This is a genomic window from Variovorax sp. 01T432, from assembly GCF_056398605.1.
Genome location: NZ_JBFTPS010000057.1, coordinates 1 through 40,885 on the forward strand (window position 1 = coordinate 1; position 40,885 = coordinate 40,885).

The 40,885-nt window shown below is 66.1% G+C and carries 36 protein-coding genes and 1 riboswitch; of the genes, 9 read left to right on the forward strand and 27 right to left on the reverse strand.

Annotated elements, in window-relative coordinates:
* Positions 1–162: 162 nt before the first annotated feature.
* Positions 163–606: a D-aminoacyl-tRNA deacylase gene (gene dtd / locus AC1DNF_RS29515; protein ID WP_478152213.1), complete on the reverse strand. Its 444-nt coding sequence runs from the start codon at positions 604–606 to the stop codon at positions 163–165.
* Positions 607–730: 124 nt separating this feature from the next.
* Here dtd and AC1DNF_RS29520 point away from each other — a divergent pair, with 124 nt between their 5' ends.
* Together AC1DNF_RS29520 and AC1DNF_RS29525 are read left to right on the forward strand one after the other, a co-directional pair.
* Complete coding sequence (locus AC1DNF_RS29520) at positions 731–1,249, forward strand: FecR family protein (protein ID WP_478152214.1); 519 nt, start codon at positions 731–733, stop codon at positions 1,247–1,249.
* 210 nt (positions 1,250–1,459) lie between these two features.
* Entirely contained in the window at positions 1,460–1,591 is a 132-nt protein-coding gene (locus AC1DNF_RS29525) for a hypothetical protein (protein WP_478152215.1), read from the forward strand.
* Between the two features lie 37 nt (positions 1,592–1,628).
* On the opposite strand, the gene tyrS is transcribed toward AC1DNF_RS29525, so the two are convergent.
* Positions 1,629–2,861 carry a tyrosine--tRNA ligase gene (gene tyrS / locus AC1DNF_RS29530; protein ID WP_478152216.1) on the reverse strand — a complete coding sequence of 411 codons (1,233 nt, stop codon included), beginning with the start codon at positions 2,859–2,861 and terminating at the stop codon, positions 1,629–1,631.
* A 158-nt stretch (positions 2,862–3,019) separates the two neighbouring features.
* Between tyrS and AC1DNF_RS29535 the strand changes: the two genes are divergently transcribed.
* The gene (locus tag AC1DNF_RS29535) at positions 3,020–4,369 is read left to right on the forward strand and encodes a peptidoglycan DD-metalloendopeptidase family protein (protein WP_478152217.1); all 1,350 of its coding nucleotides are present in this window, start codon (positions 3,020–3,022) and stop codon (positions 4,367–4,369) included.
* Between the two features lie 63 nt (positions 4,370–4,432).
* Entirely contained in the window at positions 4,433–5,545 is a 1,113-nt protein-coding gene (locus AC1DNF_RS29540; protein ID WP_478152218.1) for an anhydro-N-acetylmuramic acid kinase, read from the forward strand.
* 21 nt (positions 5,546–5,566) lie between these two features.
* Here AC1DNF_RS29540 and mdtD read toward each other — a convergent pair whose 3' ends face one another.
* From mdtD to rplM, 4 genes are all read right to left on the reverse strand, one after another.
* Positions 5,567–6,985: a multidrug transporter subunit MdtD gene (gene mdtD, locus AC1DNF_RS29545; RefSeq protein ID WP_478152219.1), complete on the reverse strand. Its 1,419-nt coding sequence runs from the start codon at positions 6,983–6,985 to the stop codon at positions 5,567–5,569.
* 81 nt (positions 6,986–7,066) lie between these two features.
* A complete protein-coding gene (gene erpA / locus AC1DNF_RS29550; protein ID WP_478152220.1) occupies positions 7,067–7,432 on the reverse strand; it encodes an iron-sulfur cluster insertion protein ErpA in 366 nt (121 codons plus the stop codon).
* Between the two features lie 119 nt (positions 7,433–7,551).
* A complete protein-coding gene (gene rpsI, locus AC1DNF_RS29555) occupies positions 7,552–7,944 on the reverse strand; it encodes a 30S ribosomal protein S9 (RefSeq protein WP_162569459.1) in 393 nt (130 codons plus the stop codon).
* Between the two features lie 11 nt (positions 7,945–7,955).
* A complete protein-coding gene (gene rplM, locus AC1DNF_RS29560) occupies positions 7,956–8,387 on the reverse strand; it encodes a 50S ribosomal protein L13 (RefSeq protein WP_478152221.1) in 432 nt (143 codons plus the stop codon).
* A 197-nt stretch (positions 8,388–8,584) separates the two neighbouring features.
* Here rplM and AC1DNF_RS29565 point away from each other — a divergent pair, with 197 nt between their 5' ends.
* Positions 8,585–9,481: a 23S rRNA (adenine(2030)-N(6))-methyltransferase RlmJ gene (locus AC1DNF_RS29565; protein ID WP_478152222.1), complete on the forward strand. Its 897-nt coding sequence runs from the start codon at positions 8,585–8,587 to the stop codon at positions 9,479–9,481.
* A 17-nt stretch (positions 9,482–9,498) separates the two neighbouring features.
* Here the strand turns inward: AC1DNF_RS29565 and AC1DNF_RS29570 are convergent, their stop codons facing one another.
* The 4 genes from AC1DNF_RS29570 to ahcY form a co-directional block, all read right to left on the reverse strand.
* Entirely contained in the window at positions 9,499–9,978 is a 480-nt protein-coding gene (locus tag AC1DNF_RS29570) for a septal ring lytic transglycosylase RlpA family protein (RefSeq protein ID WP_478152223.1), read from the reverse strand.
* Between the two features lie 191 nt (positions 9,979–10,169).
* The gene (metF, locus tag AC1DNF_RS29575; RefSeq protein ID WP_478152224.1) at positions 10,170–11,003 is read right to left on the reverse strand and encodes a methylenetetrahydrofolate reductase [NAD(P)H]; all 834 of its coding nucleotides are present in this window, start codon (positions 11,001–11,003) and stop codon (positions 10,170–10,172) included.
* Positions 10,981–11,778, reverse strand: a complete 798-nt coding sequence (locus AC1DNF_RS29580; RefSeq protein WP_478152225.1) for a TlyA family RNA methyltransferase — start codon at positions 11,776–11,778, stop codon at positions 10,981–10,983. Before AC1DNF_RS29580 ends, metF begins: the two co-directional genes overlap by 23 nt.
* A gap of 19 nt (positions 11,779–11,797) precedes the next feature.
* Positions 11,798–13,237, reverse strand: a complete 1,440-nt coding sequence (gene ahcY / locus AC1DNF_RS29585) for an adenosylhomocysteinase (RefSeq protein WP_478152226.1) — start codon at positions 13,235–13,237, stop codon at positions 11,798–11,800.
* 62 nt (positions 13,238–13,299) lie between these two features.
* A riboswitch (S-adenosyl-L-homocysteine riboswitch) is annotated at positions 13,300–13,367 on the reverse strand.
* 101 nt (positions 13,368–13,468) lie between these two features.
* On the opposite strand from ahcY, the gene AC1DNF_RS29590 reads away from it, so the two are divergent.
* From AC1DNF_RS29590 to AC1DNF_RS29600, 3 genes are all read left to right on the forward strand, one after another.
* Positions 13,469–14,122 carry a hypothetical protein gene (locus AC1DNF_RS29590; RefSeq protein ID WP_478152227.1) on the forward strand — a complete coding sequence of 218 codons (654 nt, stop codon included), beginning with the start codon at positions 13,469–13,471 and terminating at the stop codon, positions 14,120–14,122.
* A gap of 70 nt (positions 14,123–14,192) precedes the next feature.
* Positions 14,193–15,821, forward strand: coding sequence for a peptide chain release factor 3 (locus AC1DNF_RS29595; RefSeq protein ID WP_478152228.1), 1,629 nt, complete (start codon positions 14,193–14,195; stop codon positions 15,819–15,821).
* Positions 15,821–16,636, forward strand: a complete 816-nt coding sequence (locus AC1DNF_RS29600) for an HAD-IIB family hydrolase (protein WP_478152246.1) — start codon at positions 15,821–15,823, stop codon at positions 16,634–16,636. The genes AC1DNF_RS29595 and AC1DNF_RS29600 overlap by 1 nt, the downstream gene beginning before the upstream one ends.
* Here the strand turns inward: AC1DNF_RS29600 and AC1DNF_RS29605 are convergent.
* The 4 genes from AC1DNF_RS29605 to uvrA form a co-directional block, all read right to left on the reverse strand.
* Positions 16,623–17,456 carry a DUF4399 domain-containing protein gene (locus tag AC1DNF_RS29605; protein ID WP_478152229.1) on the reverse strand — a complete coding sequence of 278 codons (834 nt, stop codon included), beginning with the start codon at positions 17,454–17,456 and terminating at the stop codon, positions 16,623–16,625. The two genes, AC1DNF_RS29600 and AC1DNF_RS29605, sit on opposite strands and share 14 nt — an antisense overlap.
* Positions 17,457–17,497: 41 nt before the next feature.
* Positions 17,498–17,935 (reverse strand): thioredoxin TrxC, encoded by a 438-nt coding sequence (gene trxC, locus AC1DNF_RS29610; protein WP_478152230.1) that lies wholly within the window; start codon positions 17,933–17,935, stop codon positions 17,498–17,500.
* Between the two features lie 117 nt (positions 17,936–18,052).
* The gene (locus tag AC1DNF_RS29615) at positions 18,053–19,099 is read right to left on the reverse strand and encodes a histone deacetylase family protein (RefSeq protein ID WP_478152231.1); all 1,047 of its coding nucleotides are present in this window, start codon (positions 19,097–19,099) and stop codon (positions 18,053–18,055) included.
* Positions 19,099–24,900, reverse strand: a complete 5,802-nt coding sequence (uvrA, locus tag AC1DNF_RS29620) for an excinuclease ABC subunit UvrA (RefSeq protein WP_478152232.1) — start codon at positions 24,898–24,900, stop codon at positions 19,099–19,101. The genes AC1DNF_RS29615 and uvrA overlap by 1 nt, the downstream gene beginning before the upstream one ends.
* Before the next feature lie 174 nt (positions 24,901–25,074).
* Between uvrA and AC1DNF_RS29625 the strand changes: the two genes are divergently transcribed.
* Complete coding sequence (locus AC1DNF_RS29625; RefSeq protein ID WP_478152233.1) at positions 25,075–26,184, forward strand: ABC transporter substrate-binding protein; 1,110 nt, start codon at positions 25,075–25,077, stop codon at positions 26,182–26,184.
* 127 nt (positions 26,185–26,311) lie between these two features.
* Here AC1DNF_RS29625 and AC1DNF_RS29630 read toward each other — a convergent pair whose 3' ends face one another.
* From AC1DNF_RS29630 to AC1DNF_RS29690, 13 genes are all read right to left on the reverse strand, one after another.
* A complete protein-coding gene (locus tag AC1DNF_RS29630; protein ID WP_478152234.1) occupies positions 26,312–28,006 on the reverse strand; it encodes an MFS transporter in 1,695 nt (564 codons plus the stop codon).
* A 147-nt stretch (positions 28,007–28,153) separates the two neighbouring features.
* Positions 28,154–28,789: a DsbA family protein gene (locus AC1DNF_RS29635; RefSeq protein WP_478152235.1), complete on the reverse strand. Its 636-nt coding sequence runs from the start codon at positions 28,787–28,789 to the stop codon at positions 28,154–28,156.
* Positions 28,786–28,998, reverse strand: a complete 213-nt coding sequence (locus AC1DNF_RS29640) for a DUF1289 domain-containing protein (RefSeq protein ID WP_478152247.1) — start codon at positions 28,996–28,998, stop codon at positions 28,786–28,788. The genes AC1DNF_RS29635 and AC1DNF_RS29640 overlap by 4 nt, the downstream gene beginning before the upstream one ends.
* A 50-nt stretch (positions 28,999–29,048) precedes the next feature.
* Entirely contained in the window at positions 29,049–29,537 is a 489-nt protein-coding gene (locus AC1DNF_RS29645) for a YbaK/EbsC family protein (RefSeq protein WP_478152236.1), read from the reverse strand.
* Positions 29,538–29,585: 48 nt separating this feature from the next.
* A complete protein-coding gene (locus AC1DNF_RS29650; protein WP_478152237.1) occupies positions 29,586–30,509 on the reverse strand; it encodes a hydroxymethylglutaryl-CoA lyase in 924 nt (307 codons plus the stop codon).
* A gap of 140 nt (positions 30,510–30,649) precedes the next feature.
* Positions 30,650–31,579 (reverse strand): 2-hydroxyacid dehydrogenase, encoded by a 930-nt coding sequence (locus tag AC1DNF_RS29655; protein ID WP_478152238.1) that lies wholly within the window; start codon positions 31,577–31,579, stop codon positions 30,650–30,652.
* A 31-nt stretch (positions 31,580–31,610) separates the two neighbouring features.
* Positions 31,611–33,605, reverse strand: a complete 1,995-nt coding sequence (locus AC1DNF_RS29660) for an acetyl/propionyl/methylcrotonyl-CoA carboxylase subunit alpha (protein ID WP_478152239.1) — start codon at positions 33,603–33,605, stop codon at positions 31,611–31,613.
* Positions 33,598–34,269, reverse strand: coding sequence for a DUF4126 domain-containing protein (locus AC1DNF_RS29665; RefSeq protein ID WP_478152240.1), 672 nt, complete (start codon positions 34,267–34,269; stop codon positions 33,598–33,600). Before AC1DNF_RS29665 ends, AC1DNF_RS29660 begins: the two co-directional genes overlap by 8 nt.
* 16 nt (positions 34,270–34,285) lie before the next feature.
* On the reverse strand, positions 34,286–35,077 hold the full coding sequence (locus AC1DNF_RS29670) for an enoyl-CoA hydratase/isomerase family protein (RefSeq protein WP_478152241.1): 792 nt from the start codon (positions 35,075–35,077) through the stop codon (positions 34,286–34,288).
* A gap of 151 nt (positions 35,078–35,228) precedes the next feature.
* Positions 35,229–35,738, reverse strand: a complete 510-nt coding sequence (locus AC1DNF_RS29675) for a DinB family protein (protein ID WP_478152242.1) — start codon at positions 35,736–35,738, stop codon at positions 35,229–35,231.
* Positions 35,739–35,755: 17 nt separating this feature from the next.
* Entirely contained in the window at positions 35,756–37,375 is a 1,620-nt protein-coding gene (locus AC1DNF_RS29680; RefSeq protein ID WP_478152243.1) for a carboxyl transferase domain-containing protein, read from the reverse strand.
* Entirely contained in the window at positions 37,372–39,075 is a 1,704-nt protein-coding gene (locus tag AC1DNF_RS29685) for an AMP-binding protein (protein ID WP_478152244.1), read from the reverse strand. The genes AC1DNF_RS29680 and AC1DNF_RS29685 overlap by 4 nt, the downstream gene beginning before the upstream one ends.
* 138 nt (positions 39,076–39,213) lie before the next feature.
* Positions 39,214–40,386, reverse strand: a complete 1,173-nt coding sequence (locus AC1DNF_RS29690) for an isovaleryl-CoA dehydrogenase (RefSeq protein WP_478152245.1) — start codon at positions 40,384–40,386, stop codon at positions 39,214–39,216.
* Positions 40,387–40,885: the final 499 nt, after the last annotated feature.

A 40,885-nucleotide genomic window follows, 5' to 3' on the forward strand; every position in this document is an offset into this window, starting at 1 on the left:
CGAATTTGACTGTGGCCCCGGTTTCATGCCCCGGGGTCAGGCCTGCCTGATGGCGAACTACTAAGAAACTCATGCCATCGAACGCCGAATTTGACTGTGACCCCGGTTTCATGCCCCGGGGTCAGGCCTGCCTGATGGCGAACTACTGAGGTCGCGGCGGGCTCAGCTCGACATCTGCAACGCGATGGTGACCGGGCCGTCGTTGAGCAGGTGCACCTGCATGTCGGCACCGAACTCGCCGGTCGCCACCGTGGGATACGCAGCCCGCGCCTGGGCAACGAAGTACGCGTAGAGCCGCCGTCCTTCATCGGGCGGCGCCGCCTGCGTGAAGCTGGGCCGGTTGCCGCCGCTCACGTCGGCGGCCAGGGTGAACTGGCTCACGATCAACAAGCCGCCGCCGATGTCCTGCACGCTGCGATTCATCTTGCCGGCGTCGTCCGGGAAGATCCGCATCTTCAGGATCTTCGCGAGCAGGCGGTCCGCCAGCGCATCGCCGTCGCCGCGCTCCGCGCAGAAGAGAATCAATAGGCCCGCATCGATCGCGCCCACGGTTTGCCCCGCGATGTCGACGCGCGCGTGGGCCACGCGCTGGAGCACGGCCCTCATGGAGCTTCCCCGGCCCGCAAGCGCAGCGGCGACTGGATTTCGATGGATGGCGGATTCAAGGTGGTGCCGACTCGTAACGGTCGCGAATTATGGCGTTTCGCTGACGCATCGCTCCTCGGGTAGCATGATCGGCACGATCGAAACCATCACACCGCAAGATGAAGAAAGCCGCGATCGTTCTGAGTGGACTCACATGGGTGCAGCCAGCGCGCTGGGCCAGACGCCCCCACCAACATCCGACACGGCCATACCGGTCGAAGAGCGTGCGGGCATCGTGAAGTCGGTGCGCGGCAACGTTCAATTGCTGGGCGTGGCCGGAGGCGAGCGCGCGGCTCGAGCCGGCGACGCGGTAGCGCCCATCGACCGCCTCGTCACCGAGGCCGACTCCGCCGCCAGCGTCGTGTTGCGTGACGGCACGACGATCATCGTCGGGCCTTCGTCGCGGCTCGACCTCAAGGAATTCCATTTCGATTCGACCACGCAGGATGGCGGAATGCTGGTGTCGCTGCTGCATGGCTCGTTGCGGATGGTCACGGGTCTGATCGGCAAGTCTCATCCCGACGCCGTGCGCGTCGAGACCCCGACCGCGGTCGTGGGCATCCGCGGCACCGACTTCATCGTTCAGACGGAACCGCAGCCGTGACGCGTCGCCGCCTCCTTCTTCTCGTAGGCGTGTGGTCAGCAGCGCTTCTCACCGCCTGCTCCACGCCTGCCACCCGCGTCGTGCTGCTGCCGCAACCCGACGGCAAGGCCTCCGCGGTGGTAGTGAGAACGGAAGAGGGCGAGGAAACGCTGGCCCGGCCCTATCTGAGGCGATGAGCTCTCGCTCGGCCGCGCGCAGCAGGTGCGACGGATGTTCCTCGACCATCGCTTTCCGGCCGGTCGCATCGAGGCTGTGGGGCGAGGAAAACGCGAACTCGCGATTCAGACGGGCGACGAAGTCGATGAGCCGAGCAACCGGCGCGTGATCATCGAGGTCCGCTGATCTCGGGGCGAGCGGCGCCGCCTCGGGCTCGAGAGCTTCAGTTCAGTGTGACTCGCGCGAACTTGCGTTTGCCGACCTGCACGACATAGCTGCCCGCAGGAAGCTTGAGCGCCTTGTCGCTGACGACGCTGGAGTCGACGCGCACGCCGCCGCCGTCGATGAGCCGATTGCCCTCGGAGGTCGACGATGCCAGCCCCGCCTGCTTGAGCAGCTGCGCGATGCCCAGCGGTGCGCCGGAAAGCGAAAGCTCCGGAATCTGGTCGGGCACGCCGCCCTTGCTCCGATGGATGAAGTCCCGCTCGGCCGCATCTGCGGCCGCCGTATCGTGAAAGCGCGCCGTTATCTCCTTCGCGAGCGCGACCTTGGCATCCTTGGGATTGCGGCCGGCGCCAACTTCCGCCTTCAACGCCGCGATCTCGGCCAAAGACCGGAAGCTCAGGAGCGTGTACCAACGCCACATGAGGTCATCGGAAATCGACAGGACCTTGGCGAACATGGTGTTCGCGTCCTCGCTGATGCCGATGTAGTTGTTCTTGCTCTTCGACATCTTCTCGACGCCGTCGAGCCCCTCCAACAGTGGCATGGTCAGGATGCACTGCGGTTCCTGGCCATACTCCTGCTGGAGATGACGCCCGACCAGCAGGTTGAACTTCTGGTCGGTCCCGCCGAGTTCGAGGTCGGACTTCAATGCGACCGAATCGTAGCCCTGCATCAGCGGGTAGAGGAATTCGTGCACCGAGATCGACTGGCCCGCCTTGAAGCGCTTGCTGAAATCGTCGCGCTCCATCATCCGCGCCACGGTGTATTTGGCTGCAAGCTGAATCATTCCCCGCGCGCCGAGCGGGTCGCTCCATTCGGAGTTGTAACGGATCTCGGTCCTCGATGGGTCCAGCACCATGCTGGCCTGCCGGTAGTAGGTCTGGGCATTGGCCTCGATCTGCTCGCGCGTGAGCGGCGGCCGGGTGGTATTGCGGCCCGAGGGATCGCCGATGGTGGTGGTGAAGTCGCCGATCAGGAAGATCACCGAGTGGCCCAGATCTTGCAACTGGCGCATCTTGTTGAGCACCACCGTATGGCCGATGTGGATGTCGGGCGCGGTGGGGTCCAGGCCGAGCTTGATTCTCAGGGGTGTCCCGGTCGCTTCCGACCGCTGCAGCTTGCGTATCCACTCCTCCTGCGGCAGGAGTTCGTCAGCCCCACGCAGTGAGATTTCGAGGGCTCGTCCTACACCATCGGACAGATTTACGGATGTAACAAAATCGGGGTTCATTGGGCTTGTTGCCTGTTTTCTCTATGGCCGAAGCTATACTCAGCCCGACTTTTCAAGCGCCGGATTCTAAGCGGCGCTGTCCTTCCGCACCGTCCTGCCCCCCGTTCGACACGGCCTTCGCAGCGCGGATTTGCAGAACCTGAGCTGGAATTCGAGATTTGATCAACGGCATTCTTGCCGCCGAGGAGCTGTTGGCTTCCCGTGTGGCACACATATTCCGGACATACCCCAGGCAGATCACGGCAGCGATCGCCGCGTTGCTGCTGTCCGCCGGCGGCGGTGCCTTTGCCGTTGCCTCGCTGGGCCCGGACGCTTCTGAACTGCCCGTGAAGCAGGTATTCGAGGCTGTGACACCCCTGTCATCCACCGACCAGATGGAAGCGCTGGAGGCCTACAGTTTCACGTTGTTCCGCAACGAAACCACGCGATCGAGCGACACTGCCGAGGCGCTGCTCCGCCGACTGGGCATTGCAGACATGGCGGCAGCTGCCTTCATCCGCGCCAACCCCGAGGCCCGCGCCGCGCTGCTCAGCCGCCCTGGCCGCACGGTCACCGCGGAAGCAAGCCATGAAAACGCGCTCCAGAAGCTCAGTGCCCGATGGATTCCGAACGCCGACGGCGGCTTCACGCGCTTCGTGATCGAAAAGACCGGCGGCGGCTTCCGGGCTCGCACGGAGACTGACTCCCTGACACCGGCCACCCGGCTCGCGAGCGGTATCGTGCGCAGCTCGCTCTTCGCGGCCACGGACGATGCGGGCATCCCGGACTCGGTGGCAGGTCAGCTGGCCGACATCTTTTCAGGCGAGGTCGATTTCCGCGCCTTGCGCAAGGGCGATCGCTTCGCGGTCGTCTACGAGACCTTCGACGCGGACGGCCAGACCCTGCGCAGTGGCCGTGTGCTGTCGGCCGAATTCGAAAGCGGCGGCAAATTGCACCAGGCGCTGTGGTTCCAGGAGCCCGGCCAGAAAGGTGGCTACTACCGACCCAACGGCGACAGCCTCCGCCGGGCTTACCTGAGTTCGCCCGTTGAGTTTTCGCGCGTGTCGAGCGGCTTCGCCATGCGCATGCATCCGATCCTGAACACCTGGCGTCAGCACAACGGCATCGACTATGCGGCGCCCACGGGAACCGCCGTGCGCAGCGTGGGGGACGGCACCGTGGAGTTCGCAGGCACGCAGAATGGCTATGGCAACATCGTCATCATCAAGCATCGCAATAATCAGGAAACCGCGTACGCGCACCTGAGCCGAATCGACGTCAAGGTAGGCCAGGCCATCAATCAGGGGCAGACCCTGGGTGCGGTCGGCATGACGGGCTGGGCGACCGGCCCGCACCTGCATTTTGAGTTTCGGGTGAATGGCCAATATCATGATCCGGCCACCATCGCCCAGCAGGATGGCGGCGTTCCAATCGCGGCGGCGTCGCGTGTGGCATTCGAGCGCCTCGCGCTCGCCACACGCGCAGAACTCTCCGCTGCATTCTCGGTGGTTCAGGCCAGCGCCGACTGATCGGCTCTGCGGTGACGGCCCCTTGTCTCCCGCTCTCACCTGCTTGTTCATCGGTACCTCGAAATGGCTGAACTCTTCATCGGCCTGATGTCCGGAACCTCCCTCGACGGTGTCGACGGTGTGCTGGCGGACTTGTCGGATGGACGCATTCAAGTGCAGGGCTATGCTGCCGCGTCCTTCCCCGTCGCGCTGCGTGCCGAGTTGATGGCACTCAACTCGCTGGGTGGCGACAATGAGCTGCATCGTGCCGCCTTGGCCGGCAATGGACTGGCGCGCGTCTATGCGGAGGTCGTGCTTGAGCTACTGGCGAATACCGGCATCCGTGCCGATGCCGTCGAGGCGATTGGCGCCCATGGGCAGACCGTGCGGCATCGACCGGGCGAGTTCGACGAGGTCGGCTACACGCTTCAAATCAACAACCCATCCCTGATCGCGGAAATCACGGGAATCGACGTGGTTGCCGATTTCCGCAGCCGCGACCTTGCCGCGGGAGGCCAGGGCGCGCCGCTCGTGCCTGGCTTCCACCAGGCCCTGTTTGCGCGCCCCGACCAGCCTGTCGCCGTGCTCAATATCGGTGGCATTGCCAATTTGAGCCTGCTTCCCGCGGGGAGCGGCACGGTGCTCGGTTTCGATTGCGGGCCCGGCAACGCATTGCTCGATCACTGGTGCCAGAGTCATATCGGCCAACCTTTCGATGTCGCAGGGCAATGGGCCGCCAGCGGTCAGGTGCTGCCAGACCTGCTTTCACTCCTTCTCGCCGATGCGTACTTCACCAAGGCGCCCCCCAAGAGCACGGGGCGCGACCTGTTCAATCCGAACTGGCTCGCCTCGCATCTGGATACGTCGGCCGTCAAGCCCGAGGACGTACAGGCCACGTTGGCGGAGCTGACTGTGCGGGCCTGCGAATCGGATCTCAGACGACATGGCATGAACAGCAAATCGTTGATCGTTTGCGGCGGCGGAGCGCTCAATCTCCACCTGATGTCTCGCTTGCGGGCTCTGCTCCCCACCATGGAAGTCGTCTCGTCGGCCGAACGTGGTCTCCCGCCCCAGCAAGTCGAGGCCGCCGCCTTTGCATGGTTGGCGCGCAGCACGATGCGGCGCGAAGCGGGCAATCTGGCGAGTGTGACGGGCGCGCGCGGTGCGCGTGTGCTCGGCGCCATCTATCCCGCCTGAACCGCAGCTCCGGCATCCTCGTCAACGCTGGCCGGACACCTCCGGCTGCTCCGGCTGGACCACACGCGCCTCCGGTGGGAGATGCCAGAAGATCAGGGCGGAGGCCAGCGTGATGAGCCCCATGCTCGCAAACGTCCCCTGGAAGGCGTGCAAGGTCGCAAGCGGCGTCTCAGTGCCGAAGATGCCCGTATAGCCAGCCAGCACCGCGCTGGCGGCCGCGACACCCAGGCTCATCGCCAACATCTGGACCATCGAAAGCAAGCTGTTGCCGCTGCTCGCCATGCCGCCGTCCAGATCCTTCAGCGTGATGGTGTTCATGGCGGTGAACTGAAGCGAATTGAAGGCACCAAAGGCAATCAATTGTGTGATGTTCAGCGCCATCGGCTGTCCGGGCGCCGCGAGCCCGAAGCTCGCCATCGTCAACCCTACGAGCATCGTATTGATGACCAGCACTTTCCGGTAGCCGTGCCGCATGATCAAAGGCGCGGCGTAGCGCTTCATCGCCATTCCGGCCAGCGCGATCGGCAGCATCATGAGGCCGGCCCGCAGTGGTGAATAGCCCATCGAGACCTGAAGCAGCAACGGAATCAGGAATGGCATGCAGCCGCTGCCCAGCCGCGAGAACAGGTTTCCGAGCAGGCCGATGCTCAAGGTCGGCACACCGAACAGGGATGGCTCGAAGAGCGGATCGGGCCTGCGCGCCGCGTGCAGCCAATAGGCCGTGACACTCGCGAAGCCGAATACCAGCAGCACCAGCACGCCGACCTGCCGCAGCCCCAGGCCCGACACCCCATCGAGCGCCAGCGAGATCGTCACCATTCCAAAAGCCAGCATGGCGTAGCCGACGCTGTCGAACCGGCGCTGGAGAACTCCGCGCAGGTCGGGCATGAAGCGCAGAGTGGCGATGCAGCCGACCAGGCCCACGGGGACGTTGATCAGAAAGATCCAGTGCCAGGACGCATACTGAACGAGCCAGCCCCCGAGAGTCGGCCCGAGCAAGGGCCCGATCAGACCGGGGACAGCCACGAAGCTCATGGCCTTGAGAAACTCGCTGCGTGGCGCCGTGCGCAGCAGCGCGAGGCGCCCCACCGGCAGCAGCAACGCGCCTCCGAGCCCCTGAAGCACGCGCGCCGCGACCAATTGCCCGATGCCCGGCGACAAGGCGCAGCATATCGAGCCAACGACAAACAGCACGATGGCCGAGAAGAAGACCCGCCGCGTGCCGAAGCGATCGGCAATCCAGCCCGAGGCGGGAATCAGCATCGCCATCGTGAGTGCATACGCTACGACCACGGATTGCATGCGTAGAGGGCTTTCGCCCAGGCTCGCGGCCATCGCGGGCAACGCCGTATTGATGATGGTGGCGTCGAGCGTCTGCATGAAGAAGCCGACGGCAACGAGCCAGAGCAGGCTCTTGGGCGAGGTGTCCTCTGACCTCATGGCTTCTTCGCCAGGACGCGGCAGGCAGTAAAAAGCCGCCCGGAGGCGGCTTTTCGAGCAAGCGAAGAGGGACTCACCACATCAGGCCGAGAAACTCGATCCGCAGCCGCAGGTGCTGGTGGCGTTCGGGTTCTTGATCACGAACTGCGCGCCTTGCAGGTCTTCCTTGTAGTCGATTTCCGCGCCCACCAGGTACTGGTAGCTCATGGCATCGATCAGCAGCGAGACGCCATTCTTCGTCATGGTCGTGTCGTCTTCATTGGTGATTTCATCGAAGGTGAAACCGTACTGGAAGCCGGAGCACCCCCCGCCTTGCACGAAGACGCGCAGCTTGAGTTCAGGGTTGCCTTCTTCGGCGATCAGGTCGGCCACCTTGGCCGCGGCGCTGTCCGTGAAAAGGATCGGCTCGGGCATCTGGGTCTGGATGTTTTCTGCAACGGCGCTCATTTGAGAGGACTCCTGTGAGGGGGCCGAACTCGCGGCCAATGGACGAATCCTACTGCAATCAGCAAAAAACCGCCCGAAGGCGGTTCTTTGGCAACAAGGGCCGTAAGCCCAACGCGTGATCAGCGCTTCGAGAACTGCTTGCGGCGGCGTGCCGAATGCAGACCGACCTTCTTGCGTTCGACTTCGCGCGCATCGCGCGTCACGAAGCCAGCCTGGCTCAACACTGGCTTGAGCGTCGCGTCGTAGTCGATCAGCGCACGTGTGATGCCGTGGCGCGCCGCGCCGGCCTGACCCGATTCGCCACCGCCGGCCACGTTGATCATGATGTCGAAAGCTTCGACGTTGTTCGTCAAGAACAGCGGCTGCTTCGCGATCATGATGGACGTCTCACGGCCAAAGTAGGCCTGAATGTCCTTGCCATTGACCGTGATCTTGCCGGTACCTTTTTTCATGAACACACGGGCGACGCTCGATTTGCGACGGCCGGTGCCATTGTTCCATTCACCAATCATCTCAAGGCTCCTTACAGTTCCAGCACTTTGGGCTGTTGGGCGGTATGCGGGTGCTCTGCGCCACCGTACACCTTGAGTTTCTTGATCATCGCGTAGCCGAGCGGACCCTTGGGCAGCATGCCCTTGACGGCCTTTTCCAGGGCGCGGCCCGGATGCTTGGCTTGCATGTCGCGGAAGTTGGTGGCACTGATGCCGCCGGGATAACCGCTGTGACGATAGTAGATCTTGTCGATCGGCTTGGCGCCGGTGACGCGCAGCTGGGCTGCGTTGATGATGACGATGAAGTCACCGGTATCGACGTGAGGCGTGTAAATGGCCTTGTGTTTGCCGCGCAAACGGAGAGCAACTTCGCTGGCTACTCGTCCGAGGACCTTGTCGGTCGCGTCAATCACAAACCACTCGTGCGTCACGTCAGCGGGTTTGGCGCTGAACGTTTTGGTCATGAGTTTCTCTTCGAAAGAGGGTTTGAGCGGGCCCTTTTCCACGGTCGGCGTTCCTCTGGCGGGAATCTCTTAGGTGGGGTCTGAATCTCCGCCGCGGGGCCACTAAAACGCTGCGAAGCCCGCCATTATATGAAGAATCGGAGGATCCGGGCCGATCAAACCGGCAAATCGTCCGCGCAGACCGTTACCATCGAGCCATGTTCAGCTACCGCCACGCGTTCCATGCCGGCAACCACGCCGACGTGCTCAAGCACACGGTGCTGATTGCCACGCTCGACTACCTCCTCGAAAAAGACGCCGCCCTGACGGTGGTCGACACGCATGCCGGTGCCGGTCTGTACCGCCTGGACGGCGACTACGCGGGCACGAGCGGCGAAGCCGCCGAAGGTGTGCTCCGATTCTTCGCCGACGCCAAGCCCTCCGACGCTCCCGTGGCCGACGCGCTGGCGCGCTACCTCCAGGTCATCCGCGACTTCAATCCCAAAGGCGGCGCGAAGATCTATCCGGGGTCGCCCTTCATCATCCATCATCTGCTGCGAGCGCATGACAAGCTGAAGCTCTTCGAGCTCCATCCGACCGACGCGCGCACCCTCGACGCCAACATCGCCCAGCTCGAAGCCGGGCGCCAGATCGCCATCCTGCGCGACGACGGTTTCGGCAGCGCGACCAAGTTCCTGCCGCCGCCTTCACGCCGTGCGCTGGTGTTGTGCGATCCGAGCTATGAGATCAAGAGCGACTATGCACGGGTGCTGGATTTCGCGGCCGAGGCGCTCAAGCGCTTTGCCACCGGCACCTATGCCGTGTGGTATCCCATCATTCCTCGGCCCGAGGCACACGATCTGCCACGCCGGCTCAAGACCTTGGCCACCAAGTCCGGCAAACCCTGGCTGCATGCGACGCTGACCGTCAAGTCGAGCAAGATCGTGACGGATGCCTCGGGCGAGACGCACCGCCCCGGCCTCCCGGCCAGCGGCATGTTCCTCATCAACCCCCCCTATACGCTCAAGGCACTCCTGCAGGCTGCCTTGCCGCAGATGGTGGAGCGGCTCGCCCAGGACCGCCACGCCGCGTTCTCGCTCGACAGCGGCGGCTGAGAGCCTCGGGCCCGGGCTCAGCGCCGTTTGCGGGGCGCAACGCGGCGCCGTTGCGGCGCCGGCGGACGCTCCTCGACGACCGGTTCAGGCGCCGCCTCCTCCACTTCCACGCCACCACAGCGAGAGCCCTGCTCCGCCATGACGGAGAGCGCCACGGGCTTGATACCGAGGTCCAGCATGCCGATCGCTTCGGCCGCGGCGCGGCTCAGGTCGATGATGCGCCCCGAGGAATAGGGTCCGCGGTCGTTAATGCGGACCAGCACCTCGCGCCCGTTCACCAGGCTGCGCACGCAGACGCGGGTGTTGAACGGCAGCGTCTTGTGTGCGGCTGTGAGCGCCGTCATGTCGAAACGCTCGCCGCTCGCCGTCCTGCGCTGATGGAATTGGATGCCGTACCAGGAGGCCCCACCGCGCTCGAAGATTTCGCGCGGAGCATTGTCGCCAGGAATCCCGTCATCCGGGGCCTCGCCGCCGGACACCGCAAGGTCATAGCGCACCGACGGCACCTGGGAGCGCGGCGGGGCGCCGGGTGGCAGGGCGGGCTGCCTCGCCAGCGGCCGCAATCCACCTTGAGCAGCGCCAGCGCCAGTGCCGGCGGGTGGCGCAGACGGCTGCGTGGTGCAGGCCGCGAGCAGGCCGGCCGCGGCAAGGAGCGCGAGCCAATCCGCGAATCGGCAGCCCCGCAAACTCATTCGCCCCCGCCCAGTCGCTCCAGTACAGCGAGCGTCGCGGCCGACTGGTTCATCGTATAGAAGTGCAGGGCCGGGGCGCCGCCGCTGCGCAGGCGATCGCACAGGTCCGTCACCACGTCCAGGCCGAAGGCCTTGATCGACGCGGTATCGTCGCCGAAGCCCTGCAAGCGAAGCCGGATCCAGCGCGGAATCTCGGCCCCGCAGGCATCGGAAAAGCGCATCAGCTGGGTCGAGCTGGTGATGGGCATGATGCCGGGCACGATCGGCGTGTCCAGACCCTGCTTCCTCGCCTCGTCGACGAAGCGGAAGTACGCCTCGGCGTTGAAGAAGTACTGCGTGATCGCCGAATCGGCGCCGGCCTTCACCTTCGCGGCGAAAGCCTGCAGGTCCGCCTCGGGTGAGCGGGCCTGCGGATGTACTTCGGGGTAGCAAGCCACTTCGATGTGGAAGTCGCGGCCGGTCTCTTCGCGGATAAAGGCAACAAGATCGCTGGCATAGTGGAATTCACCACCCATGCCGTAGCCGCTCGGCAGGTCGCCCCGAAGCGCGACGAGTCGCTTGACTCCCATCGTCTTCAGCTCCGCCAGTTGGGCGCGCACCGTCGCCCGCGTGGCACCGATGCACGAGAAATGGCAGGCGGCGTCGACGCCCTCTTCGAGGATCTCGCGCACGGAGCTGAAAGTGCCGTCGTGCGTGGAGCCGCCGGCGCCATAGGTCACCGAGCAGAACTCCGGCCGCAGCGCATAGAGCTGCTGGCGCACGACGCGCAGCTTGGTCACGCCTTCGGACGTCTTGGGCGGAAAGAATTCAAAGCTGAGCGGAAGGCGCACGGCCGGCTCCTGGATCGCCATTTGCATGAACGGCATGAATGAAGAATTCGCGGTTCCCGTCGCCGCCCGCAATCGGGCTGTCGAGCCAGCCTGCGACGCGCAAGCCGAGTTCCGCGCAGGTCGTGCGCAGCCGTTCCTCGACGACCGCATAGAAGGCCGGGTCGCGCACGATACCTCCCTTGCCGACCTGCCCCGGCTGCAGTTCGAACTGCGGCTTGACCAGCATCAACATGTCCCCGCCGGGGGCCAGCAGGGGCACCAGCGCGGGCAGCACCAGCGTGAGCGAGATGAAGGAGAGATCGGCCACGATCAGGCCGAAAGCCGAATCGTCGGGCGAGGCTTCCGCCCAGGCCCCGGCGCTGAGCGTGCGCGCATTGACGCCTTCGACGGCCGTCACGCGCGCGTCCTCGCTGACCCGCGAATGCAGTTGGCCGTGACCGACGTCCACACCCACCACATGTTCGGCGCCATGCTGCAGCAGGCAATCCGTGAAGCCGCCTGTCGACTGCCCCACGTCGAGGCAACGCCTGCCGCGCGGATCGATGCCGGTCGCCGCGAGCGCGCCTTCGAGCTTCAGCCCGCCACGCGAAACATAGCGAGCCTCCGCCGCATCGACCAGTTCGAGTTCGGCGTGTTCGGGTACCTCGTCGCGGTTCTTCACCACGACGTGCCATGCCATCCCCTCCCGCCAGCGCAGACCGCCCGCGATCAGCCGGACAGCCTGCGAGCGCGAAGCGGCAAGGCCGCGTTCGACGAGCAATTGATCTGCGCGCACTGCGATTCGCCGCGGGCGATCAATAACGGTAGGTATCCGGCTTGTAGGGGCCGTTCTTGTCGACCCCGATGTAGGCCGCTTGCGCATCGGTCAGTTCGGTCAGCATGGCGCCGACCTTCTTCAGGTGCAGGCGCGCCACCTTCTCGTCGAGGTGCTTGGGCAGGACGTAGACCTTGCCGGCCTGGTAGGCGTCCGGCTTGGTGAAGAGTTCGATCTGCGCAATGGTCTGGTTTGCGAACGACGAGGACATCACGAAGCTCGGGTGGCCCGTACCGCAGCCCAGGTTCACGAGGCGGCCCTTGGCCAGCAGGATGATCTTCTTGCCGTCGGGGAAGGTGATGTGGTCGACCTGCGGCTTGATCTCTTCCCATTCGTACTTCTCGATCGACGCGACGGCGATTTCGTTGTCGAAGTGCCCGATGTTGCAGACGATCGCCTGGTCCTTCATCGCGACCATGTGTTCGTGGCGGATCACGTCGCGGTTGCCCGTGGTGGTCACGAAGATGTCGGCCTTGTCGGCGGCGTACTCCATCGTCACGACCTTGTAGCCTTCCATCGCGGCCTGCAATGCGTTGATCGGGTCGATTTCGGTCACCCACACTTGCGCACTCAGCGCGCGCAGCGCCTGGGCCGAGCCCTTGCCCACGTCGCCATAGCCCGCCACGCAGGCCACCTTGCCGGCAATCATGACGTCGGTCGCGCGCTTGATGCCGTCCACCAGCGATTCGCGGCAGCCGTAGAGGTTGTCGAACTTGCTCTTGGTGACCGAGTCGTTCACGTTGATGGCGCGGAACAGCAGCGTTCCCTTGGCGCTCATCTCGTTCAGGCGATGCACGCCGGTGGTGGTTTCCTCGGTCACGCCGATGATCTCGGCGGACTTGCGGGTGTACCAGGTCGGGTCCACGGCGAGCTTGGCCTTGATCGCCGCGTAGAGGATGCGCTCTTCATCGCTGGTCGGACTGGCCAGGACGCTCTGGTCCTTCTCGGCGCGCTGGCCCAGATGCATCAGCAGCGTGGCATCGCCGCCGTCGTCCAGGATCATGTTCGGGCCTTCGCCGGGCGCACCCTTGGGTGCGAAGTCGAAGATGCGGTGGGTGTAGTCCCAGTAGTCTTCGAGGGACTCACCCTTGATCGCGAAAACCGGGGTGTTCGTGGCGGCAATGGCGGCGGCGGCATGGTCCTGCGTCGAGAAGATGTTGCAGGAAGCCCAGCGCACGGTGGCACCGAGGGCCTGCAGCGTCTCGATCAGCACGGCGGTCTGGATCGTCATGTGCAGCGAGCCGGTGATGCGCGCGCCCTTGAGCGGCTGGCTCTTCGCGAATTCCTCGCGGATCGACATCAGGCCGGGCATCTCGGTCTCCGCGATGCGGATTTCCTTGCGGCCCCAGGCGGCAAGAGAGAGGTCGGCGATCGCCTGGTCGGCGGTGGCAACGGGGGTGGGCTTGAGAACAGCGCTCATGAAAACTCCAAAGCAAGCTTGAAAGATGCCGCTGCGTTCGGGGAAGGACTCACCGCGAGAACAGCGGGTGAGCGTGGTTGCGATGTGGTCCGAGCCTCACGCCTGACGGCGCTGCAACGCTCCTCGGAAGCGGGATTTTAGCGCGCGCCGGTTTTTCGGCGCCAGCGGCGATTTCCCGTTCGCCCTAGACTGCATCGCCGACCCTCAACCATTGCGCCCCGGCGCTCGACCATGTTCAAAGTCAATGCCCTCGCCACTTCGTTCCTGATCGCCGCCTCGGCGGCATCGCCGCTCCCCGGATGGGCCCAGACGCCAGCCGGCGCGACGGCGCAGCCCACCGTGCGCGTACGCGGCGTCATCGAAAGCGTCGATGCGACCTCGATCACCGTGAAGGACCGCAGCGGCGAGACCGTCACGATGGCGCGTCCCGCCGACATGAACGTGTCGGAGGTCATTCCTCTCACACTGGCCGACATCAAGCCCAACAGCTTCATCGGCACCGGCGCGATGCCGCAGCCGGACGGCACCCAGCGCGCGCTCGAGGTCCTGGTGTTTCCCGAGGCGGCGCGCGGCACCGGCGAAGGCCACCGCCCCTGGGACTTCATGCCCCAGAGCACCATGACCAATGCCACCGTCTCCACGCTCTCGGCTGCGCCCTCCTCGGTTCCGGGCGGCCAGAAGCTGGTGCTCAAGTACAAGGGTGGCGAGCAGACGGTCATCGTGCCGCCGGGCACGCCGGTCGTGACTTTCAAGCCGGCCAACAACGACCAGGCGGCGCTGGTGGTCGCCGGCGCCAAGGTGGTCATCACGGCGCAGGTGAAGGACGGAAAGCCCACCGCCTTGCGCATGCTCGTCGGCCGCGACGGCTTCTCGCCACCGTTGTAGCCCTGCTCGCTAAAATTGCAGGCTTTGCGTCCAGCAGCCCGCGCCCGTGAGCGTGCTCCGCGTTCACCCCATGACATACGCTTCCGAAACCCGCCGCCGCCGCACCTTCGCGATCATTTCCCACCCTGACGCGGGCAAGACCACGCTGACGGAGAAGCTGCTGCTGTTCTCCGGCGCGATCCAGATCGCCGGCTCCGTGAAGGCGCGCAAGGCCACGCGGCACGCCACCTCCGACTGGATGGAGATCGAGAAGCAGCGCGGCATCTCGGTCGCGTCGTCGGTGATGCAGATGCTCTATCGCGATCACGTGATCAATCTGCTCGACACGCCCGGCCACAAGGATTTCTCGGAAGACACCTACCGCGTGCTGACGGCCGTCGATTCGGCGCTGATGGTCATTGATGCAGCGAACGGCGTCGAGGCGCAGACACGCCGGCTGATCGAGGTCTGCCGCCAGCGCGACACGCCCATCATCACCTTCGTCAACAAGATGGACCGCGAGGTGCGCGAGCCGCTCGAACTGCTCGACGAAATCGAGCGCGAACTCGGCATGCCTTGCGTGCCGATGACCTGGCCCGTGGGCCAGGGCAAGAGCTTTGGCGGCATCATCAACCTGCGCACGCACGCGATGACGGTGTTCGAGTCGGGCAGCGAACGCCTGCCGCAGGACTTCGAGGCCATGCCCCTGGCCGACCGTGAGAAGCTGCACAAACGCTTCGGCAATGAGTTCGACACCGCGATGGAGAGCATGGAACTCGCCACCGGCGCGTCGCCCACCTGGGACCGCGAAGCCTTCCTCGCCGGCAAGCAGACACCCGTGTTCTTCGGCTCTGGCGTCAACAATTTCGGCGTGATGGAAGTGCTCGACGCGCTGGTCGATCTCGCCCCGCCGCCGCAATCGCGCACCAGCACCACGATGGTCAACAGGCAGCCGGTGGTTCGGGAGATCCAGCCCGACGACAAGGAGTTCGCCGGCGTGGTGTTCAAGGTCCAGGCCAACATGGACGCCAACCACCGCGACCGCATCGCCTTCGTGCGCATGGCGTCGGGCAAGTACACGCCGGGCATGAAGCTCAAGGTCCAGCGCACGTCGAAGGAGCTGCGCCCGACCAGCGTAGTGACCTTCATGAGCCAGCGCCGCGAAGCGGTCGAAGAAGCGTATGCGGGCGACATCGTCGGCTTCACCACGCACGGCGGCGTTCAACTCGGCGACACCATCACCGACGGCGCCTCGCTGCAGTTCACCGGCCTGCCCTTCTTCGCGCCCGAGCTCTTCATGACGGTGATCCTCAAGAACCCCCTGCGCACCAAGCAGTTGCAGCAAGGGCTGGCGCAGCTCGGCGAAGAGGGTGCGATCCAGGTGTTCCGCCCTGAGGTCGGCGGCCCGATGCTCCTCGGCGCGGTCGGCCAGCTCCAGTTCGAGGTCGTGCAGCACCGGCTCAAGACCGAATACGACGCCGACATACGGCTGGAGGGCTGCCAGTACACCGGTGCGCGCTGGATCACCGCCGACACCCCGGCCGAGCTGCGCGCCTTCGTCGACGCCTACCCCGCGCGCATGGCGCTGGACGCCGCCAACACGCTGGCCTACCTTTGCACTTCGCCCTACGACGTGCGCTTGGCGCAGGAACGTTTCCCGAAGATCCATTTCCACCCGCTGCGCGAGCATGCAGGCCTGGCACTGCAGAGCGCCGGATGATGGACCCGCTGGCCGCCTGGCCGGCCGAGGACCGGCTAGCGCTGATCGGCGTCTTCACCGATATCGATGACACCCTGACCACAGAAGGGGCGATCACGCCCGACGCGCTGCAGGCGCTGCGCGACCTGAAGGCCGCTGGCCTGCATGTCGTCGCCATCACCGGCCGGCCGGTCGGCTGGAGCGAAGCCTTTGCGGCCGCGTGGCCGGTCGATGCCATCGTGGCCGAGAACGGCGCCGTGGCGCTCATGGCTTCGGCGCGACAAGGATGCCAAGCGCCAACCCGGTTGTATCAACAGGACGCCGCCACGCGCGCGGCCAATTTCACGCGCATGCAGCGCGTGCTGTCGCGCATCGAACGCGAGCTGCCCGGCGTCGGCCGGGCGGCCGATTCGCTGGGACGCGAGACCGACATCGCCATCGACCACAGCGAACTTGCGCGGCTCGAGGACGCACAGATCGCCGCCGTCGTCGCCTTGATGAAGAGCGAGGGAATGCACGCCACGGTGAGCAGCATCCATATCAACGGCTGGTATGGCGACAACGACAAGCTCGAAGGCGCACGCTGGATCGTGCGTGAACTCTGGGGGCGCAAGCTCGACGAGGAGATGGACCGCTGGGCCTATGTGGGCGATTCGACCAACGACGCACTGATGTTCGAGCGCTTCAGGCACAGCGTGGGCGTCGCGAACATTCGCCGCTTCGCGCGCGCATTGCCGCACCTGCCGCGCTACGTCACGCGGGGCGAGCGCGGTGCCGGCTTCGCCGAGGTGGCGGCCGCCGTGCTCGCCGCCCGCACGGGCCTCACTGAACGGTGAAAGCAATCGGCCTGGCGCGCGCCAGGACGTTGCCCGAGGCCGCGTTGTTCATGAGTTCGAGCCGTGCGTTGTATTCGCCCTTGGGGGGATTGAGCCAGACCTCCGTCTGGCCGCCATCGAGTTCGATGATCTCGGGCTTCTGCCCCGGACGTTCCAGCGTCAGGCGGAAGTGCCCTGTGTCCGGCAGCCTGGGGCCCGCATGCGATACGTTGAAGCCGCTCGCATGCAGCTGGACGCGCATCGGCAATCGGGCCGTCGCGTGGTCCGCCGGGCTCAGGAATTCGATGCGGGGTTCGCCGAGCAGGCTCGCCGGGGCGACGCCCTTGTTCTGCTTGCTGACGGTGAACCTCAGCGGCTTGCTGTAGACGAAATACGGAATGTGCCCCTGGTCGGCCAGCACCAGGCGCATGGTGTAGGTGCCCGGCTGCAGATCCACCACCGTCTCCATCTGCCCCTTGCCGAAGTGGATGTACTGGTCGGTGAAGGGCAGCGGCTTCTTGAAGTCCAGCGGCAGCGGCTGGTTGATCAGAAGATGGTGATGCCCGGCCATGCCCGCCATCTGGCCGGCGGGAACGATGCCGCGCATCGAGAGGCCGAAGCGCGCGACGAAGGGCGCTTCGAGAGTGGCGCCGTCCTGCAGATTGGTGAAATAGGCCTCGGGCGACCGACTGGGAGGCGGCACCACCCAGGGGTGAACGATGAGCTCACCGCTGTCAGCGGCGATCGGTTGCTGGGCTGCGCCCAGACTCGCCAGGGCCAGCAGCCAGGCAGAGAGCAGGAACTTCCCCACCGCGACGTTGCGACGCACACGAATGGCCATGCAGGCATCTCCTCCAAAGAGATGCGGATTCTCCCATTGGTTTACCGCGCGTGCGCTTTCACCCACCGAACGATGTCGGCCGTCCCCATGGCGCCGGCCTGCCGCGCCACCTCGCGGCCGCCGCGAAACAGGACCATGGTGGGAATGCTGCGGATGTTGAAGCGTGCGCCCAATGCCGGCACCGCCTCGGTATCCACCTTTGCGAGGCGCACTTGCGGCTCGAGCTGTGCCGCCGCCTGCTCGAAGGCCGGCGCCATCTGGCGGCAGGGCCCGCACCAGGGCGCCCAGAAATCGACCACCACCGGGATTTCGTTGCGGCCGACGTGGCGATCGAAGGCGGCCTCGTCCAGCGCGGTGGAATGCCCGGTGAAAAGCGGCTTGTGGCAACTTCCGCAATCAGGCGCGCTCCCCAATTGCGCGCTGCGCACGCGGTTGGTGGTGTGACAGTGCGGACAGACGATGTGCAGCGATTCGCTCATGGTGCGCTCCGGTTCGGACATGCAGTGGAACTTGGGACGAGCGGTGCAAATGCAAGCTGAACTTTCAGGACATCTTCCATGGGGTCGATGCGCCAGGGGTCGCCAGCCACGGCGGCCTCAGGCTGCGTGCTGCATGAAGCCGTCGAGCACGTTGACTGCGTTGACCCCCACCTCGGCGACGGCATAGCCGCCCTCGAAAACAAACACCGTCGGCAGACCGGGCCGCGCCAGGTCCTCGCCGACGCGCAGGTAGTCGGGCGTGGCGAGCGTGAAGCCGGCAATCGGGTCGCCCGCGAAGGTGTCGAGCCCGAGCGACACGACCAGCGCGTCCGAGCTGAAGTCCGCAATGCCGCGCAGCGCGCTTCGCAAGGCCTCGCGCCAGGTTGCGAAGTCAGTGCCGCGCGCCAGTGGCAGGTTGTGATTGAAACCCAGGCCCGCGCCCGCCCCGCGCTCGTCCGCGTAGCCCAGGTAATACGGATACTCGGTATGCGGATCGCCATGGAGACTGGTGAACTGCACGTCGGCCCTGTCGTAGAAGATGGCCTGCGTGCCGTTTCCATGGTGGTAATCGATGTCGAGCACGGCGACGCGTTCGGCGCCCGCGTCGCGCAGGGCCTGCGCCGCGATGGCCGCGTTGTTGAGAAAGCAGTAGCCGCCGAAGAAATCGGCGCCGGCATGGTGTCCCGGCGGGCGCGTCAGCGCAAAGGCCGCGCGCTCGCCGTCCAGCACGCGGCGGGTCGCCGTCAACGCGCAGGCGGCGCCCGCGCGCGCCGCGGCCCAGGCTCCCGAAGTGAGCGGCGTACCCGCGTCGTACGAGAACAGGCCCAGGCGTGCCGGGAAGCTCGCTGGCAGCACGTCCGATCGAAAGGTACGAATCGGCCAGTACGAAGGCAGGGCATCGCGTGCGACATTGGCTGGGTCGAGCGCCACCCATTCCTCCCACGCCTTCGACAGGAAGTCCAGATAGCGCGGCGCATGGACGCGGGCGATCGCGGCCTCGTCGAACAGATCCGGCAAGGTGATGGCGCCCAGTTCGCGCTCCCTCAGTTCCCGCAGCACGTAGTCGGCGCGCGCCGGCACCTCAAAACACGGCACCAGCTCGCCACGGAACATCTCCACCTTGCCGTGGTGCAACGCATGCAGGTCGTTGTAGACGGTGTGCATCAGGCCTCTCGACGTATCGGGGCCGGCGGGACCGGCTTCTGCGCAGGCAGCGTCAACACGACATGCCGCTCCCGCGAGCGGGCCAGCACCGGAGCCAGGGCAACGCCGGTGTGCGTGCCGAGCCTCACCACCTCTTCCGGCGGGGCCGCGGCGACCACCCGGCCACCACCATTGCCGCCTTCCGGCCCGAGGTCGATCAGCCAGTCGGCCTCCGCGATGACGTCGAGATCATGCTCGATCACGACCACGCTGTGGCCGCCGTTGACCAGGCGGTGCAGCACATGGATCAGCTTCTCGACATCGGCCATGTGCAGCCCGACCGTCGGCTCGTCCAGCACATAGAGCGTGTGCGGCGCCTTGTTGCCGCGCCGCGCGATATCGTCGCGCACCTTGCTGAGTTCGGTCACGAGCTTGATGCGCTGCGCCTCGCCGCCGCTGAGCGTCGGCGAGGGCTGGCCCAGCGTCAGGTAGCCCAGTCCCACGTCCTTCAGGAGCTGCAGCGGGTGGCTGATGTTGGGCATCGCGGCGAAGAACTCGACCGCCTCATCGACCTCCATCTGCAACACGTCGCCGATGCTCTTGCCGCGCCAGCTCACGGCCAGCGTCTCGGGGTTGAAGCGCGCGCCATGGCATACCTCGCAGGGCACCTTCACATCGGGCAGGAAGCTCATCTCGATGGTGCGAACGCCCGCGCCATCGCAGCCGGGGCAGCGCCCCTCGCCCGTATTGAAGCTGAAGCGGGCCGGCCCATAGCCGCGCGCCTTGGCTTCGAGCGTGTCGGCAAAGAGCTTGCGGATCGTGTCCCAGAAGCCGATGTAGGTCGCCGGGCAGCTGCGCGGCGTCTTGCCGATCGGCGTCTGGTCGACCTCGAGCACGCGATCGATGGTCTCGTAGCCCTCGACGGCACCGCAGCCCACCCACTTCGGCCGCTTGCGCGCCGCATCGGCATCGCGGCCGGCCTTGGTCATGCGCTGGACCACGATGGCGTACACGTTGGCGAGCAGCACGTCACGTGCAATGGTCGACTTGCCCGAGCCGCTGACGCCCGTCACTGCCACGAGACGATGCAGCGGAAGAGAGACCGTGACGTCCTGCAGGTTGTGAAGGTTGGCACCGCTCACCGTCAGCCAGCCCGGCGCGCCGGGCTCGGGCGGCGGCACGAGGCGCCGCGGATGCAAGGGGTGCCTGATCGCATCCCGCAGGTAGCGACCGGTCTGCGACTGGCTCGCGCCCTCGATGTCGGAGACCGAGCCCTGCGCGACCAGGTGGCCGCCGCGCTTGCCGGCGCTGGGCCCGATGTCGATGATGTGGTCGGCGCGCCGGATCGTGTCCTCGTCATGCTCCACCACCACCAGCGTGTTGCCCTTGTCGCCGAGCTTGTGCAGCGCGTTCAGGAGGATCTGGTTGTCGCGCGCATGCAGCCCGATGGTCGGCTCGTCGAGCACATAGCAGACGCCCTGCAGGTTGCTGCCGAGCTGCGCGGCCAGCCGGATGCGTTGGGCCTCGCCGCCGCTCAGCGTCGGCGCGCCGCGGTCGAGCGTGAGGTAGCCGAGGCCGACTTCCTCCAGGAATTCGAGCCGGCTCTTGATCTCGGGCACCAGGTCGCGCGCGATTTCACCTTGCCGGCCGGTGAGCACGAGGCCTTCGAACCATGCGCGGATGTCGCTGACGCTCATGCGCGCAAGCTGCGTGATGCCGATGCCGCCCTCCGCCCCGAACAGCACGGCACGCGCGGTGGCGTTCAACCGCGTGCCCTCGCAGGTCGGACAGACAGCATCCGCCACGTCTTCCACCTCGGGCTCCGCGAAGGTCTGCTCGCGCCCCTTGTTGTCGTCCGACAGCACCGAATCGTCGAACACCTTGCGCTGTTCCTTGGTGAGCTTGACGCCGGTTCCCACGCAATCCGGGCACCAGCCATGCTTGCTGTTGTAGGAGAAGAGGCGCGGGTCGAGTTCCGCATAGCTGGTACTGCAGACCGGACAGGCCCGCAGCGTGGAAAACACGTGCGTGCGGCCGATGCCCGCCGTCGGCGCGTTGGCCATCATGGCGCCGCGCAACCCGGTGAGCTCGCTCAACACATGGACCACACCCTTTCCGTGCTCCAGCGCCTTGGTCAGAGCCTGGCGCAGCGCCGTTTCCTCCGCGGGAAGCACGTCGAGGCTCGCCACGGGCAGCTCGATGTTGTGCTCCTTGAAGCGGTCGATGCGCGGGAAGCCGGTGGTCGGCAGGAACTCGCCGTCGACGCGCAGGTGGGTGTAGCCGCGCGGCCGCGCCCAATCCGCCAACTCCGTGTAGACGCCCTTGCGGTTGCTCACCAGTGGCGCCAGCAGGCCGATGTGCTGGCCCTTGAAGTTCTTCAGCAGCTGCGCGGCAATGCTGTCCGGCGTCTGCGGCTGAACCGCGGCGCCGTCGTGGATGCAGTGCTGGATGCCGAGCTTCACATAGAGCAGCCGCAGGAAATGCCACACCTCCGTCGTGGTGCCCACCGTGCTCTTGCGCCCGCCCCGCGACAGGCGCTGCTCGATCGCCACCGTGGGTGGAATGCCATAGACCGCATCGACCTCCGGCCGGCCGGCGGGCTGCACGATGCTGCGCGCATAGGCGTTGAGCGATTCGAGATAGCGCCGCTGCCCCTCGTTGAAGAGGATGTCGAAGGCCAGCGTCGATTTGCCCGAGCCGCTGACCCCCGTCACCACGCTGAACTTGCCGCGCGGAATGTCGACCGACAGGTTCTTGAGGTTGTGCTCGCGGGCATTGACGATCTGGATCGCCTCGCGCCCCGCCGCCGGTTGCACGCGCGCCGCATAGGAACGCGCCGCGCGCTCGGCGACCTTGTAGGCGCCGGGTCCGACGGCCAGTTCGTAGTCGGCCAGCGCCGCGCCGGTGAGCGACGCGCGGTTCTCGCGCACCTGCTCGGGCGTGCCCACCGCCACCACCTGGCCGCCGCCCTCGCCGCCTTCGGGCCCGAGGTCGATCAGCCAGTCGCTCGCGCGGATGACATCCAGGTTGTGCTCGATGACCACCAGCGAGTGGCCCGCGTCCAGCAGCTTGCGCAGCGCGCGCATGAGGCGCGCGATGTCGTCGAAGTGCAGGCCGGTCGTCGGCTCGTCGAACAGGAAGAGCGTGCCCTTGCGCGCCAGCGGCTGCCGGCTCGATGAGCCGCTCTTCGCGGCTTCGGCGAGGAAGCCCGCCAGCTTGAGACGCTGCGCCTCGCCGCCGCTGAGGGTCGGAACGGGCTGGCCAAGCTTCACGTAGTCGAGGCCGACGTCGGCGATGGGCTGCAGCACGCGCAGCACTTCGCGGTCGGCTTCGAACAGCGCGGCGGCTTCGGCGACGGTGAGATCGAGCACGTCCGCCACATTGAAGCTGCGCTGGCCGCGCTCGATCGTCACCTCGAGGAGCTCCGGCCGGTAGCGCTTGCCGTCGCAATCCGGGCAGCGCAGATAGACGTCGGAGAGAAACTGCATCTCCACGTGCTCGAAGCCGGAGCCGCCGCAGGTCGCGCAACGGCCGTCGCCGCTGTTGAAGCTGAACTTCGACGCGGTGTAGCCGCGCTGCCGCGAGAGTGCCGCCGTCGCGAAGATCTCGCGGATCGCGTCCCACGCGCCGACGTAGCTGGCGGGATTCGAACGTGCCGTCTTCCCGATCGGCGACTGGTCGACGAAGACCACGTCGCTCAGCATGTCGGCGCCGAGCAGGCGGTCGTGCGCGCCGGGGGTTTCGGTGGCCTTGCCGAAGTGACGCATCAGCGCGGGCGCCAGCACGTCCTGCACCAGCGTCGACTTGCCCGAGCCGCTCACACCGGTGATGCAGACCAGCCGCTGCAGCGGCAGTTCCACCGTCACGTCCCGCAGGTTGTGCTCGCGCGCGCCTTCCAGGATCAGGCGTGGCGTGCTGTCGCTGACCATGCGGCGAAAGCCCATGCCGATTTGCTTGCGCCCGCCCAGGTACTGGCCGGTCAGCGTATCGGCGTCGCGCAGTTCGTCGGTGCTGCCGTCGAACACGATCTGGCCGCCGCGAATGCCCGGGCCCGGCCCCATGTCGATCACGCGGTCGGCGGCCAGCATGACAGCCGGGTCGTGTTCCACCACCACCAGGGTGTTGCCCGCATCGCGCAGGCGCAGCATGGCCTCGGTGATGCGGTTCATGTCGCGGGGATGCAGGCCGATGCTGGGCTCGTCGAGCACGAACAGCGTGTTGACCAGCGAGGTACCGAGCGCCGTCGTGAGGTTGATGCGCTGCACTTCGCCGCCGCTGAGCGTGCGGCTCTGGCGGTCCAGCGTGAGGTAGCCGATGCCCACGTCGTGCAGGTAGCGCAGGCGGGTGGTGATTTCGTCGAACAGCAGCTTGAGAGCCTGCACGTCGCCCTCGCTGACCGTGCTGCTGTTGCCGTGACTCTCGATGCCGTCGAACAGGCGCCGCAGCCGTTCGATCGGCAGCAGCATCAGGTCATGCAGGCACAGGCCCGGCAGCGCCTCCAGCTGCTCGCGCGACCACTTCACGCCGACCGGCATGAAGCGCCTGGCGGGGTCGAGCACCGCATCGGCGTCTTCCTTGCTGCCGATGCGCCAGAGCAGGCTTTCGAGCTTGAGGCGCGCACCAGCGCAGGTCGGGCAGGGCGTGTAGCTGCGGTACTTGGACAAGAGCACGCGGATGTGCATCTTGTATGCCTTGCTCTCCAGATAGGCGAAGAAGCGGCGCACGCCGTACCACTGCTGGTTCCACTTGCCCTTCCAGTTCGGCGAGCCTTCGATCACCCAGGCCTGCTGCTCGGGCGTCAGCTTGTTCCAGGGCGTGTCGCGTGGAATACCGGCGGTCTCGGCATGGCGCATCAGATCGTCCTGCGCCTCTTTCCACGCCGGCGTCTGGATGGTCTTGATCGCACCGGCACGCAGCGTGAGCTTGTCGTTCGGAATCACCAGGCCCAGGTCGACGCCGATGACGCGGCCGAAGCCGCGGCAGGTGTCGCAGGCGCCCACGGCCGAATTGAAGGAGAACATCGACGGGATCGGATCGGTGTAGCGAATGTCGCTTTCCGGGCAATGGAGCCCGGTCGAGAACTTCCAGATCTCGGGGGCCGCGCCCTCCTCCGCCGGCAGTGCATAAACGGTGAGCCGTCCGCTGCCGCGCTTCAACGCCACTTCGATCGCCTCGACCACGCGCGCCCGCTCGGCATTGGCGATGCGGAAGCGGTCAGCCACCACGTCCAGCACCTTGCGCGGCCCGGTCGGTGTGGCGACTTCACGCTCGGCCTGTACGCGCGTGAAGCCGCTGGCCGAAAGCCATTGCGTCACTTCCTCGGCGGTGGTGCTTCCCGGCAGTTCGACCGGGAAGGTCAGCACCACGCGCGAGTCGCCCGCCGCGGCAGCGCGCGCGGCCAGTTCGGCATAGATGGTGTCCGGCGAATCGTGCCGCACCGGCAACGCCGTCTCGCGGTCGAAGAGCTGGCCCGCGCGCGCGAACAGCAGCTTCAGGTGGTCGTTCAGCTCCGTCATCGTGCCGACCGTGGAGCGGGACGAGCGTACCGGGTTCGTCTGATCGATCGCGATGGCGGGCGGCACGCCCTCCACCTTGTCGACCGCCGGCTTGTCCATGCGATCGAGGAACTGGCGCGCATAGGCCGAGAAGGTCTCGACATAGCGCCGCTGGCCTTCGGCATAGAGCGTGTCGAACACCAGGCTGGACTTGCCCGAGCCGCTGGGCCCGGTGACGACCGTCATCTCGCCGGTGCGGATGTCGAGGTCGAGATTCTGGAGATTGTGCTGACGTGCACCGCGAATCCGGATGGAGCCCTGTGTCATGAATGCCTTGGGGGGTGGGGCAGACATTCTAGGAACGATGGCTCCGGCGCTTGTGCGGCCTCTCAATGGGCTGTGGCCGGGCAGGGTTTCCACGGATTGGGGTTTGCGCCGAACTATTAACAAATAGACACATTTTCGGCGCTCGCGAAGGGCGCCCTCCCCGAAAGGTTCTTGATGATCAGGTTTCGCGCCCTCTGTACGGCGGGCTTCTTCGCGCTCTCGAGCCTCGGCGCCGCGGCGCAGATACTGATAGGTCAGACGGCTGGCATGACCGGATCGGTGGCCGCGAGCGTGAACGAGACCATCGTCGGCGCGCAGCTGGTGATCGACGCCGTCAATGCGCAGGGCGGCATCAACGGCGAGAAGATCGAGGTCCTGCGCATGGACGACGCCTTCGACGTCAAGCGTGCCGGCGAGAACGCTCGGGTGCTGATCGAAGACAAGAAAGTGGTGGCCCTGTTCATGAGCCGCGGGACGCCGCATTCGCAGGCCATCATCCCCTGGCTCGACAGGTACGACGTGGCGCTCATCGGCCCCTCCACCGGCGCGATGGTGCTGCACAAGCCGCTGCAGAAGCATGTGTTCAACGTTCGCTCGACCTACCAGCGCGAAGCGGAAAAGGCCGTGCAGCATCTGCTCACCATTGGCGTGACCCGTATCGCCGTGGTGTACGTGACCGATTCCTTCGGCACGGATGCGCTGGAAGGCGCGATGACCGGTTTCAAGAAGGCCAAGGCCGCTCCGGCGGTGTCGGTACCGGCCGACCGCGAAAAGCCCGATTACGCCGCGATCGTGCCGAGGATCGCCGGCGCCAACGCGCAGGCCGTCGTGTGGATCGGCTCTGGCCTTGCCGTGGTCGACGGGATCAAGGCGCTGCGTGCGGCGGGCTCGACGGCGCAGGTCGTCACGCTGTCCAACAATGCATCGTCCGGGTTCATCAAGCAATTGGGCGCGGCGAGCAGCGGCGTGATCGTGACCCAGGTCTTCCCCAACGAGCGCTCGATCGGACAGCCGATGGTCAAGGAGGCGCTCACGCTGGCGCGCGCCAAGGGCCAGAGCGAGGTGTCACCCGCCGCGCTCGAAGGCTTCGCATCGGCCAAGGTGCTCGTGGAGGCCTTGCGCCGCGCCGGCCCCAAGCCCACGCGCGCAAAGATCGTCGCGGCGCTGGAGACCATGCGCAACTTCGACCTGGGCGGCCTGGAAGTGAGCTACTCGCCCGCCGACCACAGCGGCATCGATTTCGCCGAGCTTTCAATCATCAGCGAAGGCAAGTTCAAACGCTGACCCGCCGCCAGGACCGGCGCATTTCCAGAGATAACGCGGACCGGCTCGGCCGGCCCGCAGGTATCGCCCCCTGCCAGGGGGTAGGCGAAGCGACACGAAGTGCGCGAAGCCTGCGGGTGAGCCCCATCTAGTCGTTGGCGTAGATGTCGACGTCCTTGGTCTCGCGGATGAAGAGCGTGCCCACCACCAGCGTCACGCCGGCGATGATGATCGGATACCAGAGGCCGTTGTACATGTTGCCGGTGGTCGCCACGATCGCGAACGCGGTCGTCGGCAGCAGACCGCCGAACCAGCCGTTGCCGATGTGGTACGGCAGGCTCATCGAGGTGTAGCGGATGCGCGTCGGGAACAGCTCGACCAGCATGGCGGCGATCGGGCCGTAGACCATGGTCACGAGCAGCACCAGCCAGAACAGCAGCAGCACCGTCAGGACCTTGTTCATCTTGGCGGGGTCGGCCTTGGCGGGATAACCGGCGTTCTTCAGGTCGTCGGCGACGCCCTTCTTGAAGGCGGCGATCTCCTTGGTCGAAGCTTCGTCGAACTTGAGGTTGACCACGTTGCCGACCGGCGCCTCGATCGTCTTGTCGCCGATCTTGATGACGGCCTTCGAGCCCGGCGCGCCTTCGATGTTGTCGTAGCTCACGGAGTTCTGCACCAGGTAGCGCTTGGCGATATCGCACGAACTCTTGAAGTCGATCTCTCGTGCCACCGGGTTGCCCTGGAACGAGCACGACTTCGGGTCCGCGGTCACCGTGACGCCGGCGGTGGCCTGCGCCCTGGCCAGATCAGGATTGGCGGCCTCAGTCAGCATCTTGAAGACCGGGAAGTAGGTCACCACGGCGAGCAGGCAGCCCGCCATGATGATCGGCTTGCGGCCGATCTTGTCGGACAGCGTACCGAAGATCACGAAGAAAGGCGTGCCGATCAGCAAGGCAGCGGCGATCATCAGGTTTGCCGTCGTCGCGTCCACCTTCAGCTGGGCCGTCAGGAAGAACAGGGCGTAGAACTGGCCCGAGTACCAGACCACGGCCTGCCCCGCCGTGAGGCCGACGAGCGCCAGGATCACGATCTTGAGGTTCTTCCACTGGCCGAAGGACTCGGACAGCGGCGCCTTCGAGGTCTTGCCCTCGGCCTTCATCTTCTGGAAGGCCGGTGATTCGGAAAGCGAGAGGCGGATCCACACCGAGACGCCGAGCAGCAGGATCGACACCAGGAACGGAATGCGCCAGGCCCAGTCGTTGAAGGCCTGATCGCCCAGGCCTTCGCGCACGCCCAGGATCACCAGCAGACTCAGGAACAGGCCGAGCGTGGCAGTCGTCTGGATCCACGATGTGTAGGCTCCGCGCTTGCCGTGCGGCGAGTGCTCTGCCACATAGGTGGCGGCTCCGCCGTACTCGCCGCCGAGCGCCAGGCCCTGCAGCATGCGCAACGCGATCAGGATCACCGGCGCCGCGACGCCGATGGTTCCGTAGGAGGGCAGCAGCCCGACGATGAAGGTCGACAAACCCATGATCAGGATCGTGACCAGGAAGGTGTACTTGCGGCCGATCATGTCGCCCAGCCGGCCGAACACGACGGCACCGAAAGGCCGGACCAGGAAGCCGGCCGCAAAGGCCAGCAGTGCGAAGATGAAGGCTGCGCCCGCATCCAGCCCACTGAAGAATTGCTTCGCGATGATCGCCGCGAGCGAACCGTAGAGATAGAAGTCGTACCACTCGAACACCGTACCGAGGGACGAGGCAAAGATGACTTTCTTCTCTTCCCGGCTCATGGGCCGGGGCGCGCTTGCGGGCGCCCCCCGTGAATCCAGCGTGGCTGCCATTTGTCTTCTCCTAAGAATTATTCGGCCCACGACGTGGGACCTCCCGCATTCTTGGAGCGGCGACTGACCCGGGGCTGTCGCGAAACTGAATGTTCGCTGACGAATTAAGGTGAAACCCGCGGCTCTCGTTTCAGCCTGTAGAAAAAGTCAGCGTCCGCCGCGAAGCAGCGAAGGCCGCTGGTCGGCACTGTCCCATTGCGGACCGTCGAACCAGCTGTCGCCCGACAGGTAGGCGCGCAACATCGCCAAGCCGTCGAAGCCCCAGAACAGACGATCGTCGACCGTGCAGGTCGGAACCCCGAACACGCCGCGCGCGATGGCCTCATCGGTATTGATCTTGAGCTGCGCCTTGACGTCATCACCCCGACGCATCCGCCCGAGCGTCGCCGCGAGCGCTTCGAGGCGAGCCGCATCGCCCGCGTCGGCGCCGGTGCGCCACACGTCGCGAAAGACAGTCTCCGCCACGTAGCGGCTGACCTCGCCGTCCATGGTCGTGGCCAGCGCAAGGCGCAGATGGGGCAAGGGGTTGTAGGGGTGCGTGGCCGGCATCTCGATCGGTATGCCGTGCGTGTGGCCGAGCCAGAGCACATGGCGATAGGTCCACGCCCGCTTCGACGGTATTTCGGCCGGCCCGAGCTGGCCATGGTGCTTGAGCACCGCGCCCAGCAGCAGGGGCTTGTAGGCCACGCTGTAGCTCAGGCCCTCGAGCGCTTCGGGCAGCTGTTCGAAGGCAAGGTATGCGTAGGGCGAGATGAAGTCGAGATGGAAGGTGATGTGCTTCACGGTGTGTCGTCTCTCTTGTCTTGCCCCGGCGTCCAGTAGCCTGCCTCGGCGCGCAGCTCGATGGCGCGCCAGATGCCGCGCTTGCCCGCATCGTCCATGCGGCTCCAGCCGGCGATCTCGGCGATGGTGCGCAGACAGCCTTCGCAGAAGCCGCTCGTCGGGTCCATGCGGCAGATCGAGATGCAGGGCGAGGGAAGATCGCTCGCCATGTTCCGCGCGGCGACGGCCCGGGCGCTCAGCGAGTTCAGGGTGTCGGGGATCACACGACGTCCGCGACCGGCGCGCCGGTCAAGCCTTCGAGATCGTGCGGGCGCAACCGCACCACCGCATGCGGATGGCCGGCTGCGGCCCAGATGTCTTCGAACCGAAACAGCTCGCGGTCGATCAGCGTGACTGGCGGCGTGGCATGCGCGAAGGGCGAGACGCCGCCGATCGAGAAGCCGGTCCGGGACTTGACGAATTCCGCGTCGGCGCGGCCCAGCTTGCCGACCAGCGCCTCGACCTTCTTCTCGTTCACGCGCCGGTCGCCGGAGGTCACCACGAGCACGGCGGCGTCGTCGGACTTGCGGCGGAATACGATGCTCTTGGCAATCTGCCCGAGTTCGATGCCGAGCGCGTCGGCCGCCTGCTGCGCCGTGCGCGCGGCGTCGTCGAGCATCTGCGGCGCATGGGGGTGGCCCTTGTCCTGAAGCAGGCGCGCGACACGCTGCACGCCCTCCGGCAAGGCGCTGAGTTCAGCGCCGCACATGGGGCACCTCCACGCGTGCGACTTCGTGTTCTGCGCGGCCCGGCATGTTCATGCGCCCTCCCTCTTGATCCTGAGCGCCTTCGACGCGCGCGAATTCGGCTCGCGCCCGAGCGCCGCGCTGATGTAAACCCCTGCGTCGATCAGCCTGTCGAGGTCGATGCCGGTCTCGATGCCCATGCCGTGCAGCATGTAGACCACGTCTTCGGTCGCGACGTTGCCGGTCGCACCCTTGGCGTAGGGACATCCGCCGAGGCCGGCGGACGACGTGTCGAATTGCCACACCCCCATCGCCAGGCTTGCGAGCGTGTTGCTGAGCGCCTGGCCGTAGGTGTCGTGGTAGTGGCCGGACACATCGTCGATGCCGTAATGCTTCAGCGTCGCCTCGAGGGCGCGCTCCACCTTGACCGGCGTGCCCACGCCGATGGTGTCGGCCACGCCCACGTGCTGCACGCCGATGTCCTTCATGAGCCCGGCCAGCATGTCGACACGTGAAGGCGGGACGTCGCCCTCGTAGGGGCAACCCACCGTGCACGACATGGCGCCACGTACGTAGATGCCCTTCTCGCGCGCCGCCGCCACCACCGGCCGGAAACGCTCGATGCTCTCCGCGATGGAGCAGTTGATGTTGCGCTGGCTGAAGGCTTCGCTGGCGGCGGCGAACACCACGATCTCGTCGGGCCACTCTTCTCGCGGCGCCGCGATCGCGGCCTCGAAGCCCTTCATGTTGGGCGTCAGCACCGAGTAGCGCACACCGGCCTTGCGGCGGATGCCGTGCATCACTTCGGCGTTGTCCGCCATCTGCGGCACCCATTTCGGCGAGACGAAGCTGGTGACTTCGATGTCTCGAAGCCCCGCGTCCTGCAGCCGATGCACCAGTCCGATCTTGACCTCGGCGGACACCGGCTGCTTCTCGTTCTGCAGCCCGTCGCGCGGCCCCACATCCACAATCTTGACCCGAGTCGGATATTTCATATTGACAGTCCTAAATCGCCCAATGGCCCATCCCCCCTGTGCGTGAAACACCGCGGGTCCGGCTCCGCCGGCCCGCCGGTGTTGCCCCCTGGAAGGGGGTAGGCGAAGCGACACGAAGTGCGCGCAGCCTGGGGGTCATTTCAGTATCCACGTTTGGCATCGACCACGCCCGCAACGGGCTCTCCGCGTTCGAGCGCCCGGATCTTGCCGGCGATCTGTGCGATCGACACGTCGCGCACCGTGCGCGCGGAGCCGTGCGGCGTGACCGTGATCCTCGGGTGGCGCCAGAACGCATGCTCGGCGGGCAGCGGCTCGACCTCGAACACGTCCAGCGTGGCGCCCGCCAGCTGGCCGCTGTCGAGCAGCGGGATGAGGTCGTCGTCCACCAGATGCGCGCCGCGTGCCACGTTGATCAGGTAGCTGCCCGGCTGGCCGCCATTGAGCCGCGCGAGCGTGTTGCGATTCAGGATCCCGCGCGTGGTCGGCGTGAGCGGCAGCAGATTCACCAGCACCCGGGTCGCGCCCAGAAAGGCGTCGAACTCCGACTCGCCGACGAAGGCGCGCACGCCATCGATGGCCTTGGCCGATCGGCTCCAGCCGTTGACGGGAAACTCGAACTGCGCGACGGCCTTGGCCACGCGCTCGCCGAGCACGCCCAGGCCCATCACGCCGACGGCGAAATCCTCGCGTTCGCGCGGCTTGCGGAAGCTCCATCGGCCTTCGCGCGCATCGGCCTCGTAAAGGTCGAACTCGCGGAAATGACGTATGAGCGAATGACAGACATACTCGGCCATCTGCACCGACATGCCGGCGTCGTCGAGCCGCACGATACGGGTCTGCGACGGCACCTTGAGCTTGAGCAGGGCATCCACGCCGGCGCCGATGTTGAATAGCCCGCGCAGTCCGGGCTGGTCGTCCAGCAGTTGCTGCGGCGGCGCCCAGACCACCGCATGATCGGCGGGGGCGGCGCCGGGCGACCAGTTCTCGACCTCGGCTTCAGGCAGCGCCGCGCGCAGACCTTCGATCCAGGGTTCGGGGCGGGTGTTGGAGAGGCAGACGGTGATTCGCATAGGAGCGTGATTCTCACCGCTCGGGCACAGCTCAAGTCGCGATGCGCAGCAGTTCCGACCCTTCGGACACCTGATCGCCCGGCGCATAGAGCAGCTCCTCGACCGTCCCATCGGCCGGCGCCGCGATCGTATGCTCCATCTTCATCGCTTCCATCACGGCCAGCGGCTGGCCGCGGCTGACCTTGTCGCCGGCCTTGACCGCGAAGGACACCACCTTGCCTGGCATCGGGGCGGTGAGGCGGCCGCCCTCGCCATGCGTTTCACCGGCGTGGGCGAGGCGATCGATGGCGACGATCTTCGTCGCCCCATGGGCCGCGAACACATAGGCCGTCTCCTTGTCTTCATAGACGTCGAGCGTGTGCCGCTGGCCCGCGAACTGCAATTCGATCCCTCCCGTGGGAAAGCGCCCGATCACCAGCGGGCCCGACACCTCGCCCACGCGCAGAACCAGCGCGCCATCGTGCAGATAGCGCAACTCGGCGCCGCGCGGCTCGCCGCGAAACTCGAACTCGAACGGCCGGATGGCAATGCCATGCGACTGCCAGCCGTCGCGGCGACTGAACGGGTCGGCCGTCGCTGTCGCCGACTCGGCCAGCAGCGTGCGCGCGATGGATGCGGCGGCCGCGAGCGGCAGGCCGAGCGGCTCCTGGTCGAACAGTACCGAGCGTTCGCGCTCGATCAGCGCGGTGTCCAGCTTCGCCTGGGCAAAGGACTCCGTGCGCAGGATGCCGCGCAGGAACTGCACATTCGTCGCGACACCCACGATGTGCGTCTGCGCCAGCGCCAGGTCGAGGCGGGCCAGTGCCTCCTCGCGCGTGGCACCGTGGACGATCAACTTGGCGATCATCGAATCGTAGAAGGGCGAGATCACGTCGCCCTCGCGCACGCCGTCGTCGATGCGCACGCGGCTGCGCTGGAAGGCCGTGGCCTGCGGCTTGCGATAGACGTGCAGGGTGCCGGTGGCGGGCAGGAAATTGTTGTCCGGATTCTCGGCGCAGATGCGCGCCTCGATCGCGTGGCCGTGGATCTGCAACTGGTCCTGCTTCAGCGGCAGCGCCTCCCCGGAAGCCACGCGCAATTGCCACTCGACAAGATCGAGTCCGGTGATGGCTTCGGTCACGGGGTGCTCCACCTGCAGCCGCGTGTTCATCTCCATGAAGAAGAAGTTCATCTCGCCGGCACCCTGCTGCTCGACGATGAACTCCACCGTGCCCGCGCCGACATATTTCACCGCGCGCGCCGCGGCCACCGCGGCCTCGCCCATCTGACTGCGCATCGCTTCCGTCATCCCGGGTGCGGGGGCCTCTTCCAGCACTTTCTGGTGGCGCCGCTGCACCGAGCAGTCGCGCTCGAAGAGATAGACGTAGTTGCCGCGCGTGTCGCCGAACACCTGGATCTCGATGTGGCGCGGCCGTTGCACGTACTTCTCGATCAGCACCGCGTCGTCGCCGAAGCTGTTGATCGCCTCTCGCCGGCATGAGGCCAGCGCGGAGGCGAAGTCGCCCGCCTTCTCGACCACGCGCATGCCCTTGCCGCCCCCGCCGGCGCTGGCCTTGATCAGCACCGGATAGCCGATGCGGTTGGCCTCCCGCTGGAGCAGGGACGGCTCCTGGTCGCTGCCGTGGTAGCCCGGGACCAGCGGCACGCCGGCCTTCTCCATCAACTGCTTGGACTCGGCCTTCAGCCCCATGGCCTTGATGGCGGAGGGCGGCGGGCCGATGAAGACCAGGCCCGCGTCGGCGCAGGCTTGCGCGAAATCCTCGTTCTCGCTCAGGAAGCCGTAGCCGGGGTGAACGGCCTGCGCGCCCGTGGCCTTGGCGGCTTCGATGATCTTCTCCCAGCGCAGGTAGCTCTCGTTGGGGGCGCTGCCGCCGAGATGCACCGACTCGTCGCAGGCACGCACATGGTTGGCATGCGCGTCGGCATCGGAGTACACGGCAACGGTGCGGATGGCCATGCGGCGGGCCGTCGCGGCGACGCGGCAGGCGATCTCGCCGCGGTTGGCGATCAGGATCTTCTTAAACATTCGATGAGTCTCCAGGGACGTTCTTCTTGAGCCGGAACGCGGGTACGACGCCAGGATCCGGCCGGCCGCTGAAAATGCGGGCCACACGGCCGAAAAGCGATTTGAGGAAGCGCCAGCTCTTGCGGATGAGCCACACGCTCAGCACCATCACGGCGATGAAGAACAGGCCGAACACCAGCGGATGGGCGACGGCGAGCCAGAGTCCGGCCGGCACCATGGTGTCCTCGACCAGCGAGGCGCCGACGTTGGTGAAGGGCTCGGGCGAAGTGTTGATGGCCGCGCGCGTGGTCGCCTTGGCGGCGTGCGCCGTGGCCGCGAAGCCGCCGCCAAGGAGGGCGGCGACGAGTGCCATCGCCGCATGATCGGTTCCGAACACGCTGGCCGCGAGCGCGGCGCCTGCCGGGATGCGGATGGCCGTATGCACCATGTCCCACAGCGAATCGAGGCCGGGGATCTTGTCCGCGAAGAACTCGATGAAGACCATGAACGCGCTCGCCGCGATGATCACCGGATGCGCCAGCAGCGCAAGGCCGTGGGGCAGCGGCACCCAGCCGAAGTAGCCCGCCAGGCCCGTCAGCAGCACAACGAGGTAGAGCCGCACCCCGCTGGCCCAGCCGAGGGCGGCAGCCAGCGCGAGGAGCTGCGGAAGGTCGAGATCGTTCATGGCAGCCGTTGAAGTTTCACGGCGTGAGCCAGGACGGCTTGCGCTTCTGCAGGAAGGCCCGCACGCCCTCGCGGCCCTCTTCGCTCGCACGGATATCGGCGATGCCCCGCACCGTCTTCGCCACCAGTGCATCGTCGATCTCGCGCCCTGCCACGTCCGCGATCAGTTGCTTGCAGGCACGGACTGCCGCCGGGCTGGCACTGGTCAGCGACTTGACGATCTCGGCGACCTTGGCGTCCAGCGCATCCGCGGCGACGACCTCGTGCACGAAGCCGATGCGCAGGGCCTCCGCCGCAGGGAAGCGCTCCGCCGTGAGGAACCAGCGCTGAGCGGCACGCGTGCCCATGGCGCGCAGGACGTAAGGGCTGATGGTCGCGGGGACCAGCCCGATCTTCACTTCGCTCAGGCAGTACCAGGCCGTATCGACGCTCACCGCGATGTCGCAGGCGGCGACCAGCCCCATGCCGCCCGCGTACACATCACCCTGCACGCGGGCAATGACCGGCTTCGGGCTTTGGTGAATGGCGCGCAGCATCGCTGCGAGACCGCCTGCGTCGGCGAGGTTCTCCTCGTGGGTGAAATCGGCCGCGCGGCGCATCCAGTTGAGGTTGGCACCGGCGCAGAACGCCGGTCCGTTCGCGCCCAGCACGACGACCCGCACATCGGGCGCCGCGCTGGCCTGCGAGAACGCGTCGCCGAGTTCGCGGATGACGACATCGTCGAAGGCGTTGCGAAGCTCCGGGCGATTAAGCCAGATGCGTGCGACGGCCCCGTCGATCGCGAATTCGAGCGTCGTGAAATTGCTCATCGGCGTTTTCCTTCCTTCTGCGCAAATCCCGGACCACCAAAGCGAAGTCCAACCGCGGAACACCGCGGAACCGGCTTCGCCGGGCCACAGGTGTTGCCCCCTGCAAGGGGGAAGGCGAAGCGACACGAAGTGCGCGAAGTCTGGGGGTGGTTCATTGCCTTGCTTCCTGCTGCAGCAGCTGGACCCAGTCGAGCTCCGGACCCTGCTGAGCCATGGCCGTCAGCGCGGCCGTCAGCTGACCGCGATGGTGTGTCGCGTGGTTGAACACATGCCCGAGCGCCGGCGCGAACGGAATGCGCACTTCTTCGCCGTTGTTCCTGGTGTATGCCAGTTCGCCATCGAAGCGCTCCGCGGGCAGCGTCGCGAGCCAGGGTCCCCAGCGCGTGACCGCTCGGCCCAGGGCCTCGCACGAATCGGCGCGCCCGGTGTGCAGTTCCGTGTCGAGCGGGATGCGAAGCGAATGGCCTTCGGCGAGCCGCGCAAACCAGATGTCGTCGGTCACCAGGAGGTGATTGACCGTCCGATGCACCGAGCGGAAGAAAAGCCCGCAATCGCGGTACCAGTCGGCGTCGGAGAGCGCCGGCAGGTTCGATTCGAGCAGCCTGCGCGTGGCCCACACGTGATAGCGCCCGAGGCTGGCGAAGTAATTCGGGAGCGTCATGTCGCCATCTCCTCCGGTCACATGCGAAAGATGCCGAATCTCGGCTCGGGGATCGGCGCGTTGCGCGCGGCGGCAAGGCCCAGGGCCAGAACCCGGCGCGTGTCGGCCGGATCGATGATCCCATCGTCCCACAACCGCGCTGTCGCGTAGTAAGGGTGGCCCTGCGCTTCATACTGGTCGCGGATCGGCGATTTGAAGGCCTCCTCCTCCTCGCCGCTCCATTGCCCTCCCTTGGCCTCGATCCCGTCGCGCTTGACGGTGGCAAGCACGCTCGCGGCCTGCTCGCCGCCCATCACGCTGATGCGCGCGTTCGGCCACATCCAGAGAAAGCGCGGGGAAAAGGCGCGGCCGCACATGCCGTAGTTGCCCGCGCCGAAGCTGCCGCCGATGATGATCGTGAACTTGGGCACGTTGGCGGTCGCGACCGCCGTCACCATCTTGGCGCCATGGCGTGCGATGCCCTCGTTCTCGTACTTGCGCCCGACCATGAAGCCGGTGATGTTCTGCAGGAAGACGAGCGGGGTCTTGCGCTGGCAGCACAGCTCGATGAAATGCGCACCTTTCTGCGCCGATTCGCTGAAGAGAATGCCGTTGTTGGCGACGATGCCCACCGGCATGCCTTCGATCTCGGCGAAGCCGCAGACCAGCGTGCTGCCGAAGCGCGACTTGAACTCGTGGAGCTCACTGCCATCGACGATGCGCGCGATGATCTCGCGCACATCGAAGGGCTTGCGCGTATCGACCGGGATGACGCCGTAGAGTTCTTCGGCCGCAAATTCCGGCGGGCGGATGGCGCCCGCCGCGCGAGCGGCCTTGCCTGCACTGCCGGCCCTGGCATTGAGGTTCGCCACGGCCGCACGCGCCAGCGCCAGCGCATGCAGGTCGTTCTGCGCCAGATGATCGACAACGCCCGACAGCCGCGTGTGCACGTCGCCACCGCCCAGGTCTTCGGCGGTGACGACCTCGCCCGTGGCGGCCTTCACCAGCGGCGGACCGCCGAGGAAGATGGTGCCCTGATTCTTGACGATGATGCTTTCGTCGCTCATCGCCGGGACATAGGCACCGCCCGCGGTGCACGACCCCATGACCACCGCGATCTGGGCGATGCCCAGTGCGCTCATGTTCGCCTGGTTGTAGAAGATGCGCCCGAAGTGCTCGCGGTCCGGGAACACTTCGTCCTGGTTCGGAAGGTTGGCGCCGCCCGAATCCACCAGATAGATGCACGGCAGCCGGTTCTGCTCGGCGATCTCCTGGGCGCGCAGATGCTTCTTGACGGTCATCGGGTAGTAGGTGCCACCCTTCACTGTCGCATCGTTGCAGACGATCATGCAATCCACGCCGCTGACGCGACCGATGCCCGCGATCAGCCCCGCGCCCGGCGCGGCGCCGTGGTACATGGCATGCGCCGCCAGCGGCGCCACTTCGAGGAAGGGCGTCCCTGGGTCGAGGAGTTGCGCGACGCGGTCGCGTGGCAGCAGCTTGCCCCGCGCAGTGTGCTTGCTGCGCGCCGCCTCGCCGCCGCCGGCTTCGACCTTGGCGAACTGCGCGTGCAGATCCACTACCAGCGCCCGCATGGCGGCGGCATTGGTCTGGAATTCCGCCGAACGGGCGTTGAGATGGGTTTCAAGCTTGGTCATGCGGTCTTTTCTTCGTCCAGCCCGAGCTGGCTTTTCATCGCTTCGCGAATCTTGAATTTCTGGATCTTGCCGGTGACGGTCATCGGGAATTCGGAGACGAACCGGATGTACCTCGGCACCTTGTAATGCGCGATCTGGCCCTTGCAGAACTCGCGCACCTCATCCTCGCTCACCGTCTGGCCGGGTTTGGGAATGATCCAGGCACAGAGCTCCTCGCCGTACCGCTTGTCGGGCAACCCGACCACCTGCACGTCCTGGACCTTGGGATGGCGATAGAGGAATTCCTCGATCTCGCGCGGGTAGATGTTCTCGCCGCCGCGGATGACCATGTCCTTGATGCGGCCCACGATGTTGACGTAGCCCTCGACATCCATGGTGGCCAGATCGCCCGTGTGCATCCAGCCTTCGGCGTCGATCGCCTCGCGCGTCTTTTCCTCGTCTTCCCAGTAGCCGTGCATGACCGAATAGCCGCGCGTGCAGAACTCGCCCGAGACACCGGGAGCGACGACCTCATGGGTCTCGGGGTCGACGATCTTGATCTCGAGGTGCGGCTGCACGGTGCCGACGGTCGAGACGCGCTTCTCGAGCGGTGTGTCGGTCGAGCTCTGGCAGCTCACGGGGCTGGTCTCGGTCATGCCGTAGGCGATGGTGATCTCGCGCAGGTTCATCTGGTCGACGACGCGCTTCATCACCTCGGTGGGGCACGGCGAGCCGGCCATGATGCCGGTACGCAGGCTCGAGAAGTCGAACTCCTTGAAGCGCGGATGGTCGAGTTCGGCGATGAACATGGTGGGCACGCCATGCAGCCCCGTGCATTTCTCGGCCTGGACGGTCTGCATCACGGCCAGCGGATCGAAGCCGTCGTTCGGATAGACGATGGTCGCGCCATGGGTGAGGCAGGCGAGGTTGCCGAGCACCATCCCGAAGCAGTGGTAGAGCGGCACCGGAATGCACAGGCGGTCCGCCGGCGTGAGCTTCATGCATTCGCCGATGAAGAAGCCGTTGTTGAGGATGTTGCGGTGCGTCAGCGTCGCGCCCTTGGGGAAACCGGTGGTGCCGCTGGTGAACTGGATGTTGATCGGATCGGTTGCCTTCAGGGTCCTGGCGATGGCAGGGATGCGCGCGTCATCGGGGTCGCCGCTTTCGAGGAGCTTCGAGAAGCGCATCAGCCCGGGCAGTTCGCCGGCGTCTTGCGCCGTGTCGATCCATGCCACGGTACGCAGATGCGGCAGGCGCGCGGCCTTCAGCTCACCGGGCTTCGAACTCGCGAGTTCGGGCGCCAGTTCGGACAGCATGCCGACGTAGTCGCTGGTCTTGAAGCTCCTCATCGTGACCAGCGCCTTGCAGGCGACCTTGTTGAGCGCGTATTCGAGCTCGGACGTGCGGTAGGCGGGATTGATATTGACCAGGATCAGCCCGACCTTCGCCGTGGCGATCTGCATCAGCACCCATGGTGCGTTGTTGTGCGACCAGATGCCCACGCGGTCGCCGGGCGCCAGCCCGAGCCCGAGCAGCGCGCTCGCCAGGCGATCGGCTTCGCGCCGGAGTTCGCGATAGCTCAATCGCTTCTTCTCGTGCACGCTGACCAGCGCCTCACGATCGCCCTGCCGCGCCGCCATGTCGTCGAAGAAATCGCCGATCGTCTGCTCGATCAGCGGAATGTCGGTGGCGCCTCGTGCGTGGCTCGCCTTCAGTTCCATGGTCTCTCTCCTGTTCTTTCTACGCCGTGCCGCTAGCATGCCAGTCCAGTGGCTGCCGCGGAACCGGATTCGCCGGCCCGCAGCCCCGTCAGGGCGTTGGCGCTCCCCCGAGGTGGGCATGCCCCGGAGAATTTCATGTCACGCCGTCTCCGCGAACAGCTCGCGCCCGATCAGCATGCGCCGGATCTCGCTGGTACCGGCGCCGATCTCGTAGAGCTTCGCATCGCGCCACAGCCTGCCCACGGGGAATTCGTTGGTGTAGCCCACGCCGCCCAGCGCCTGGATTGCCTCGCCGGCCATCCAGGTCGCCTTCTCGGCCGAATAGAGAATGGCGCCCGCCGCGTCCTTGCGGAAGGTGCGCGCATGATCATTGCGGTCACAGGCCTTGCCGACCGCGTAGACATAGGCGCGCGTGGCCTGCCAGGTCGAATACATGTCGGCCAACTTGCCCTGCATCAACTGGAACTCGCCGATGCTCTGGCCGAACTGCTTGCGCTCGTGCACGAAGGGCAGCACGGCATCCATGCACGCCGCCATGATGCCGAGCGGTCCGCCCGACAGCACCGCGCGCTCGTAGTCCAGCCCGCTCATCAGCACCTTGGCGCCAGCACCCTCGCCGCCCAGCACGTTCTCCTCGGGCACTTCGCAGTTGTCGAAGAAGAGCGGGTAGGTGTTGGAACCGCGCATTCCCAGCTTGTCGAGCTTGGTGCCGGCCGAGAAGCCCTTGAAGCCCTTCTCGACGATGAAGGCCGTCATCCCGCGGGCGCCCATTTCAGGTTCGGTCTTGGCGTAGATCACCAGCGTGTCGGCGTCGCCGCCATTGGTGATCCACATCTTGCCGCCGTTGAGCACATAGCGGTCGCCCTTCTTCTCGGCACGCAGCTTCATGCTGACGACGTCGGACCCGGCGTTGGGCTCGCTCATCGCGAGCGCGCCCACATGCTCGCCGCTCACCAGCTTGGGCAGGTACTTCTTCTTCTGGGCGTCAGTGCCGTTGCGGTGAATCTGGTTCACGCACAGGTTGGAGTGGGCACCGTAGGAAAGCCCGACCGAGGCCGAGGCCCGGGACACCTCCTCCATGGCGACGATGTGCGCAAGGTAGCCGAGCTCGGTGCCCCCGAACTCTTCCTTGACCGTCATGCCGTGGAGGCCGAGGTGCCCGAGCTTCTTCCACAGATCCACGGGGAACAGGTTGTCGCGGTCGATGCCGGCCGCGCGCGGCGCGATCTCTTCGGCGGCGAAATCCTGGATCGCGTCGCGCAACGAGTCGATGGTTTCGCCCAGGTCGAAGTTCAGGCCGGGATCGTGCATGGGGTTGTCTCCTTCATGAATCGGTCGCGCGACAGGTGGCGGGCCTCGCCCTGCGCGGAAAGCTGGAGCTTACGCCCTGTGTCGTTGCATTTGGCGCCACAATGGTTGCAAATCGCGCCATCGCCCGTCGTCACTTCAATGCCTTCCTCGCCTCTTCGGCCCGCCCCCCGGTCCGCCACGCCGATGGCCTTTGTACAGGCGATCGTGCGCGCTTATGAGCGCTATGGCATCGACCCTTCAGAGGCCTTGGCCCAGGCACAGATTGCGCCGCGCGATCTGAGAAATTCCCAGGCGCGCGTCACCGCCGCCCAGTTCGAGCTGCTTTCGGGTTTCGCGATGCAGCAGCTAGACCGAGCTTTGAAGAGTGCTGCACACAAGCCCTTGATTCGTCGAGACATTCTTGAAATGTGCGGGTGCGCTACTGGGAACAGACGGGGTTCACGCCGAGCAGCTTGAAGGCTTTGGCCTGGATGGGCGTGGGGCGGGTGGTGATGACGAT

What these genes read in the sequence shown, in the direction of transcription:
- AC1DNF_RS29650 (WP_478152237.1), bottom strand. Translation starts at nt 30,509, where the DNA reads ATGAAATATCCGACTCGGGTCAAGATTGTGGATGTGGGGCCGCGCGAC.
- tyrS (WP_478152216.1), bottom strand. Translation starts at nt 2,861, where the DNA reads ATGAACCCCGATTTTGTTACATCCGTAAATCTGTCCGATGGTGTAGGA.
- AC1DNF_RS29685 (WP_478152244.1), bottom strand. Translation starts at nt 39,075, where the DNA reads ATGGAACTGAAGGCGAGCCACGCACGAGGCGCCACCGACATTCCGCTG.
- AC1DNF_RS29595 (WP_478152228.1), top strand. Translation starts at nt 14,193, where the DNA reads ATGACATACGCTTCCGAAACCCGCCGCCGCCGCACCTTCGCGATCATT.
- mdtD (WP_478152219.1), bottom strand. Translation starts at nt 6,985, where the DNA reads ATGAGGTCAGAGGACACCTCGCCCAAGAGCCTGCTCTGGCTCGTTGCC.
- AC1DNF_RS29680 (WP_478152243.1), bottom strand. Translation starts at nt 37,375, where the DNA reads ATGACCAAGCTTGAAACCCATCTCAACGCCCGTTCGGCGGAATTCCAG.
- AC1DNF_RS29615 (WP_478152231.1), bottom strand. Translation starts at nt 19,099, where the DNA reads ATGCACACCGTCTACAACGACCTGCATGCGTTGCACCACGGCAAGGTG.
- trxC (WP_478152230.1), bottom strand. Translation starts at nt 17,935, where the DNA reads ATGAGCGAATCGCTGCACATCGTCTGTCCGCACTGTCACACCACCAAC.
- AC1DNF_RS29525 (WP_478152215.1), top strand. Translation starts at nt 1,460, where the DNA reads ATGTTCCTCGACCATCGCTTTCCGGCCGGTCGCATCGAGGCTGTGGGG.
- ahcY (WP_478152226.1), bottom strand. Translation starts at nt 13,237, where the DNA reads ATGAGCGCTGTTCTCAAGCCCACCCCCGTTGCCACCGCCGACCAGGCG.
- rplM (WP_478152221.1), bottom strand. Translation starts at nt 8,387, where the DNA reads ATGACCAAAACGTTCAGCGCCAAACCCGCTGACGTGACGCACGAGTGG.
- AC1DNF_RS29640 (WP_478152247.1), bottom strand. Translation starts at nt 28,998, where the DNA reads ATGGCGAGCGATCTTCCCTCGCCCTGCATCTCGATCTGCCGCATGGAC.
- AC1DNF_RS29600 (WP_478152246.1), top strand. Translation starts at nt 15,821, where the DNA reads ATGGACCCGCTGGCCGCCTGGCCGGCCGAGGACCGGCTAGCGCTGATC.
- uvrA (WP_478152232.1), bottom strand. Translation starts at nt 24,900, where the DNA reads ATGACACAGGGCTCCATCCGGATTCGCGGTGCACGTCAGCACAATCTC.
- AC1DNF_RS29565 (WP_478152222.1), top strand. Translation starts at nt 8,585, where the DNA reads ATGTTCAGCTACCGCCACGCGTTCCATGCCGGCAACCACGCCGACGTG.
- erpA (WP_478152220.1), bottom strand. Translation starts at nt 7,432, where the DNA reads ATGAGCGCCGTTGCAGAAAACATCCAGACCCAGATGCCCGAGCCGATC.
- AC1DNF_RS29670 (WP_478152241.1), bottom strand. Translation starts at nt 35,077, where the DNA reads ATGAGCAATTTCACGACGCTCGAATTCGCGATCGACGGGGCCGTCGCA.
- AC1DNF_RS29630 (WP_478152234.1), bottom strand. Translation starts at nt 28,006, where the DNA reads ATGGCAGCCACGCTGGATTCACGGGGGGCGCCCGCAAGCGCGCCCCGG.
- AC1DNF_RS29665 (WP_478152240.1), bottom strand. Translation starts at nt 34,269, where the DNA reads ATGAACGATCTCGACCTTCCGCAGCTCCTCGCGCTGGCTGCCGCCCTC.
- AC1DNF_RS29590 (WP_478152227.1), top strand. Translation starts at nt 13,469, where the DNA reads ATGTTCAAAGTCAATGCCCTCGCCACTTCGTTCCTGATCGCCGCCTCG.
- rpsI (WP_162569459.1), bottom strand. Translation starts at nt 7,944, where the DNA reads ATGATTGGTGAATGGAACAATGGCACCGGCCGTCGCAAATCGAGCGTC.
- AC1DNF_RS29540 (WP_478152218.1), top strand. Translation starts at nt 4,433, where the DNA reads ATGGCTGAACTCTTCATCGGCCTGATGTCCGGAACCTCCCTCGACGGT.
- AC1DNF_RS29690 (WP_478152245.1), bottom strand. Translation starts at nt 40,386, where the DNA reads ATGCACGATCCCGGCCTGAACTTCGACCTGGGCGAAACCATCGACTCG.
- AC1DNF_RS29675 (WP_478152242.1), bottom strand. Translation starts at nt 35,738, where the DNA reads ATGACGCTCCCGAATTACTTCGCCAGCCTCGGGCGCTATCACGTGTGG.
- dtd (WP_478152213.1), bottom strand. Translation starts at nt 606, where the DNA reads ATGAGGGCCGTGCTCCAGCGCGTGGCCCACGCGCGCGTCGACATCGCG.
- AC1DNF_RS29655 (WP_478152238.1), bottom strand. Translation starts at nt 31,579, where the DNA reads ATGCGAATCACCGTCTGCCTCTCCAACACCCGCCCCGAACCCTGGATC.
- AC1DNF_RS29645 (WP_478152236.1), bottom strand. Translation starts at nt 29,537, where the DNA reads ATGTGCGGCGCTGAACTCAGCGCCTTGCCGGAGGGCGTGCAGCGTGTC.
- AC1DNF_RS29660 (WP_478152239.1), bottom strand. Translation starts at nt 33,605, where the DNA reads ATGTTTAAGAAGATCCTGATCGCCAACCGCGGCGAGATCGCCTGCCGC.
- AC1DNF_RS29605 (WP_478152229.1), bottom strand. Translation starts at nt 17,456, where the DNA reads ATGGCCATTCGTGTGCGTCGCAACGTCGCGGTGGGGAAGTTCCTGCTC.
- AC1DNF_RS29520 (WP_478152214.1), top strand. Translation starts at nt 731, where the DNA reads ATGATCGGCACGATCGAAACCATCACACCGCAAGATGAAGAAAGCCGC.
- AC1DNF_RS29625 (WP_478152233.1), top strand. Translation starts at nt 25,075, where the DNA reads ATGATCAGGTTTCGCGCCCTCTGTACGGCGGGCTTCTTCGCGCTCTCG.